52 protein-coding genes and 4 pseudogenes are annotated in these 56,331 nt (G+C 65.2%); 18 read left to right on the top strand and 38 right to left on the bottom strand.

What is annotated here, in order from left to right; all coding sequences use genetic code 11:
- The first annotated feature begins 415 nt into the window (after nt 1-415).
- A complete protein-coding gene (locus HWX36_RS31750; protein WP_021161497.1) occupies nt 416-664 on the top strand; it encodes a hypothetical protein in 249 nt (82 codons plus the stop codon).
- Nucleotides 665-732: 68 nt separating this feature from the next.
- Here the strand turns inward: HWX36_RS31750 and HWX36_RS31745 are convergent, their stop codons facing one another.
- Nucleotides 733-1,077 (bottom strand): hypothetical protein, encoded by a 345-nt coding sequence (locus HWX36_RS31745; RefSeq protein WP_175957777.1) that lies wholly within the window; start codon nt 1,075-1,077, stop codon nt 733-735.
- A gap of 139 nt (nt 1,078-1,216) precedes the next feature.
- On the opposite strand from HWX36_RS31745, the gene HWX36_RS31740 reads away from it, so the two are divergent.
- Entirely contained in the window at nt 1,217-1,690 is a 474-nt protein-coding gene (locus HWX36_RS31740; protein WP_175957776.1) for a nuclear transport factor 2 family protein, read from the top strand.
- An 836-nt stretch (nt 1,691-2,526) separates the two neighbouring features.
- Complete coding sequence (acnB, locus tag HWX36_RS31735; RefSeq protein ID WP_175957775.1) at nt 2,527-5,112, top strand: bifunctional aconitate hydratase 2/2-methylisocitrate dehydratase; 2,586 nt, start codon at nt 2,527-2,529, stop codon at nt 5,110-5,112.
- A gap of 168 nt (nt 5,113-5,280) precedes the next feature.
- Here the strand turns inward: acnB and HWX36_RS31730 are convergent, their stop codons facing one another.
- From HWX36_RS31730 to HWX36_RS31655, 16 genes are all read right to left on the bottom strand, one after another.
- The gene (locus HWX36_RS31730; protein WP_175957774.1) at nt 5,281-5,694 is read right to left on the bottom strand and encodes a PPC domain-containing DNA-binding protein; all 414 of its coding nucleotides are present in this window, start codon (nt 5,692-5,694) and stop codon (nt 5,281-5,283) included.
- A 320-nt stretch (nt 5,695-6,014) separates the two neighbouring features.
- Entirely contained in the window at nt 6,015-6,566 is a 552-nt protein-coding gene (locus tag HWX36_RS31725; protein WP_175957773.1) for a GNAT family N-acetyltransferase, read from the bottom strand.
- A 172-nt stretch (nt 6,567-6,738) separates the two neighbouring features.
- Nucleotides 6,739-8,139, bottom strand: coding sequence for an MFS transporter (locus HWX36_RS31720; RefSeq protein WP_175957772.1), 1,401 nt, complete (start codon nt 8,137-8,139; stop codon nt 6,739-6,741).
- A 30-nt stretch (nt 8,140-8,169) separates the two neighbouring features.
- The gene (locus HWX36_RS31715; RefSeq protein WP_175957771.1) at nt 8,170-9,414 is read right to left on the bottom strand and encodes an FAD-dependent oxidoreductase; all 1,245 of its coding nucleotides are present in this window, start codon (nt 9,412-9,414) and stop codon (nt 8,170-8,172) included.
- Nucleotides 9,411-10,373: a VOC family protein gene (locus tag HWX36_RS31710; protein ID WP_175957770.1), complete on the bottom strand. Its 963-nt coding sequence runs from the start codon at nt 10,371-10,373 to the stop codon at nt 9,411-9,413. The genes HWX36_RS31715 and HWX36_RS31710 overlap by 4 nt, the downstream gene beginning before the upstream one ends.
- An 18-nt stretch (nt 10,374-10,391) precedes the next feature.
- Nucleotides 10,392-11,882, bottom strand: a complete 1,491-nt coding sequence (locus tag HWX36_RS31705; protein WP_175957769.1) for an aldehyde dehydrogenase — start codon at nt 11,880-11,882, stop codon at nt 10,392-10,394.
- A gap of 72 nt (nt 11,883-11,954) precedes the next feature.
- The gene (locus HWX36_RS31700; RefSeq protein ID WP_175957768.1) at nt 11,955-12,782 is read right to left on the bottom strand and encodes an aspartate dehydrogenase; all 828 of its coding nucleotides are present in this window, start codon (nt 12,780-12,782) and stop codon (nt 11,955-11,957) included.
- On the bottom strand, nt 12,775-14,445 hold the full coding sequence (locus HWX36_RS31695) for a thiamine pyrophosphate-binding protein (protein ID WP_175957767.1): 1,671 nt from the start codon (nt 14,443-14,445) through the stop codon (nt 12,775-12,777). The genes HWX36_RS31700 and HWX36_RS31695 overlap by 8 nt, the downstream gene beginning before the upstream one ends.
- Nucleotides 14,438-15,235, bottom strand: a complete 798-nt coding sequence (locus HWX36_RS31690) for an SDR family oxidoreductase (protein ID WP_175957766.1) — start codon at nt 15,233-15,235, stop codon at nt 14,438-14,440. Before HWX36_RS31690 ends, HWX36_RS31695 begins: the two co-directional genes overlap by 8 nt.
- Nucleotides 15,232-16,089: an IclR family transcriptional regulator gene (locus tag HWX36_RS31685; protein WP_175957765.1), complete on the bottom strand. Its 858-nt coding sequence runs from the start codon at nt 16,087-16,089 to the stop codon at nt 15,232-15,234. Before HWX36_RS31685 ends, HWX36_RS31690 begins: the two co-directional genes overlap by 4 nt.
- Entirely contained in the window at nt 16,086-16,982 is an 897-nt protein-coding gene (locus HWX36_RS31680; RefSeq protein ID WP_175957764.1) for an alpha/beta fold hydrolase, read from the bottom strand. The genes HWX36_RS31685 and HWX36_RS31680 overlap by 4 nt, the downstream gene beginning before the upstream one ends.
- Before the next feature lie 18 nt (nt 16,983-17,000).
- On the bottom strand, nt 17,001-17,528 hold the full coding sequence (locus HWX36_RS31675) for a cupin domain-containing protein (protein ID WP_043177345.1): 528 nt from the start codon (nt 17,526-17,528) through the stop codon (nt 17,001-17,003).
- Nucleotides 17,529-17,557: 29 nt separating this feature from the next.
- Nucleotides 17,558-18,328, bottom strand: a complete 771-nt coding sequence (locus HWX36_RS31670; protein WP_175957763.1) for an SDR family oxidoreductase — start codon at nt 18,326-18,328, stop codon at nt 17,558-17,560.
- Nucleotides 18,321-19,391: an aromatic ring-hydroxylating dioxygenase subunit alpha gene (locus tag HWX36_RS31665; RefSeq protein ID WP_175957762.1), complete on the bottom strand. Its 1,071-nt coding sequence runs from the start codon at nt 19,389-19,391 to the stop codon at nt 18,321-18,323. Before HWX36_RS31665 ends, HWX36_RS31670 begins: the two co-directional genes overlap by 8 nt.
- A 52-nt stretch (nt 19,392-19,443) precedes the next feature.
- A complete protein-coding gene (locus HWX36_RS31660; RefSeq protein ID WP_175957761.1) occupies nt 19,444-19,755 on the bottom strand; it encodes a recombinase-like helix-turn-helix domain-containing protein in 312 nt (103 codons plus the stop codon).
- Nucleotide 19,756: 1 nt separating this feature from the next.
- Nucleotides 19,757-20,074, bottom strand: coding sequence for a non-heme iron oxygenase ferredoxin subunit (locus HWX36_RS31655; RefSeq protein WP_021161517.1), 318 nt, complete (start codon nt 20,072-20,074; stop codon nt 19,757-19,759).
- Nucleotides 20,075-20,518: 444 nt separating this feature from the next.
- On the opposite strand from HWX36_RS31655, the gene HWX36_RS31650 reads away from it, so the two are divergent.
- On the top strand, nt 20,519-21,598 hold the full coding sequence (locus HWX36_RS31650; protein ID WP_175957760.1) for a porin: 1,080 nt from the start codon (nt 20,519-20,521) through the stop codon (nt 21,596-21,598).
- A gap of 98 nt (nt 21,599-21,696) precedes the next feature.
- Here HWX36_RS31650 and HWX36_RS31645 read toward each other — a convergent pair whose 3' ends face one another.
- The 7 genes and pseudogenes from HWX36_RS31645 to HWX36_RS31615 all read right to left on the bottom strand — a co-directional run bounded on the left by HWX36_RS31645 (nt 21,697) and on the right by HWX36_RS31615 (nt 27,305).
- Complete coding sequence (locus HWX36_RS31645; RefSeq protein ID WP_244136582.1) at nt 21,697-22,575, bottom strand: IclR family transcriptional regulator; 879 nt, start codon at nt 22,573-22,575, stop codon at nt 21,697-21,699.
- 306 nt (nt 22,576-22,881) lie between these two features.
- Nucleotides 22,882-23,361, bottom strand: a complete 480-nt coding sequence (tecA, locus tag HWX36_RS31640) for a type 6 secretion system effector deamidase TecA (protein ID WP_175957758.1) — start codon at nt 23,359-23,361, stop codon at nt 22,882-22,884.
- Between the two features lie 103 nt (nt 23,362-23,464).
- Nucleotides 23,465-23,779: pseudogene (locus tag HWX36_RS31635) on the bottom strand (YbaB/EbfC family DNA-binding protein); the annotation flags it as partial.
- Between the two features lie 6 nt (nt 23,780-23,785).
- Nucleotides 23,786-24,478: a prepilin-type N-terminal cleavage/methylation domain-containing protein gene (locus HWX36_RS31630; RefSeq protein WP_175957757.1), complete on the bottom strand. Its 693-nt coding sequence runs from the start codon at nt 24,476-24,478 to the stop codon at nt 23,786-23,788.
- A gap of 314 nt (nt 24,479-24,792) precedes the next feature.
- Nucleotides 24,793-24,999: a hypothetical protein gene (locus HWX36_RS31625; protein ID WP_059585120.1), complete on the bottom strand. Its 207-nt coding sequence runs from the start codon at nt 24,997-24,999 to the stop codon at nt 24,793-24,795.
- Nucleotides 25,000-25,335: 336 nt separating this feature from the next.
- Nucleotides 25,336-25,980, bottom strand: coding sequence for an alpha-ketoglutarate-dependent dioxygenase AlkB (locus HWX36_RS31620; RefSeq protein ID WP_175957756.1), 645 nt, complete (start codon nt 25,978-25,980; stop codon nt 25,336-25,338).
- A 176-nt stretch (nt 25,981-26,156) separates the two neighbouring features.
- Nucleotides 26,157-27,305 (bottom strand): metallophosphoesterase, encoded by a 1,149-nt coding sequence (locus HWX36_RS31615; protein ID WP_175957755.1) that lies wholly within the window; start codon nt 27,303-27,305, stop codon nt 26,157-26,159.
- Nucleotides 27,306-27,421: 116 nt separating this feature from the next.
- Here HWX36_RS31615 and HWX36_RS31610 point away from each other — a divergent pair, with 116 nt between their 5' ends.
- From HWX36_RS31610 to HWX36_RS31585, 6 genes are all read left to right on the top strand, one after another.
- Nucleotides 27,422-28,066 (top strand): hypothetical protein, encoded by a 645-nt coding sequence (locus HWX36_RS31610; protein ID WP_175957754.1) that lies wholly within the window; start codon nt 27,422-27,424, stop codon nt 28,064-28,066.
- A gap of 96 nt (nt 28,067-28,162) precedes the next feature.
- Nucleotides 28,163-28,456, top strand: a complete 294-nt coding sequence (locus HWX36_RS31605; RefSeq protein ID WP_175957753.1) for a hypothetical protein — start codon at nt 28,163-28,165, stop codon at nt 28,454-28,456.
- The gene (gene mdtN / locus HWX36_RS31600; protein ID WP_175957752.1) at nt 28,453-29,502 is read left to right on the top strand and encodes a multidrug transporter subunit MdtN; all 1,050 of its coding nucleotides are present in this window, start codon (nt 28,453-28,455) and stop codon (nt 29,500-29,502) included. The genes HWX36_RS31605 and mdtN overlap by 4 nt, the downstream gene beginning before the upstream one ends.
- Nucleotides 29,483-31,684, top strand: a complete 2,202-nt coding sequence (locus tag HWX36_RS31595; protein WP_175957751.1) for an FUSC family protein — start codon at nt 29,483-29,485, stop codon at nt 31,682-31,684. Before mdtN ends, HWX36_RS31595 begins: the two co-directional genes overlap by 20 nt.
- Complete coding sequence (locus HWX36_RS31590) at nt 31,671-33,209, top strand: TolC family protein (protein ID WP_175957750.1); 1,539 nt, start codon at nt 31,671-31,673, stop codon at nt 33,207-33,209. Before HWX36_RS31595 ends, HWX36_RS31590 begins: the two co-directional genes overlap by 14 nt.
- Before the next feature lie 305 nt (nt 33,210-33,514).
- Complete coding sequence (locus tag HWX36_RS31585; protein WP_175957749.1) at nt 33,515-34,222, top strand: MgtC/SapB family protein; 708 nt, start codon at nt 33,515-33,517, stop codon at nt 34,220-34,222.
- Between the two features lie 46 nt (nt 34,223-34,268).
- Here the strand turns inward: HWX36_RS31585 and HWX36_RS31580 are convergent.
- Nucleotides 34,269-34,988 (bottom strand): annotated as a pseudogene (locus HWX36_RS31580) (autoinducer binding domain-containing protein).
- A gap of 73 nt (nt 34,989-35,061) precedes the next feature.
- On the opposite strand from HWX36_RS31580, the gene HWX36_RS31575 reads away from it, so the two are divergent.
- The 3 genes from HWX36_RS31575 (at nt 35,062) to HWX36_RS31565 (ending at nt 37,144) form a co-directional block, all read left to right on the top strand.
- Nucleotides 35,062-35,505 carry a DUF4902 domain-containing protein gene (locus HWX36_RS31575; protein ID WP_175957748.1) on the top strand — a complete coding sequence of 148 codons (444 nt, stop codon included), beginning with the start codon at nt 35,062-35,064 and terminating at the stop codon, nt 35,503-35,505.
- A gap of 214 nt (nt 35,506-35,719) precedes the next feature.
- Nucleotides 35,720-36,328 carry an acyl-homoserine-lactone synthase gene (locus HWX36_RS31570; RefSeq protein WP_042976961.1) on the top strand — a complete coding sequence of 203 codons (609 nt, stop codon included), beginning with the start codon at nt 35,720-35,722 and terminating at the stop codon, nt 36,326-36,328.
- A 51-nt stretch (nt 36,329-36,379) separates the two neighbouring features.
- Complete coding sequence (locus HWX36_RS31565) at nt 36,380-37,144, top strand: hypothetical protein (protein ID WP_175957747.1); 765 nt, start codon at nt 36,380-36,382, stop codon at nt 37,142-37,144.
- 173 nt (nt 37,145-37,317) lie between these two features.
- On the opposite strand, the gene HWX36_RS31560 is transcribed toward HWX36_RS31565, so the two are convergent.
- The gene (locus HWX36_RS31560; RefSeq protein WP_175957746.1) at nt 37,318-37,608 is read right to left on the bottom strand and encodes a hypothetical protein; all 291 of its coding nucleotides are present in this window, start codon (nt 37,606-37,608) and stop codon (nt 37,318-37,320) included.
- A gap of 313 nt (nt 37,609-37,921) precedes the next feature.
- Here HWX36_RS31560 and HWX36_RS31555 point away from each other — a divergent pair, with 313 nt between their 5' ends.
- Complete coding sequence (locus HWX36_RS31555) at nt 37,922-38,308, top strand: VOC family protein (protein ID WP_175957745.1); 387 nt, start codon at nt 37,922-37,924, stop codon at nt 38,306-38,308.
- A gap of 21 nt (nt 38,309-38,329) precedes the next feature.
- Here the strand turns inward: HWX36_RS31555 and HWX36_RS31550 are convergent, their stop codons facing one another.
- The 8 genes from HWX36_RS31550 to ribA form a co-directional block, all read right to left on the bottom strand.
- Nucleotides 38,330-38,896, bottom strand: a complete 567-nt coding sequence (locus HWX36_RS31550; RefSeq protein WP_175957744.1) for a GNAT family N-acetyltransferase — start codon at nt 38,894-38,896, stop codon at nt 38,330-38,332.
- Nucleotides 38,897-39,166: 270 nt separating this feature from the next.
- Entirely contained in the window at nt 39,167-39,898 is a 732-nt protein-coding gene (locus HWX36_RS31545; RefSeq protein ID WP_175957743.1) for a Fic family protein, read from the bottom strand.
- On the bottom strand, nt 39,852-40,556 hold the full coding sequence (locus HWX36_RS31540) for a hypothetical protein (RefSeq protein WP_175957742.1): 705 nt from the start codon (nt 40,554-40,556) through the stop codon (nt 39,852-39,854). The genes HWX36_RS31545 and HWX36_RS31540 overlap by 47 nt, the downstream gene beginning before the upstream one ends.
- 397 nt (nt 40,557-40,953) lie before the next feature.
- Nucleotides 40,954-42,099 carry a Wadjet anti-phage system protein JetD domain-containing protein gene (locus HWX36_RS31535; RefSeq protein ID WP_175957741.1) on the bottom strand — a complete coding sequence of 382 codons (1,146 nt, stop codon included), beginning with the start codon at nt 42,097-42,099 and terminating at the stop codon, nt 40,954-40,956.
- Nucleotides 42,083-45,412: an SbcC/MukB-like Walker B domain-containing protein gene (locus tag HWX36_RS31530; protein WP_175957740.1), complete on the bottom strand. Its 3,330-nt coding sequence runs from the start codon at nt 45,410-45,412 to the stop codon at nt 42,083-42,085. The genes HWX36_RS31535 and HWX36_RS31530 overlap by 17 nt, the downstream gene beginning before the upstream one ends.
- A complete protein-coding gene (locus tag HWX36_RS31525) occupies nt 45,409-46,170 on the bottom strand; it encodes a DUF4194 domain-containing protein (protein WP_175957739.1) in 762 nt (253 codons plus the stop codon). The genes HWX36_RS31530 and HWX36_RS31525 overlap by 4 nt, the downstream gene beginning before the upstream one ends.
- Nucleotide 46,171: 1 nt before the next feature.
- Nucleotides 46,172-47,671, bottom strand: a complete 1,500-nt coding sequence (locus HWX36_RS31520) for a DUF3375 domain-containing protein (protein WP_175957738.1) — start codon at nt 47,669-47,671, stop codon at nt 46,172-46,174.
- 1,745 nt (nt 47,672-49,416) lie between these two features.
- A complete protein-coding gene (ribA, locus tag HWX36_RS31515; RefSeq protein WP_175957737.1) occupies nt 49,417-50,067 on the bottom strand; it encodes a GTP cyclohydrolase II in 651 nt (216 codons plus the stop codon).
- A gap of 177 nt (nt 50,068-50,244) precedes the next feature.
- Between ribA and HWX36_RS31510 the strand changes: the two genes are divergently transcribed.
- Nucleotides 50,245-50,706, top strand: coding sequence for a CBS domain-containing protein (locus HWX36_RS31510; protein ID WP_175957736.1), 462 nt, complete (start codon nt 50,245-50,247; stop codon nt 50,704-50,706).
- 154 nt (nt 50,707-50,860) lie between these two features.
- Here the strand turns inward: HWX36_RS31510 and HWX36_RS31505 are convergent, their stop codons facing one another.
- Complete coding sequence (locus tag HWX36_RS31505) at nt 50,861-51,190, bottom strand: DUF4148 domain-containing protein (protein ID WP_175957735.1); 330 nt, start codon at nt 51,188-51,190, stop codon at nt 50,861-50,863.
- Nucleotides 51,191-51,702: 512 nt separating this feature from the next.
- On the opposite strand from HWX36_RS31505, the gene HWX36_RS31500 reads away from it, so the two are divergent.
- Nucleotides 51,703-52,101, top strand: coding sequence for a GreA/GreB family elongation factor (locus tag HWX36_RS31500; protein ID WP_006486027.1), 399 nt, complete (start codon nt 51,703-51,705; stop codon nt 52,099-52,101).
- 174 nt (nt 52,102-52,275) lie between these two features.
- On the opposite strand, the gene HWX36_RS31495 is transcribed toward HWX36_RS31500, so the two are convergent.
- Nucleotides 52,276-53,397 (bottom strand): porin, encoded by a 1,122-nt coding sequence (locus tag HWX36_RS31495; protein WP_174932560.1) that lies wholly within the window; start codon nt 53,395-53,397, stop codon nt 52,276-52,278.
- Between the two features lie 607 nt (nt 53,398-54,004).
- Between HWX36_RS31495 and HWX36_RS31490 the strand changes: the two are divergent.
- Nucleotides 54,005-54,384: pseudogene (locus HWX36_RS31490) on the top strand (YXWGXW repeat-containing protein).
- A 487-nt stretch (nt 54,385-54,871) separates the two neighbouring features.
- On the opposite strand, the gene HWX36_RS31485 reads toward HWX36_RS31490, so the two are convergent.
- The gene (locus HWX36_RS31485) at nt 54,872-55,258 is read right to left on the bottom strand and encodes a helix-turn-helix domain-containing protein (RefSeq protein WP_175957734.1); all 387 of its coding nucleotides are present in this window, start codon (nt 55,256-55,258) and stop codon (nt 54,872-54,874) included.
- A gap of 291 nt (nt 55,259-55,549) precedes the next feature.
- On the opposite strand from HWX36_RS31485, the gene HWX36_RS31480 reads away from it, so the two are divergent.
- Nucleotides 55,550-56,026, top strand: coding sequence for a nuclear transport factor 2 family protein (locus tag HWX36_RS31480; protein ID WP_175957733.1), 477 nt, complete (start codon nt 55,550-55,552; stop codon nt 56,024-56,026).
- Nucleotides 56,027-56,212: 186 nt separating this feature from the next.
- Here the strand turns inward: HWX36_RS31480 and HWX36_RS37445 are convergent.
- Nucleotides 56,213-56,331, bottom strand: a pseudogene (locus HWX36_RS37445) (IS630 family transposase); the annotation flags it as partial.

Here is a 56,331-nt window from a genome sequence, read left to right as displayed (position 1 = left end):
GATCAGGACGGAAGAGACGTTAAGCATTTGGATTCCTCACTAATTCGACAGCGATATTCAGCACACACCGTGCTTGCCGGAACCGATGCCTTTCTCCGCGATCGCGCCCCGTCAAATCATGCGTTCATGCTATCGCCTCGAACGGCTGCGCGACCGCCGCCTCCCGTCCGTACCCTGACATTCGTCAAACTCCCGTGAATCGCGCGCCTGTCGCGCAGAAAACCGTCGCGCGAAGGCTTCGCCGCCCGTCCGGTTTCGCCTGCCCGGCGCACTGACGCCGCGCCTGCCTCCCGCAATCCACGAGAAACGGGACAGGATCACCCGGCGCCCCATTTCAACAGACGTTTACCGGGGGAACCCCCAAGTGCTTCGTCATACGGGTCCGCGTTACGCTTGGGCAACGAGGAGACGAACCATGAGACGAGCCGTACATATCGCTGTTTTCGCACTGCTGGCCTATCTCATCGGCGATCGCGCGATCCTGCATGCGCAGGGCCGCGATACCAGCCCGCTCGCGTGCGAACAGGGCGCCGCGCAAGTGAAGGTCGACGCGCTCGGCCGCGGTTTCGGCGAAGCCGCTGCCAGCAGCCAGGGCGAGGCCTTCATGTCGGGCTGCCTGGTGACGGGACGCGGCAACCAGGATGTCGCGCTGGCGAACCGCTGACGGGTGTCCGTTGACGCGCCGGCCGCGACCGGGTCGCGACGGCTGAACCGGAGCCGCGCGCACCCGCATCAATTCCCGCTGTTCACGGTCATTTTCTCGATCGATGTCGCGACGGATGTCACGGTCCGGATGCCGTTCACGCTGAACGTCTGCTCGCGGTCCGACTCGTCGCGGGGAAGACGCATCGACAGCTGCGCGACCAGGCCGTCCTTCCGGTAATCGCCAAACCAGTCGATCAACCGGCCGATGTAGCACGTGTCGCCGACGTGAACCGCCATGTCGCCGACGATCTCGTATGTGTAGTGGCCGGGCCCGTAACTCGAGTACTCGCTGCGATCGTCGCCCTGCACCGACGGCGGAATCGGACACAGCGGCGCGTCGGAGCCCGCATCGCGCGCGGTGCTGTCGCTCACGTCGTGCAGCGCCTTTTCGAGCGCCGCATGCAGCCGCCGCAATCGGCGACATCCCGTTCGATTTCCGCTACAGTGGCTTGCCCGGCATCCGGCCGGCACACCGAAACCCCGCTTCATCCGCAACGCCCCCCATCCAGAGATGAGCCATCCGCACACCGAGTTGATCCAGCGCTTCTACACGGCGTTCCAGCAGCGCGACATCGACCGGATGCTCGCCTGCTATGCCGATGACGTCGTGTTCGTCGACCCCGCGTTCGGCGAGCTGCGCGGCGACCTCGCACGCGACATGTGGCGCATGCTGGCCGCGCGTGCACAGGACTTTTCATTGACGTTCGGCGACGTCGACGCGGATCGGCAGGCCGGGCGCGCCAAGTGGATCGCGCAATACCGGTTCACCGCGACCAACCGCATGGTGGTCAACCGGATCGATGCGCGGTTCCGGTTTCGCGACGGACTCATCGTCGAACATCGCGACAGCTTCGACCTGTGGCGCTGGTCGCGCCAGGCGCTGGGACTGAAAGGCGCCCTGCTGGGCTGGACACCTTTCGTGCAACGGGCGATCCGCGCGCAGGCGCGGAAGAATCTCGACGCGTATCGCGCGAAACGGAAATAGCACTCACCGTTATGGCTTCATCGTCGCGTTGATCAGGTCGCAAGCCATGTCGGGCAGAACACCGTCCGGATGATTGAGACCGTACAGCCGATACCCGCTTTCGTCGGCTTCGGGATGCGGGCCGACGCGCCCCTTGCCCTAGCGATCGGTCGCGGCCGCATGAACCAGCGACGATGCGACGAGCGACAACACCACGAAAATTGATCCCATGGATCGCATGTTCGCGATCGACGGGATTTAAGGGCTCGCAGTCCTTCGGGACGGGGCGACTGGCGCGCGCCGGTGGTCGCCCCGCTTTTTGAAATCTGATTGAAAGCCGCGTGAAATGGAGCACAGGCGCGCGAAAGCGGCCCGCGTGTAACGTTTCTTGCTCGCTTGCGCAGATAGTTGCGCCGCCGGCAACCTGGCTCCCGGAGCCTCGTTACCGGCAGCGCGCCTCGCCGGTCGCGACCTCGATCGATACGCGTCAGTTCACATGACGGCAGCCAGAGCCGACAACGGCGGCGCCTGATGCGGACGAACGATCCCCGGGGCGCAGCCGGACGCCCTACCGCACCATCGCCCCGCCGCCCTCTGCGCCTCCCGGCGGCAGCCGGGTACCCCCGCCATACCTCGCCCGCACGCACGCCCACCCGTGCCTGCGCTACGCGTCCGCAACGACCGACTCCCCCGCGCCACCACGTCTCCTCGCCCCCCAACCCAACTCTTATATAAGACATAAGACATTTGACGTTAAAGCGCATTGAGATTAGAATCCGGCTGCAAAGCAGTGTCTGGAACAGCCCTGGAGTGCCGGCAAGGCCTTCCCCTCAAACGCAATATCAGCAGGTCTCCCCATGCTTGAAAACTTTCGTGCTCACGTGGCCGCCCGCGCCGCGCTCGGTATTCCTCCCCTGCCGCTGACGGCCCAGCAGACCGCCGAACTGGTCGAATTGCTGACCAACCCGCCCGCCGGCGAAGAGCAGACGCTGGTCGACCTGATCACCCATCGCGTGCCTGCCGGCGTCGACGAAGCCGCCCGCGTGAAGGCCGGCTTCCTGGCCGCCGTGGCCAAGGGCGAGACCGCCTGCCCGCTGATCTCGCGCGAACGCGCGACCGAGCTGCTCGGCACGATGCTGGGCGGCTACAACATCCAGCCGCTGATCGAGCTGCTGTCCGATGAAGCCGTCGCTGCCGTGGCCGCCGACGCACTGAAGAAAACCCTGCTGATGTTCGACCAGTTCCATGACGTCAAGGAACTCGCCGACAAGGGCAACGTGCACGCGAAGGCCGTGCTGCAAAGCTGGGCCGACGCCGAATGGTTCACGAGCCGTCCGGAAGTGCCGCAAAGCCTGACCATCACCGTCTTCAAGGTGACGGGCGAAACCAACACCGACGACCTGTCGCCGGCCCCGGACGCCACCACCCGCCCGGACATCCCGATGCACGCGCTGGCGATGCTGAAGAACGCGCGCCCGGGCATCACGCCGGAAGAAGACGGCAAGCGCGGCCCGGTCAAGTTCATCGAATCGCTGAAGGAAAAGGGTCATCTGGTCGCCTACGTGGGCGACGTGGTCGGCACCGGCTCCTCGCGCAAGTCGGCCACCAACTCGGTGCTGTGGTTCACGGGCGAAGACATCCCGTTCGTCCCGAACAAGCGCTTCGGCGGCGTGTGCCTCGGCGGCAAGATCGCCCCGATCTTCTACAACACGATGGAAGACGCCGGCGCGCTGCCGATCGAACTCGACGTGTCGCAGATGGAAATGGGCGACGTGGTCGAACTGCGCCCGTACGAAGGCAAGGCGCTGAAGGACGGCAAGGTGATCGCCGAATTCCAGGTCAAGTCCGACGTGCTGTTCGACGAAGTGCGCGCCGGCGGCCGCATTCCGCTGATCATCGGCCGCGGCCTGACCGCGAAGGCGCGTGAAGCGCTGGGCCTCGCGCCGTCGACGCTGTTCCGCCTGCCGCACCAGCCGGCCGACAGCGGCAAGGGCTTCTCGCTCGCGCAGAAGATGGTCGGCCGTGCATGCGGTTTGCCGGAAGGCCAGGGCGTCCGCCCGGGCACGTACTGCGAACCGAAGATGACCTCGGTCGGCTCGCAGGACACCACGGGCCCGATGACCCGCGACGAACTGAAGGATCTCGCGTGCCTCGGCTTCTCGGCCGACCTCGTGATGCAGTCGTTCTGCCACACCGCCGCGTATCCGAAGCCGGTCGACGTGAAGACGCACCAGACGCTGCCGAACTTCATCAGCACGCGTGGCGGCATCGCGCTGCGCCCGGGCGACGGCGTGATCCACTCGTGGCTGAACCGCATGCTGCTGCCCGACACCGTCGGCACCGGCGGCGATTCGCACACGCGCTTCCCGATCGGCATCAGCTTCCCGGCAGGCTCGGGCCTGGTCGCGTTCGCGGCCGCCACCGGCACGATGCCGCTGGACATGCCGGAATCGGTGCTGGTCCGCTTCAAGGGCAAGATGCAGCCAGGCGTCACGCTGCGTGACCTCGTCAACGCGATCCCGCTGTACGCGATCAAGCAAGGCATGCTGACGGTCGCCAAGCAAGGCAAGAAGAACATCTTCTCGGGCCGCATCCTCGAAATCGAAGGCCTGCCCGACCTGAAGGTCGAGCAAGCGTTCGAGCTGTCGGATGCGTCGGCCGAGCGTTCGGCCGCCGGTTGCACGGTACACCTGAACAAGGAACCGATCATCGAATACCTGAACAGCAACGTCACGCTGCTGAAGTGGATGATCGCGCAGGGCTACCAGGATCCGCGCAGCCTGCAGCGCCGTATCGCGGCGATGGAGCAGTGGCTGGCCGACCCGCAACTGCTGTCGCCGGATGCCGACGCCGAGTACGCGGCCGTCATCGAGATCGACCTCGCCGACATCCACGAGCCGATCGTCGCCTGCCCGAACGACCCGGACGACGTGAAGACGCTGTCCGACGTGGCCGGCGCGAAGATCGACGAAGTGTTCATCGGCTCGTGCATGACCAACATCGGCCACTTCCGTGCCGCGTCGAAGCTGCTCGAAGGCAAGCGCGACATCCCGGTCAAGCTGTGGGTCGCGCCGCCGACCAAGATGGACCAGAAGCAGCTGACCGAAGAAGGCCACTACGGCGTGTTCGGCACGGCCGGTGCGCGTACCGAAATGCCGGGCTGCTCGCTGTGCATGGGTAACCAGGCTCAGGTACGCGAAGGCGCAACGGTCATGTCGACGTCGACCCGCAACTTCCCGAACCGTCTCGGCAAGAACACCAACGTGTATCTCGGCTCGGCGGAACTGGCGGCAATCTGCTCGCGTCTGGGCAAGATCCCGACCAAGGAAGAGTACATGGCCGACATGGGCGTGCTCAACGCGAACGGCGACAAGATCTACAAGTACATGAACTTCGACCAGATCGAAGACTTCAAGGAAGTGGCCGACACCGTGCAGTTGTAAGCACGCGCAGCGGGCTGCGGCGGGTGGTTGACGTCGCAGCACACCACGCGATGGCGCCGCGGGCTGAATGCCTGCGGCGCCATTTTTTATGCGGCGCCGAAACAAGCTCCGCCGGGAGAGGGCGGCAAAGCCGCGATGGCCGGCGTTTCTACCGCTGCGTCACGACGCTCACGCGCCCTCGCCGCCCGGCTCGCGACGGATCACCAACTCGTTGAAACCGGTGCCCGCATCGGGTTCGCGCGAGAAGCGATGAGCAGGAAGCAGCGCGAGCAGGATCTCGGCGGTCGTGCGCACCACGCAACCGCTCGCCACATGGCCGCCCGTCACGCGGCCGCCCGCATCGGAAACGGACATGTGCAGGTGCGCCCCGTCCGGCGAGACCGAGCCGGCCAGCGTCAGGATTTCGAGATCGCCGCGCAGTTCGGTCGGCAGGTCGGCGCCTGCAAAGCGCAACTGCGCGACGCTCAGGCTGCCGATGCCCTGGATCACGAATGCGGCGTGCGCGTCGTGCTGACACAACGCGTGCTCGATCGACGTGCGCAGGTCGTCGCCGGGGGAAAGACGCAGAGGATGGGCTTGCATGGTCGAGCACCTGCCGATCGAGGAGGCTGTCGACCAAGGGTACGTTCGCGCCGTGAATCCGGCAAGTCACCCGCGCTCGGGAACATGGCGCGCCTGCGCCGCCGCGGGCCCCGGCATCAGACGCTAAAGCGCTCCCTCGCGAACTGCGCGGCCGCCACGCCCGCCGTCATCGCCACGGCTCGCACGGCTCGCACGCGCGGCGGCGGCCCGCTTACGCAGATATCCGGCAGCGTCTCGTTCCGCGCAAGCGCCATACGCAACGCATCGACCGGCGTGCCACGCCACCCGCCCCACTCCCCGCCCGCCTCACGCGTGACACGTCACACGCGCCGGTCGCTCGCCAGCAATCCGTACAGCGCGCTGTCCGACACTTCGTCGCCGACGATCCAGCGTTCGCGCAACACCCCTTCCCGAGCGAAGCCGAGCCGTTCGAGCAGCCGCGCCGACGCGACGTTGCGCGGATCGATATCCGCTTCGAGCCGGTTCAGCCGCAGCGTGCCGAACGCATGATCGATCACGGCCGATGCCGCTTCGCGCATGTAACCGCCGCTCCAGTACTTGCGCTTCAGGCTGAAACCGATCTCGGCGCGCCGGCATGGCTCGTTCGCATGGAACAGCACGCATTCGCCGAGCGCTTCGCCGGTTTCCCGCAGTTCGAGCACGCAGATCAGGTCCTGCCCGCTCGCTGACGCCTTCACGTTGCGCGCGACGCGCTCGATGGCCTGTTCGACGTGCGTCATCGGCGAGAACGAGAAATAGCGCATCGCTTCCGCATCCGACCAGATCTCGAATAAGGCGTGCGCATCGGCTTCGCGTAGCGGCCGCAGGACGAGGCGGGCGGTATGCAGCGTGACGGGTTCGAACAGGGGCATGGCGGCGGTCGGTCGAAAAACGGGATCGCAAATTAGAACACGCCGGCCGCATGTCAGCCATTTCGTTCATTCGCACGACCTGCCCCCGCTGCGGCACCCCGGATCGCCGTCAAACAAAAAAGCCCGGACATCGCCCGGGCCTCTTCACGTCATCCATTCCCGCCGGCCGCGCTTACGCCTCAAGCGCCTCGAGCACCTTCCCCTTCGTCTCGATCCCGACGAAGTGCACGGTCACGGCTGCGATCAGCGGCACGATGCCGATCAGGTAGAACGCCGGCGCGAGGTTGCCGCCGATGATTGCGTGCGGCACCACCATCGGCGCAACGAACGACGCGATCTTCAGCCATGCGCTGCCGAGGCCGCAGCCCGACGCGCGGATGCTCGTCGGATACTGCTCCGGCGTATAGACATACGCGGTAATGAATCCCGACGCCATCAACCCGAGCGACAGCGAGCAGAAGATCGACACGACATACACCGACGACGCGTGATAGAAGCCCGCGAACGCCAGCGACAGTGCGCACAGCACGAACGACCACACGATCACCGGCTTGCGGCCGAGCTTGTCGACCAGCAGCGCCGACGCCAGCGACCCGAGCACGCCCATCACCGAGCCGATCACCGCGAGGTTCAGCGCGAGCTGCAGCGGTGCGTGATAGAAGTTCTTGTAGATCGTCGGCAGCCATGTCGACAGCCCGTACTGGATGAACCCGCAGGTCGCCCACAACGTCGCCACCGCGAGCGTGCGCTTGCGATACGCGGCGCTGAACAGGTCGCTCATCTTGCGCTTCGGATGCTGGCGCACCATCTCGTCGAACGCGGCCGCCTGCGTGACCGGCGGCAGCTCGCCACGCACCGACGCTTCGAACGCGCCAACCGCTCGCCCGGCTTCCGGGAGCCGCCCGCGCGACGCGAGCCAGCGCGGCGATTCCGGCACGAGGCGCGTGAGCACGAGCGACAGGATCAGCGGCAAGCCGCCGACGAAGTACATGATTTCCCAGCCGAAGCGCGGCACGAGCCACGCACCGAGCGCCATCGACACCAGCAGGCCGATCGGGAACACGATCTCGTACAGCAGCACGAAGCGGCCGCGGCCATGTGCGCGCGTGATCTCGTTGATGTACGTCGCCGCGACCGGCAACTCGCCGCCCAGGCCCAGGCCCTGCAAAATCCGCAGCAGCACGAAGATCTCGAACGTCGGCGCGAAGCCGCACGCGATGCTCGTGATGCCGATCACGGCGGAGCTCCACGCGATCGCCTTCACGCGGCCGTGCTTCTCCGCCAGCGCGGGAAACAGGAAGGCGCCGATCAGCTGGCCGATCGCGCCGGATGCGATCAGCATGCCGATCTGCGTCGGCGACAGCCCCCATTTGTGAATCAGCAGCGGCAGCGTCGCCGCGATCGTGATCACGTCGAAGCCGTCGAAGAACGTCGCGGCGCCGATCAGCACGCGCGCGCGGATCTGCATCGCGTTGGCGGGAAGCCGCTCGAGCCGCGCGATGATCGCGCCGGGCGTGGAGGCGGCAGCTTCCATCGTGGCGCGACCGGCCACGACGTTGTCGAAAGTGCTCATGCGGGGAGTCTCCTGTGTCTCGTCGCCCGGTCAGGCCAGAGTCTTGCTCGTGTCTGCCAGCGCTTCCGTATCCACTGCCCGGCCCTGGTTCATCCACTTGCGCGCGAGCTTCAGCTCACGTGCGTTGTTGATGGCGACGACACCTCTCACATGTCCCTCGCCCACGAAAAACAGCGTTGCGCGGCGCGCGGCAAGCTCGCCGCGCACGACGAGCTGCGCATCGGCCGGCAGATCGCCAAGGATCTGCAGGTTCACGTCGTACTGATCGGACCAGAACCACGGAATCTCCGCGTACGGCGCACGCACGCCGAGCACGGCCTTCGCAGCCGCGATCGCCTGGTTCTGCGCGTTGGCCCACGATTCGAGCCGCACGCGCCGCTTCAGCCAGCCGTTGTGATGGTTCGCGACGTCGCCGCACGCGAAGATCGCCGGGTCGCTCGTCGCGCCGAATTCGTCGACGACGATACCGTCGTCGACGGCCAGCCCCGCATCGCTCGCGAGCGACGCGTTCAGTGCGAGGCCGATGCCGGCCACCGCGAAATCGGCGTCGATCGTCGTACCGTCGGCGAGCGTCGCGCGGACCTTCGACGCGTCGCCCGGCTGCGCGTCGAGCGATGCGAGCGCCGCGCCGAGGCGGACGTCGACGCCGTTCGCACGATGCAGGTCGAGCAGGAAATCCGACACGATCTGCGGCACCGAGCGGCCGCACAGCCGCGGCGCACCTTCGACCACCACCGCTTCGACGCCGAGCTTGCGCGCGGTCGCCGCGACTTCGAGGCCGATCCAGCCGCCGCCGATCACGAGCACACGCCGGCTCGCGCGCAGCTTCTCGCCGAGCGCGGCCGCTTCGTCGAGCGTGCGCAGGTAATGCAGGCTCGGCGTCCTGACGATCGAATCCGGCAGACGGCGTGACGTGCCGCCCGTCGCGATCACGAGGCGGTCGTATTCGATCTCGCGGCCGCTTGCGGTTGTCACGACGCGGCGTGCGCGGTCGATCGATGCGGCGCGTTCCGGTTGCCACGCTTCGACGTTCAGCGCGTCGAATTCGTCGGGACGCACGACCCGCACGGTTTCGATGTCGGCGTCGCCGGCCAGCACGGCTTTCGACAGCGGCGGGCGCTCGTACGGCAGATGCGGCTCGTCGGCAATCATCACGAGACGGCCCGCAAAACCTTCCGCGCGCAACGTCTTCAGCACCCAGCCGGCGGCCTGGCCGCCGCCGATCACGACGACCGTGCCGGGCGCGGGCTGCGCCTGCGTGTTTCCTTCGCTCATGATTTTCGCTCCGTCATGAACTTGCCTTCCGGCGCCTTCGCGCTCTTCTGCCGGCGCGTATTGCCGTCGAGGCCGCCGTCGACGGCCCATTCGGCGAACACGGTCGGGCCCGGCTCGAATTCGCGCGGCTGCCACTCGGGTGTCAGCACGTCTTCGTCCGCGTAATACTCGATCAGGCCGCCGGCCGGGTTCTGGAAGTACCAGAAGTACGCGGACGACACCGGGTGACGGCCCGGGCCGAGCTGCGTTTCCCAGCCGCAGCGGTCGATGTGCATGCCGCCGCCGAACACTTCGTGGATGTCGCGCACGGTGAATGCCACATGGTTCAGGCCGCGCTTGCCGTTCGGCAGCGCGAGCAGGAACAGGTCGTGGTGGCCGCCGTGCGGCGCGCAGCGCATGAACGCGCCGCGGCCCGGGTAACGGTCGGACATCTCGAAGCCCAGCAGCTCGTGATAGAACTTCACCTGCGCGTCGAGGCAGTTCGTGAAGAACACCACGTGCCCGACCTCGACCGGCTCCGCGCGCGGGTAGATCGGGCTCGGCTGGTCGACGCGCAGCGTCCGGCCCCACACGTTCGACGGCGAGCCCGTGATGTCGAGTTCGCGCTTGCGCGTGACTTCGACGCGGATCGCCATCCCGTTCGGGTCGATGCAGCCGATCGCGTCATCCTGCGCGTAATACCCGGGCTGGCCGGCGAGCTTCGTGCGCAGCGCGTCGAGATCCTGCCGCGTCGCGACGCCCCACGTGACTTCACGCAGCGTCGGGCCCGCTTCGAACGCGGGCGGCAGCGCCGGATCGTCGGCCTTCACGGCCAGCACGGTGCAGCCGTTCAGCGTCTCGAAGCGCGCGCGCGTGTCGTCGTGCGCGACTTCCCTCATCCCCCAGTCGGCGAAAAAGCGCCGGCAGGTCGCGAGGTCGTCGACGCCGTACGTGATCTGCTCGATTCCCAAAATGCTCATTGCGTCATTCCCCTTCGCTCAGTGCGCCCACGGCAGCGGCGCGTCGTTCAAGCCCCAGTAGAGGCTCTTCTGCTGCATGTATTCGCGGATGCCGAGACGCCCCTTCTCGCGCCCCATCCCGCTCTCCTTCCAGCCCGAGAACGGCGTGGAGATCGAAAACAGCTTGTATGTGTTGATCCAGACGGTGCCCGTCTCCAGCGCACGCGCGATGCGCCACGCGCGCTTGTAGTCGCGCGTCCAGATGCCGGCCGCCAGGCCGAACACGCTGTCGTTCGCCTGCGCGATCAGCGACGCTTCGTCGTCGAACGGCATCGCGACGAGCACCGGGCCGAAGATTTCCTCCTGACAGATGCGCGCGCTGTTCGGCAGGCCTTCGAGTATCGTCGGCTGATAGAAGAAGCCATGCTCGCGCCCGTCGCCCGACGGCCGCTCACCGCCGCACAGCAGGCGGCCGCCTTCCTCGAGACCGAGCGCCACGTAGCACTCCACCGACTCGCGATGCTTCGCGGTGATCAGCGGCCCCATCTGCGTGTCGGGGCGCGTCGGGTCGCCCACGCGCAGCTTGCGTGCGCCGGCGACCAGGCGCTGCATGAATGCGTCGTACACCGCGCGCTGCACGAACAGCCGCGAGCCCGCGATGCACGCTTCGCCCGACGAGCTGAAGATCCCGTACAGCACGCCGTTGACCGCGTGATCGAGATCGGCGTCTTCGCAGACAATCGTCGGCGACTTGCCGCCGAGTTCGAGCGACACCGGCATCAACTTCTCGGCCGCGATGCGCGCGATGCCGCGGCCCACTTCGGTGCCGCCGGTGAACGACACTTTCTTCACCAGCGGATGACGCACCAGCACGTCGCCGATTACCGAGCCCTTGCCCGGCAGCACGCTCAGCACGCCCTTCGGCACGCCCGCTTCCTCGCAGATGCGAGCCAGCGCAAGCGACACGAGCGGCGTGACTTCGGCCGGCTTGAGCACCACCGCGTTGCCGCCGGCCAGCGCCGGTGCGAGCTTCTGCGCATCGGACGCGATCGGCGAATTCCACGGCGTGATCGCCGCGATCACGCCGATCGGTTCGTACACGCTCATCGTCAGGTAGTCGCCGCGCGACGGCGTCAGTTCCTCGTCGAGCGTTTCGAGGCACGCCGCGAAATAGCGGAACGTGTTCGCGGCGCTCGCCACCAGCACGCGCGTCTCGCCGATCGGCTTGCCGTTGTCGCGACGCTGCAGGTTCGCGAGCGCCTCGTGGCGCTGCATGATCAGATCGGCGATGCGGTACAGCACCTGCGCGCGCAGGTGCGGCTTCAGCCCGGCCCAGTCGGCGCGGCGCCATGCGGCGTCGGCGGCCTCGACGGCTTCGGCCGCGTCCTGCGCATTCGCGGTCGACACTTCCATGTTCAGCGACTGGTCGGCCGGATAGATGCTCGCGTAAGGCGCGCCACGGCCGCGCCGCCATTCGCCGCCGATCAGGATGTTGCCGTCGGGCACGAGGCTCGTATCGAAAGGAGTCATGTCACAAGTCCCACAAATCTGTCTCTGCACGTCCGCCTTCGCCGTGGCGCGGGCGGACCTTCAACGGCCCGGTCAGATCACGCAGCGGGCCGCGCGGTTGCGCAGCGCGCGGATCGCGCTGTACGCCGTCAGCGCGGATGTCTTCGGGTTGTCAGGCAGCGGCTTGCCGCTCATTTCCAGCGACATCTCGCCGAATGCGCCGCGTGCGGTGATGCGATGCACGTTGCGTGCGACGGCCGGATCGGCGATCAGGCGCACGTGCGTCGCGTCGAGGCCGAGGCCCGCGAGCGCGACGGTTGCCGCGACGTTCGCGTTCTTCGGATACAGGCGCGCGGCATCGCGCGCGCTGCCTTCGAAGATCACCTTTTCCTCGCTCATCGCGCGCAGGTCGCACAGCGCCTCGGCGGGCGTACCGAGCCAGCCGAGCGGCGGCTTGCGGCCCACGTACAGCACTTCGTCGAGGCCGCCCTGCTTCGCGGACGCCAGCGCATCGATCCCGCCGATCGCGCCGGACAGCAGCGTCACCGTCGCGTCGCCTTCGTCGGCCGCCTGCGCGAGCACCTCCAGCAGCGCGAGATCGGACAGCGCGCCGATCGATGCGACCGCGCAGTCGGTGCCGGCCTTCAGCAGCGGCACGACGTGATCGACGAGCGCGCTGTGGCCCGCGCATTCGAGCGCGAACTCGGGGCGGCGAGCCAGTGCGCCGACCGACGACACGACCTCCACCGCGCCGCCCAGCACGCCCTGCACCGCCGCGCGCTGGTGTTCCGGCACGATCACGTGCGCGACGCGCAACGACGCATCGTGCTCGACCGCGTGGTACACGGCCGCGCCGATCGCACCGAAGCCGATCATCGCGACGTCGACCGGTGCGTGGGCCCGCTTCTGCCCGTTATGCATACTGGCGCTCCGACGGCGTTTCTTCCTTCTTCACCGGCGGCCCCGCGAAGTTCGATGCGAACGAGCCGACCGACAGCATGTCGACCTCGACCATCACCGGGCCTTCCTTCGCCAGCCCTTCGCGCACGATCGCTTCGGCCTGGTCGAGCGACGTGATCCGGTAATGGGTGAGGCCGAAGCTCGCGCAGAACTGCGCGAAATCGGGCTGGTGCAACTGCACGAAGCAGCGGCGGCCGTCGTAGTGCGCGTCCTGGATGTTGCGGATCACGCCGTAGCACTGGTCGTTCATCAGCACGATCATCACGTTCGCGTTTTCCTGCACGGCCGTCACGAGCTCGCCGACGTTGACCATCAGGCCGCCGTCGCCGACGAGGCAGACCGTCTTCGCCGCCGCGCCCGCGAGCGCCGCGCCGATGCCCATCTGGATGCCCTGGCCGATGCCGCCGCCGAGCGCATGCACGCCCGAGCGCGGCTCGAAGATCTTCAGCAGGCGGTTGCCCCACGTGCTGTTCGAGATCGTCACGTCGCGCACCCAGTTGTAGTCGCGGCCGACGGCGCCCTGCAGCGTATCGACGAGCTGCTTGTACGGCCCGAGGCCCTTCGACACGTCGGCCACCGCCTGCTCGCGGGCTGCCGCGAGATCGGCCGCGAACCGCGGATCGACCGACAGGCGGCCTTCGAGCCGGTCAGCCAGCTCGGCGAGCACGCGCTTCGAATCGCCGTGCACGAACAGCGCGTTGGGATAGCCGCGGTTGTCGGCAAGCGCGTCGGCATCGATGCGGAACAGCGGCTGCGGCAGCGCGAGCCGGTACTTCAGCGTCTCGTTGCCGCGCAGGCGCGAACCGACGACGACCAGTGCATCGCAGGTCTTGTAGAACGCCTCGACGGACGCGTGCACGTTGAACGCGCCGAGCGTCGCCGGATGATCCTCGGGCAGCACGCCTCGGCCCTGCACGCTCGTCACGACGCCGAAGCCGAGCTTCACGAGGCGTTCGACTTCCTCGCGTGCGTGGCGCGCGCCGCCGCCGAGCCACAGCAGCGGGCGGCGCTTGGCCGCCAGTGCGTCGGCGAGCTTCGCGACGCGGGCCGCGTCGTGCTCGCGAACCGCGACGTGCGCGGGCTCCAGGTCTTCCGGCCATTCGATTTCAGCGGCCTGGATGTCGATCGGAATCTCGACCGACACCGGGCCAGTCGGCGCGGTCTGCGCGATGCGCACGGCTTCGCGGATCGTCGGCAGCACGGTTTCGACCGAGCGCACGCGGAACGCGGCCTTCGAGATCGCGTCCAGCATCGACAACTGGTCGGGGGCTTCGTGGATGTACGCCAGATCCCGGTCGAGGTACGGCGTCTCGATCTGCCCCGTGATGTGCAGCAGCGCGGTGCCGGCCGTCAGCGCCTCGACCATCGCGCCGGCCGCGTTGCCCGCCGCCGTGCCCGTGCTGGTGAACGCGACGCCGAGGCCGCCCGACACGCGGGCCAGGCCGTCGGCCATGTTCAACGCGCCGGCTTCGCCGCGTGCGCCGACATACCGGATGTTGCCGCGCGTGTTGATCGCGTCGAGGATCGGCATGTTGTGGATCGAGATGACACCGAATGCGGTCTTCACGCCGCACTGCTCGAGGAAGGTGGCAATCAGCTCGCCGACCGTGGTTTTTTCAGACATGGCGTGCAAAGCCTCCAGAAACGTCGATATGGCTGCCCGTCGTGTACGACGACAGATGCGTTGCGAGATAAAAAAGTGCCCAGGCGGCCTCGTCAGGCTTGCCGAAGCGGTTCAGCGGAATGTTCTTCGTGCGGGCGATCGCGCCCGTCCAGTCCTCCCAGCTTTCGCCGGACCGCGCCTGCGTTTCGTAACGGCGGCGCCACTGGCCCGACTCGACGATGCCGATCAGGATCGAGTTCACGCGGATGCGCTGCGGCGCGAGTTCGGTCGCGAGCGACTTCACGAGGCTCAGCACGCCCGCGCGCGCGGACGACGTCGCGACCATGTGCGGCTCCGGCTGCAGCGCGAGCAGCGAGTTCACGCAGGTGATCGTCGGCGCCTGCGCATCGCGCAGCAGCGGCAGGAACGCGCGCGTCGGGCGGATGATGCTGAAATACTTCAGTTCGAGCTCTTCGCGCCACGCGTCGTCGGTCGTGTCGGCGAAGGTCGACACACGGCCCTGGCCGGCGTTGTTGACCAGCATGTCGGCACGGCCGAAACGCGTCGAAACCGCTTGCGCGAACGCGGCCACATCGGTTTCGTCGAGCACGTTGCAGCGCCCGGCGAGCAGTTGCGCGCCCGGGTATTTTTCAGCGAGCATCGCTTCGGCGCGTGCCAGACGGTCGCTGTCGCGGCCGCAAATCGCGACCGATGCGCCTGCCTGCAGGAACCGTTCGGCGGTCGCGAGGCCGATGCCGGACGAACCGCCCGTCACCACCGCGACCTGCCCGGTCAGATCGATCTCAATCATCGGAGTCCTAATGCCTTCAGAAACGTGTGCTCGTCATCCGAGCGGTAATTGAGCCGCCGCGACAGTTCCGCCGCCGCGCGCTGCACCTTGTCGATCAGGCCGTCCGCGATCAGCGCCGCATCGATTTCCGGCCTCGGCACCGTCACCGTGATGCACGCGACGATCTTCTGCGTCTCGTTGCGCACCGGCGCCGTGACCACCGAGATGCCGCGCTCGAACGACGAATTGCTGACGCCGTAGCCGCGCAGCGCATCCTCGCGGATCACGTCGTACAGCGCGTCGACCGTCTCGGGCGTCGCGTTCGTCATCCGGTTCAGCGCGCCTTCCGGATACAGCGCATGCAGCTCCTTCAACGACAGGTCGCCCATCAGTACGTGGCCGTGCGTCGTTGCATGCGCGGGCAGGCGCGTGCCGACGTTCACGCGGATCGAGCTGAACACCGGCGCCTGGCTCTGCGCCTTCGCGACGAACACCACGTCGCGGCCGTCGCGGATCACGATGTGCGTCGTGAAGCCGGTCGCGTCGCGCAGGCTTTCGATCACGGGCAGGCCGAGATCGGTCAGCTCCAGCGAGCTCAGGTATTCGAAGCCGAGCCGCAGCACGGCGATGCCGAGCTTGTAGTTGCGATCCTTGTCCGCGCGCTCGAGGAAGCCGAGCGATTCGAGCGTTTGCAGCAGACGGAACACCGTCGTGCGCGGAATGCCGAGCCGCTTCGACAATTCGGGCGCGCCGAGCACGGGCTCGCGCGGCGAGAATTCGGCGAGGATCCGCAGCCCGCGTTCGAGACCCGGCACCACGTAACTGGCTTCGCCCTTGCCGCTTTCGGATTCGGCCTGTTGCAGCGGTTCGTTCATGCGAGCCCCCGCTGTGGGTCGCACTGACGGCAGAATGCGTCGATCAGTGCGGAATAGACGGCCGGTGCTTCCACGTAGCCGGCATGGCCTGCTTGCGGAATCACCTGCAGCCCGACATGGGCGGCCGCGGCGATCCGCTCGCACGCGGCGGGCGGCGTGATCGCGTCGTTCGCGCCGACGGCCACGGCCGTGCGGCCGCGAAAGCCGGCGAGATCGGTGGCGAGATCGGCGTTCGCGAGCAGGTGCGTGGCCTGCGCATAGCCGGCCGGCACGATGCGCGCCATGTTCCAGCGCACCCACGCGCGCGCATCCTCGCTCGCGAAACCGGACAGCATGTTGCCGCTGCGCTGTTCGGCGAGCCCGGCCGGACCGAGTGCGGCCAGCATCGCGAGCCGCGCGTCGCGGCGCGATTCGCGCGTTTCAGCCGGTGCGCTGCCGTAGCCGCCCGCGGGCGACACCAGCAGCAGGCCGGCGATCCGCGCGGGCATCACGCGGGCGAGACCGCCCGCGATGATCGCGCCGAGCGAATGCCCGACCAGCACGCAGCGTTCGATGCCGAGTGCCTCGAGCCACGCGTTCAGCGATGCCGCGTAATCGGCGGCGGCCGGCGACGCGCCGTGCACCGGCGTCGACACGCCGTAACCGGGCGCATCCCACGCGAGCACGCGCCGCGATGCGCCGAGCGTGTCGAGCTGGCGGACCCACGATGCGGCGCCCGAGCCGATCCCGTGCAGCAGCACGACGGGCAGCGCACGGCCTGCATGCTGCGCGCCGGCCTCACGGTAGCCGATCGTGCCCGCCGCGCCGGCCGCGCAACGCTGTTCGGGAAACTGCCCGAGCAGCGCGGCGAATGCCGCGGTGCGGTCGCGTTCACGTTTGTCGATGACACTCATTGCTTCACCGGCTCCGTCTCAGCGCTTGATCTTCGCGAGCGGCGAATCGGGCGGATACGTCGGCGTGATCGGCTTCGGCGAACCGAGCATCACGCACATCAGCGCATCTTCCTCGCCGATGTTGATTTCCGTGCGATACACGCCCGGCGGCACCGAGATCAGGTCGCGTTCGCCGAGGATCGCTTCCCACGTCTCGCCGTCACGCTCGCAGATCACCTTCATCTTGCCGCGCAGCACGAAGAAGATTTCCTCGACGTCCATGTGGATGTGGCTCGGGCCGATGTTGCCGGCCGGGATGACCATCGTCGAGAACGTGAAGCCGCCGGCCGGCACCGTGTTGACGTCCTTCGCGACGCCCGTGCCGCCCGTGCCGACGTAGCGCATCTGCGCGCGGCGGTACTTCGGGTCGTAGTCGGCCTGGAACTTCAGTGCGTCCCAGTCGTAGCGCCGCGTCGCGTAGCGCGCCACGCGCCCTTCCATCCAGTCGTTGAAGCTTGCGCCTTCCGGCTGGTCCCACGATTTGCGTTCGAGATCGGCGTCCGCCATCGTCAACTCCTTCATCAAGGGTGAAAACATCAATTCATCACGAAGCCGCCGTTCACCGGCAGCAGTTGACCCGTCACGAAGCGCGCGCCGTCCGACAGCAGGAACAGCACCGGGCCCGTCACGTCGTCGGGCACCTGCGCACGCGTCAGCGCGCGGCCCTGCATGTAGAACGCGTGGCGCTCGGCCGGCACGTAGGCCGTCGCCTCGACTTCGGTCAGCCCAGGCGCAATCGCGTTGACCGTCACGCCGTGCGCGCCGAACTCGCGCGCCTGCGCATGCGTCATCGCGATCACCGCGCCCTTGCTCGCGACGTACGCGAGCAGCTTCGGCGCACCCCACAGCGCGGTGTCCGATGCGAGGTTCACGATCGCGCCGCGGCCCGATTGCGCGAGGTACGGCAGCGCCGCATTGCTGACGAGCCACACGCCGCGCACGTTCACGTTCATCACGGCGTCCCACGTCGCGACGTCGAGCTCGGTCGACAGCTTGCCGCCCGAGTTCGTGATCGCCGCGTTGTTGATCAGCGCGTCGATGCCGCCGAGCGCCGCCGCGCCCTGCGCGACGAACGCGGTGACGCTCGCCGGATCGGCGAGATCGAGCGCGATGAAATGCGCGACATGGCCGGCTTCGGCGAGTTGCGCGGCAAGCGCGCGGCCTTCGTCGGCCAGCACGTCGCCGAACGCGACCTGCGCGCCCGCTTCGACGAGCGCCGTCACGAACGCCGCGCCGAGCCCGCGCGCGCCGCCCGTGACGAGCACGCGGCGCCCCGCGAGCGACACGACCGGAGCGCGCTCAGCCATTCGAGGGCTCCGCTGCAGCCTGCGCCGCGCGATGCGCGTCGAGCGCGGAGAGATGCTCCTGCGCACGCGTGCGCAGCATCCGGCGCACGCGCGTCATGCCGACGTCGTGCTGGTACAGGTATTCGTGATCGCGCGCATTCGGCGCGAGGCTTTCGAGGACGTAGCGGTCCTGCTCGAGCACGTCCCAGTGCAGGCCCTCGAGGCGGTTGCGGTACATGAAGCGCCACACGTCGCGCTGCCAGCCGCTGACCTTGCGCGTGCGCCAGAAGTAGACCTGGCAGTTGTCGCCGTCGACCGGCGTCGCGAAGCCGATGATCCCGAAGTTGCCGCCCGGGCCGAACTTCTGCTTGTACGGGATCGCGAGGCGCATCCACAGGCAGCCCGTTTCGCCGAGCTCGACCCAGTCGAAGTTCACGTCGCGCTGGCCGATCTTCTCGAACATCAGGCCCGTTTCCGTCTTGCGCACGCGCATCTCGGCCTGCTTGTCGCCTTCGGCCATCGAGTGCGAGGTGGCGTGCAGGTACGCGCCGTGCATCGGATCCATCACGTTGTCGATCGCGTACTGGTAATTGCACTTCCAGTTCGACACGCACAGGAAGTGGCCGTACTCGTCGTCGACCAGTTCCTCGGGCAGGTTCAGCGGCGCCGACTCGCCGTGCGCTTCGTCGCCGAACCACAGGAAGATCGCGCCGGCCTTCTCCTCGACCGGATACGACTTCACGCACTTCATGCCTTCGAGCGGACAGTTCGATACGGCCGGCACGCGGTTGACCGTGCCGCCGCCGTCGACTTCGATGCCGTGATACCAGCAGGCAATGTTGCCGCCGAGGTTCCAGCCGAGCGACAGGCGCGCGCCGCGGTGCGGGCAGCGATCCTCGAGCGCGTGAACCTTGCCGTCGTGATCGCGCCACAGCACGATCTGCTCGGACAGGCGCGTGAGGCCGACCGGTGCATTCGACACCTGCCAGCTCGGCGCGACGGGATACCAGTAGTTCTTGATGCCGCGGTCGAGGTAGTCACGGACCGGGTCGTGTTGGGCTGCGTGTTGTACGGGGGACGTCATCAGTGTGCTCCGGATGCGGTTGTCGTCGGGTCGGCTGCCAGCGCTTAAGCGGTCATTCCGCGAGCGCGGCCATTTCGGCGCGGAAGCGCTCGGCGGTCCACACCGTGCCGTCCGGCGCGCGGAAACCGATGCGGTTCAGGCCCGCGACGACATCGTCCAGCTCGATCGCGCCGGCTTCGAACACGCGCTCGAGCGCATCGCCGAGGTCGTTTTCGTACTGGGTCGGCGCGGCCTTGCGGTTCTGCCAGACCTGGTTCTCGACCTGGCCGGGGATCTCGATCTGCCCCTTGCCCGCGACGTTGTTCGGCTGCGGCGCCACCCACGGCTTCAGGAAGGGATTGAAGTTGACGGTCGCTTCTTTCATGTCATTCCACCTTGATCTGGATTTCCTCGCCGGCGAGACGCACCGCGTACTGCTTCAGTGCGCGTCCGCCCGGCCCCTTCAGGCATTCGCCCGTCCTGATGTCGAACACGGCCTCGTGCAGCGGGCATTCGACCGTGCCTTCGTCGACGAACCCCTGCGTCAGCAGCGCGTACGCATGCGGGCATACGTTCTCGAGCGCATACACGTCGTCGCCGACGCGGTAGATCCCGATTTCGACGCCGTCGGTCCGCTTGAACTCGATCGGCGTGTCTTCCGACAGCGCGCCGGCGTGCCCGGCGCAAACCCATTGTTCAGACATCTCACACCCTTCCTTCTGATCGACTCTCGGTTTGTTCCGATTTGTTCCATATCCGGAACGTCAGTTTATGGATGGTGATTATAGGAGTGAGTTTCCACGAGTAAAACAAAAAGCTGCATGTCCTAGGGAAAACACCGACCGCTGGCTCGACGATCGCTTCCGCCTGCCTTATCAAATGTAATTTTTTGTTGTATTACGGGCATTTACCGGCTTTTTCGAAGCATCGGGCAGCGCTGCCGGGCATCGGTCCGCAACCCATCCGTCCCGAAAAAATTATTTTTGACTCGGTGCTCGACGCCTCTATACTCCATTCCATCAGAGGCACATCGTTCCTTATATGGAACATTCGAATGCCCGCTCGATGGCGAAAACGCGCGGCGGCCGGCCGTTCCCGCGCATGCCGCCACGGCACGTTTTCATCAGGTTGGAGATTCAGGAGATCAAATGGTCAAGCATGCGGTAGCAGCAGCAGTGATCGGATTGGGCGCCGCGTCGGGCGCGTGGGCGCAGAGCAGCGTAGTGCTGTACGGCAGCATGGATGCGGGCGTCGCGTACGTGAACAACGTCGGCGGCCAGGCGAAATGGGCGATGATCCAGGGCAACACGCAGCCCGATCGGTGGGGCCTGAAAGGCAAGGAAGACCTCGGCAATGGCCTGTCGGCGATCTTCCAGCTCGAAAACGGCTTCTATACGAACAATGGTCAGTTCGCGACCGCGAACACGATCTGGAACCGCGCGGCATTCGTCGGCCTCGGCTCGGAACGCTACGGCGCGCTGACGCTCGGCCGCCAGACGCCGCTGTCGTTCGACTATCTCGATCCGCTCAGCACGGCCTACCTCGCGATGAGCTGGTACGCGTTCCACCCCGGCAACATCGACGGGCTCGCCGCGACCGGCAACGTGCCGTACAACAACGCGGTCAAGTACCGTTCGCCGACCTTCGCGGGCTTCTCGGCCGCGGCGACGATGGCGCTCGGCAACACGACGAACTTCTCGACCGGCAAGTCGCTCGGCGTCGCGCTGAACTACGCGAACGGGCCGTTCAAGGCGTCGGCCGTGTACTCGAACGAGCACGACCGCTCGATCCTGATCAGCACGACCGGCATCACGTCGTTCCAGGGGCAGAACACTGCGAACGGCTACACCGCAAGCAAGGTCGAGAACATTGGCGCGGGCGCGTCCTACCAGTTCGGCGACTTCCTCGTGCACGGCCTGTACACGCGCACGAAGATGCAGTCGAACGGTTTCTCGGACACGTTCCAGAGCTACGACGCGGGCGTGAACTACCGCAGCAGCGCGTTCAACACGATCGCGGGCGGCGCGGCGACCACGACGCTGGCCGGCCGCCGCTGGACGCAGGTCGAGCTCGGCGACATCTATTCGCTGTCCAAGCGCACGCAGTTGTATGCAAACGTGCTGTACGAACACGGTTCCGGCGGCGCGCAGGCCGCGTTCTTCACGGCAGGCGTGTCGAGCACCGCGAACCAGGTGATCGTGCTCACCGGGATCCACCACTCGTTCTGAACGAAGCCAGGCGTTCGCCGCCTGAAACGACAAGAGCGGCCCGCGGGCCGCTCTTTTTCATTTGTGCGCGGCCTTTGCACGGCCGCGCATCGCAACACTCAGAACATCGCGACCTTGTGGCGCGCGTGCGCGAATGTCGGATCGCTTTCGAGCGGACGATAGTTCAACCGCTGTGACAGGTCGACCGCCGCGCCGCACACGGCCTCGACGAGCCGTTCCTTCTCGCGGGCCTCGCCGATCTCCGAGCGCGGCACCGTCGCGGTGATCGCCGCGACGATCGAGCCCGAATGATCGCGAACGGGCGCAGTGACCGCCGAAATGCCGCTCTCGAATGCCGCCTCGCTCACCGCGTAGCCGAGCCGCGCATAGTGGCGCACGCGTTCGTACAGCTCGTCGACGGTGCCCGGCGTGCGCTCGGTGAACTCCTCGAGGCGTTTTTCCGGGTAGAGCTGGCGCAGTGCGTCGCGCGTCAGGTCGCCCATCAACACGTGGCCGTGCACGGTCGCATGCGCGGGCAGGCGCGTGCCGACATGCACCTTCACCGAACCGAACATCGACGCGTTGCTCTGCGCCTTCGCGACGAACACGACGTCGCGCTGGTCGCGGATCAGCAGATGCGTCGACAGGCCGGTCGCATCGCGCAGCCGTTCGAGCACGGGCCCGCCGAGATCGGTCAGTTCGAGCGAATTCAGGTATTCGAAGCCGAGCCGCAGCACGCCGACACCGAGCCGGAAATAGCGGTCGCCATTCACGCGCTCGAGGAAACCGAGCGCTTCGAGGGTCTGCAGCAGGCGGAACGTGGTCGTGCGCGGAATGCCGATGCGCTTCGACAGCTCGGGCGCGCCGAGCACCGGCTCGCGCGCGGAGAATTCGGCGAGGATCCGCAGCCCGCGTTCGAGCCCCGGCACCAGGTAGGACGACGCGCCGCCATGCGATTCGTCGTCGCCGGGCGCCGCGGTTTCAGGTGCGTCGCTCATCGTTGTCTTGACCATGTGGACATGGACGGTAGGAAATCAGTCACGAAACAGGCCACGGATCGTCGTGGACAGCCGGTCATGCGGCCCCGGCGCGCACGCAGTGGCACCCGCGCGCTTCGCCGCGACGCAGCATGCGCCGCCACGACTCCATGAAGAGTCATTCACGGTCGAGAGGATAGCAGTGATGGACAGCGCGACGCCATGCGGAAATCGCCGGACGGCGGGTAACCGCCGCCCGGCCGCGTGCGCGGCGAGCGGCCCCCGGATCGCGGCCGGCGCGGCCTGCTGCGCCGGGAGGCGCGAGTGCTACAGGCGCGACAAATGAACCCGGATGTTCGCGCGGTCGTACGTAAAGCCGCCGGCCGCGGCCGGTTCGAGCACGCGTGCGAGGTCGACCGCATACCGCCATCCGCTGCCGAGGAGCCCGCCGTTCACGGCCCGGATCGAGGTGCCGCCGACGGCGATCGCCGCATGAAAGACCGAGCCACCACGCGAGAAGCCAACCGCGGTCCCGGCCGAAATGTTCGCGCGCCCGTCCCATTCGCCGCCGTTCTCGAAGTTGAACCGCGGCCGCCAGTGCTGACCGATCGTGTCGAGCAGCGTGTTGGGCGTGATCATCGCGTCAGCGCGCATCAGATACCGCACATAGGCCGCCGCGTCGTAGCAGACGCCGCCGGAAACATACGTGTTGATGTCGGCCGTGCCGGCTATCAGCGCCTGCGCGTGTCTCTGCCGCTCGGGGAAACCGAACTGGGCGACATGCGCGCCCAACGGGGTCAATTGCATGAGGGGCTCCTGTTGAAGCGGCGGGACGTCATCGTCCCGCCAACGCAATAACCTCATATCTTATTACGATATCCGGCCTGATCCGCGCGCATGGCTCCGGACGTCACGGCATGCGCGCCGCCGATGCCGGCGCGGCGGCGGCCGCATCGAGATTCGGCGCGAGCCGCAGGCGCACGCGCAGCGGCTGCAGCATGTCGGGCGGCGGCGGCTCCGTCAGCGGGCCGGCAGTGAGCAGCTGCCGCAGCGTCGCGTCCGCGTCGGGATCGCCGAGCGACGCGAATTCGACGCGCGTGACGGCGCCGTTCGTGCCGATCCACGCGCGCACGACGATCGCGGGCGGCGGCGCCTCGGCGCTCGCATTCAATACGCGCGCTTCGAGATAGCGGTGCAGACGATCGGCCGCGTCGCCGTCGGCATCCTGCGCTTACTGGCCGATCGGGATCGTCCGCACGTATTCGACCGCCGGCGCGCCCATCGTCACCGAGAAGCGCACCCCGCGCGGCACCGGCACGCCGATCGACGTCGAGTTGCTGATGCCGTGCTGCACGAGAAACTGCGCATAGGACTGTTCGATGGCGGCCTGGCTCGTCGTCCATCCGCCGGGCGGGATCCACACGGAAAGCTGCATCGCGCGCGCATCGTTGCTGACCACCACGCGCGCGAACGCATCCATGTGATGCAGCGCGTCGTCGACGTCGGCGAGCGACGCGAGCGGCTGCGACGCACTGCGCACGAGATCGCGCCCGTTGAGCTGGTAGCGCACCACCTGCATCTGCGTCGGCCCGCCGCCGACGCCAAGATGGCGCACCATCACGAGTTCGCCCGGGCGGATGCGCAGCGGCGGCCCGAACACTTCGTCGGGCGTGACGAAGTTCGTCAGGTCGAACTGCAGTTGGGAGAAGTAGCGGCCGAGCAGACGCGTTTGCGCCAGATTCGACGCGATATCGTCGCGGCCACGGATCGTCGCATCGAGGCCGCGCCACGACAGCAGCGCGATCACGGCGAGCAGCGCCAGCGCGACCAGCACCTCGATCAGCGTGAATCCCCGTTCCGGCGCCCGCGCCGTGCGCGATCCACCACGCGCATGGCGGTTGTAGTCGGTTCTGTCGTCGCACATGACCTGCATTCTTGTCGATGGGTCGTCGTCCGGCGTCCGGCGTTCAAATCGCGGCGCGAAGCCGCATCGCCGGCGCGACGGACCCCGTGCAGGGACGTTAAGCGCAGCGTATGGCACACACGTGTCGAATGGTACGGACCATTTGGCGCGACGAGCGCGGACGAACCGGCGCGCAGGAACGCCGCATGCGCCGTCGCGCGTCGCGCAGCACGACGCGTGGGCAAGCGAAAAACTGAAAAAAGATTGGGAATAACCGCCCGGCGGCGGGCGGTGAACAGTGAAGACGATCCTCGGGCGGAATCGACGCGACGGCGTCAGGCCGTCACGGCGGCGTCATACTCGGCGCGGGCAAGCTGGCCGGCGGCGTAGGCCTCGGCTTCGCCGCGAAAGCCTTCCCGGCTGAACGCGACGACTTTCACGCCGACGCCGGTCGCCCGCTTCACCGTCAGCGCCCATTGCCATCCGCCGTCTTGTTCAAAGACGTGCAGCGAGGGTTCGAAGGAAGGGTCGAATACAGTCACGCGTTTTGCTCCTGCCCCCTTGCGCACCGCGTCGGCAACGCTTGGGGCATGTCGAAAGGATCGCGCCGGGATGCGACGCGCTTCTGCCATTCGGCAGTGTAGTCAAGGATTGTTGCGACGCACCATCAGAGGTTTCACTCATCTATCGGAACCGACCGGTCGATGAATTTACCTGCAGCCCATATGGCACGGCCCTCAGCGCCAATTCAGCACGCACGGCGCAGTGGTCATGCGGCAACGTGCCGCACATGCGACCGCTTGCCTGCCTCGGTTGCCTGTGAACCGTAAAACGGGGCGCGAAGCGCCCGATGCTCCCGGTACCTCGATGACGAGGGGTTACCGGCCCGTGCCGGCCGGCATCACGTAGCGGAACGTCAGGTTCACGCGCTCGCCCTGCACGCCCGGCGCCTTCGGCACGCGATGCTGCCATTCGGCCTGGGTGCGGCCACGCATCACGAGCAGGCTGCCATGCCCGAGGCGATACGCATGCGTGACACCCGTCTGGCGATGGCGAAGGTCGAACACGCGCATCGCACCGAGGCTCACCGATGCGATCACCGGCTCATCGCCAAGCTCGGGCTCGTTGTCCGCATGCCAGCCGAGGCTGTCCAGCCCGTTGCGGTAGCGATTGAGCAGCACGCTGTTGAAACGCGCGCGGCACGTCGCCTCGACCGAGCGCTTCAGGTCGAGCACGGCCGGCGTCCACGGCGCCGGCACGTTGCGGATCCCCGAATACACGTAGACGGCATCCGGCTCGCCCTGCCATGCGGTCAGCCGCGGCAACGGAATGCGTCCGCGCGGCGTGCGGATCGTGTCCTGTTGCCACGCGACCTCGCCGATCAACGCGGCCAGCGCGCGATCGGCATCGGACGGCGCCAGCCAGTCCGGGTACCAGTCCACGTCGGGTGCGGGCGTGTCAGCGAAGAGATCGGGCGTCGACATGTCGAGGGAAACGGGCGAAAAACGGAGCGAACGGTGCATGCCTGCATACTAGCCAACGGCGTCGCCCGCTGCCATGCGCTGTCGTTCGCTGTCATTTGCTGGTGCGAGGAATCCGCCGCGGCCCGCTAAGCGGGTTCGCGCATCACGCCATCATCGCGGCGTGTCGCGGCCCGCCTTGCCGAGGGGGCCGCTTTCTTCCGTCCTGCCGGCCGGCCCTACCCGCCGCGCGTCAGCCGGATCAGCGTGATCTCGGACGGCACGCCGAAGCGGTTCGGCGGCCCCCAGTATCCGGTGCCGCGGCTCGTGTAGAGCCACAGGTCGCCGAAGCGGCTCAGCCCGCCGATCACCGGCTGCTGCAGCCGCACGAACGGCGGCCATGGCAGGAACTGGCCGCCGTGCGTATGCCCCGACAACTGCACGGTAAAGCCGGCGCGATTCGCCGCTTCCGCGCTGCGCGGCTGGTGCGCGAGCAGGATCTTCGTGCCGACGTCGCGCGGCGCACCCGCCAGCGCCTGAACGGGGTCGCTGCGATGGGCGGGATCGAACCCGCCCGCCGTGAAATCGGTGACGCCCGCGAGCACCGCGTGCGCACCGTCATGCTCGATCAGCACGTGCTCGTTGAGGAGCACCGTCAGCCCGATGCGCCGGAATTCGTCGATCCACGCATGCGCGCCCGCGTAATACTCGTGGTTGCCCGTCACCAGGAAGCTGCCATGCCGCGATTGCATGCGGCCGAGCGGCGCCGTGTGCTCGCGCAGGCGCTGGACCGAGCCGTCGACCACGTCGCCCGTCACGACGACGAGGTCGGCATCGAGCGCGTTGACCGCGCGCACGATCCGTTCGACGTAGTGCCGCTTGATCGTCGGCCCGACGTGGATGTCGGACAGTTGCACGATCGTCAGCCCGTCGAGCCCGGCCGGCAGCCCCGCGACCGGAATCGACACGCGCTTGACCGCGGCCGTGCGGCGCGCACCGACGAACCCGATCGCGGTGACGAGCACCGCACCGGCCAGCACGCCGAGCGCCGTGTCGGTCGCGGCGCCGGGCCACGCGCCGTCATGCCCGAGATGCCGCCACCCGAACACACCGAGCAGCACGAATTCGCGAAGGAACGTCAGCAGGAGCAGTGACGAGAAGAAGCCCATCACGAGCGAGCCGGCCCAGCCGGCCAGCGTCGCGGCCCAGCCTTCGTCGAAGCGCCGCGAGAACATGCCGACCGGGATCAGCACGACGAAGCTCGCCAGCACGAGCGCCGCGATCGTGCGCGCGACCGGCGACGTGAACGCATCGGGAATGATCCGAATCCCGACATACAGATGGAACAACACGCCGATTGCTATGAACCGGACAAAGAAACTTCGCATGGAACGCTCACCTTCGTTGCGATACCGATACCGCTTCCGCGTCGCGTGCCGCACGAGGCCGAGAGGCTCCGTGCCGCGCGTCGCGCCATACGTGCGATGGTACACAGATCGCGACTTTGACGACCGGCCGCCGGCCTGGCTTCGACGCCGCGCGCCGCTCGTCGCTCGCCATAGCACTTGACCGCGGCTGCACCGGCCTGCCCGACGCGAGCGACGTTGACGCTTTCCCGAAGCCCCTCGTTACCGAAATGCAGCGCACGCTGCGCTTGCCCATCCGGATCAGCCATGTCGAGAACGGCGGCCGGACGATCGACGCGAATGTCCGCGTCTTGCCCGAAGGCGCCGCGCGCCGCCATGCAGAGTCGATGGCACTGCACGTTGTCACTCTCGCGGGTGAGCATACGGTTCAGGCCGTACGTCCGCCGCAGATCTGCGTCATCGATCGCGACACGCTGCCGCGCCACACACGCAATCCGGCCGCCCTGCTCGTCAACATCCCCCCGATCTGCCGGATCGACCACATTCCTGCGTGTTCGAACGACAATCGGCCGTTTCCGCACCGATTCCGCGCTGTCGACACGACAAATCAGTCACCTTCCGTTCGTCTGACGATCCTTGACAGCCCGTTAGCAACCCTACGCGAGCTTGCACGGGCAGAATCGCAACGGGCCGACCGCAGTGCCGGACGTGCGGACGCGCCCCGCGACCGGCAATCCCCCACGGTGCACCGGGCGGGTGGCTGGCGGTCCGCATCGCGCTGATTTATTATCGGCTCCGTATCTTGGAATCGTCGTCGCGGCGACGATCCGCATTGCGCCGCGCCCGGCATCCACCCCCAACGTCGAGCTCGTCACACCATGAGAAAAACAACGCCGCGCGCGCCCTTGCGCGTCGCCGCCGTCCTGGCGCCAGCCCTGCCGCTCGCGGGCTGCGCATCGCGCGGCGCTCCGTCGTACGTCCTGTTCGGCGCGTATTTCCCGCTTTGGCTCGTCAGCGCGATCGTCGGTGTCGTCGGCGCGATCGTCGCGCACCGCGTATTCGTCGCGACCGGCTGGGCCGCCACGGTGCCCTACCAGCTTGCCGTCTGCACCGCGATCGGGCTCATGGTCGCCGTAATCGTGTGGCTCACCGGCACGGGGCCGTTCGCATGAAGGCCGCCGGCATCGCCCGCCCCTCCATCAAGGGCCGCGTGATCGCACTGGCGATCGTCGCGCTCGGCATCGCGGCGCTCGCGTACGCGTACCACCGCACGACGGCCTACCCGTCCACCGACGACGCATCGATCGACGCGGACGTCGTGCACGTCGCGTCGCCGGTCGGCGGCCGCATCGTGCAGCTCGCCGTGCATGAAAACCAGCGTGTCGCGAAGGGCGACCTGCTGTATGTCATCGATCCGGTGCCGTACCGGTTGACGGTTGCGCAGGCGCAGGCCGACCTCGAGCTCGCGCGCGCATCGCTCGACACGCGCCGCCGTTCGCTGATCGGCGAGCGCTCGAACGCGGCCGTGGCCGCCGAGCAGGTCAAGCGCGCGACGCAGAACCACGACCTTGCGACGCGCGACGTGAACCGGCTCGCACCGCTCGCCGCGCAGGGCTACGTCAGCGCGCAGCAGTTCGACCAGGCGAAGGTCCGCCAGCGCGACGCGGCCGTGTCGCTCGCGCAGGCACAGGAACAGCAGCGCGCGTCCGCGCAGACGATCGGCGACGACGCCGACGCGATCGCGACGCTGCATGCGCGCGAGGCCGCGCTGGCCCGCGCACAGCACGCGCTCGAAGACACCGTCGTGCGCGCGCCGCACGATGGCCTCGTGACGGGCCTGAGCGTGCTCGCCGGCGAAACCCTTGCGCCGAACCAGTCGATCTTCACGCTGATCGACGCGAGCGAATGGTTCGCCGTCGGCAACTTCCGCGAGACGTCGCTGAGCCGCATCGCGGTCGGCGACTGCGCGACCGTCTATTCGATGATCGACCGCAGCCGCCCGCTGACGGGCAAGGTCGTCGGCATCGGTGCAGGCATCGCCGACAGCGCCCGCATCAACCTGCCGCGCACGCTGCCGATCGTGCAGAACTCGGTGAACTGGGTGCACGTCGCGCAGCGCTTCCCCGTACGCGTGAAGCTCGACGAACCCGACGGCACGCTCGTGCGCGTCGGCGCCAGTGCGATCGTCGAGGTCCGGCATGGCACTGCCTGCCGCTGAGGTTCGCTCGCCGGGCCCGCGCGAAGTCCTGCGACTGCTCGCGCCGTTTCCGGGGCGCATGTCGATTGCCGTGCGGGTTGCGCTGATCTGCGCGCTGACCGCGCTCGTGACGGCCGCCTACGGCACGCCCGAAGCCGCGCTGTCCGCGTATGTCGTGTTCTTCATGATCCGTGCCGACCGCGTGACGAGCGTCGTGCTCGCTGCCGCGCTGCTGGTGATCGTCACGATCGTGATCGGGCTCGTGCTCGGCATCGCGATCTTCAGCATCGACTATTCGATCCTGCGCGTCGCGTGCATGGCCGTGCTGTCGGTCGGGCTCCTGTACCTGACGTCGGCCAGCAAGCTGCGCCCGGTCGGCGCGATCCTCGCGATGATCGTCGGCTTCGGGCTCGACCAGCTCGGCCTCGCACCGTTCGGCGAAGCTGCGACGCGCGCGCTGCTGTACATCTGGCTGACGATCGCGATCCCGGTCGGTGTCGCGATCGTCGTCAACCTGCTGATCGCACCGTCGCCGCGCAAGCTCGCGCACGCGCAACTCGCGAAGCGCTTGCGGCTTGCCGCGCAGCGGCTGCGCGGCGACGATGCGGCGCGCGACGCATTCGACGCCAGCCTGCATGAAGGCGACAAGCAACTGCTCACCTGGCTCAAGCTGTCGAAACTCGAAGGCTCGTCGTCCGCCGCCGACTTCGCGGCGTTGCGGCAGGCCGTGGCATCGAGCACCGCGCTGCTCGTTGGCGTCGCGCTGGCCGATCGCGAACCGGACGCGCGTCTGCCCGACGCATATGCCACACCGATCGCCGCGACGCTCGACGAGATGGCCGACATCCTGGGCCAGGGCGGCTATCCGGTCGACGTGACGCTCGCGCTCCCGCCGACCAACACGTTGCCGCCGCTCGCGCGTGTTGCTGCGACGAATCTCCACGCAGCGATCACGCATTTTGCGGAACCGGCCGCAACGCCCCATGTCGCTTCGTCGGCTTCGTCGGCTTCGTCGGCTTCGTCGGCTTCGTCGGCTTCGTCGGCTTCGTCGGCTTCGTCGGCTTCGTCGGCTTCGTCGGCTTCGTCGGCTTCGTCGGCTTCGTCGGCTTCGTCGGCTTCGTCGGCTTCGTCGGCTTCGTCGGCTTCATCGGCTCCGACGACAGCACCCGACGCACCCGGATCCGCAGCCTCCCCGCCCCCCGCGCCACGCGGCGGCTTCTTCCTCCCCGACGCGCGCACCAATCCCGACCACATCCGCTACGCGCTGAAGACGACCGCCGCGGCGATCTTCTGCTACCTGCTGTATTCGCAGCTCGACTGGTCAGGCATCCATACATGCGTCGTCACCTGCTACATCGTGTCGCTCGGCTCGACGGCCGAGACGGTCGAGAAGCTCACGCTGCGGATCTTCGGCTGTATCGTCGGCGCGCTGCTCGGCACGGCGGCGCTCGTCTTCGTCGTGCCGTCGCTATCGTCGGTCGGCCACCTGATGGCGCTGGTGTTCGCCGGCGGGTGGCTCGCCGCGTGGGTCGCATTCGGCTCGCCACGCATCGCGTATGCCGGCTTCCAGATCGCGTTCGCGTTTTTCCTGTGCGTGATCCAGGGCGCCGGCCCCGGCTTCGACCTGACGATCGCGCGCGATCGCACGATCGGCATCCTGCTCGGCAACGTCGTCGTGTATCTCGTGTTCACGCGCATCTGGCCCGTCAGCATCGGCAAGCAGATCGACGTCGGGCTCGCCGCGCTGATCGACCAGTGGCGGCGCCTCGTGCAGGTCGCGCAGCCGGCCGAGCGGCGCGCGCTCGCGGCCGAGGCGTTCGCCCGCCACGGCGCGATCGCGCAGGAGCTCGGGCTGGTCCACTACGAACCGTCGTGGGTGCGGCCGGCCGCCACGTGGCTCGCCACGCGGCGGCGCGCGCTCGCGGAACTCGGTGCGCTCGAAGGCCCGCTGTTCCTGCTCGCCGAGCGCAAGCCCGGCGACGCGGCGCTCGGCGCGCAGCTCGCCCGCGTGACCGAACCGCGCGACGACGAAGCCGCGCCCCAAGACGAACCCTTCGCGCCATTGGCCACCCCGCCGCGCACCGACCCAACCGACCCCGCACGCGACGCGCTGCTGAACCTGATCGACACGCGGCTCGCGCGCATCGCCGATGCCGCCCGTCAAGCCACACCGAAGGAGCCTGCCCCCCATGCGCCTACCTGAACCGCCGGCCGCCTCGATCGCCGCCCTCGCGACCGCCGTCGCGCTGGCCGGCTGCGCGACGTCGTCGATCGATCTGGCGCCGGAGGCGTCCGATCGCCCGTGGCAGCCACCAACGTCAGCGGCGGGCGACATCGTGCCGGGCCCGCCGCGCGCGTCCGCACAAGGTTCGCACGACTACACGCTGCCCGCGTCGCCCGCGCTCGCGTCAGTCTCGCCGCCGGCCGCGCTCGATGCCGCGCACGCGTACACGCTGCCCGAGCTGATCGATCTCGCCGAATCGGCGAACCCGCTGACCCGCATCGCGTGGAACGACGCACGCAACGCCGCGCTGGCGGTCGGCCTCGCCAAAGCCGCCTACCTGCCGAGGCTGTCCGCGACGGCCATGGGCGGGTACCAGGCAAATCACGGCACGACGTCGTCGATCCTCGGCGATTCGTCGAGCAACTCCACCGTGCACGGCACCATCTCCGCGCTGTCGCTGCAATGGCTGCTGTTCGATTTCGGCGGCCGCGCGGCGCGCGTCGAAGCGGCCGAGCAGGCGTCGATCGCGTCGAACGTCGCGTTCACGGCCGTACACCAGCAGGTGATCCACGACGTGACCGTCGCGTACTACCGCTACGAAGCCGCACGCTCGCGCGCGCTCAGCGCCCGGCAGGGCCTCGCGAACGCGGATGCGATCCTCGCGGCCTCCCGCGCGCGTCTCAAGCACGGTGTCGGCACGGTCGTCGAGCTCGCGCAGGCGACGCAGAATCGCGCGCAGGCCAACCTCGCGCTCGTGCAGGCGAACGGCACGGAGAGCGACGGCTACCTCGCCCTCGTCTCCGCGCTCGGCATCTCGCCGCTGTCGAAGCCGACCATCGCCGCGCTGCCGAAGCGGCCGCTGCCGCCCGCACTCGGCGCGTCGGTCGACGCGATCGTGTCGGATGCGATCGCGCGCCGCCCCGACCTGCAGGGCGCGTTCGCGCTCGAAAAGGCCAATCGCGCGAAAATCAAGGCCGCGGAAGCCGCGTTCATGCCGAAGATCTTCCTATCCGCGTCGACGTCGTACGCGAGCGGCGGCACGTCCATCTCCGCGCTGCCCGCGATCGGAGACCAGGCGCCAACCGTCAACCTGAACGGCAGCCGCTACGGCGGCGGCGTGTTTCTCGGCGTGACGATTCCGCTGTACGACGGCGGCCTGCGCTCGGCGGTGCTGATGCAGGCGCGCAACGATGCGGAAAGCGCATCCGCGCGCCTCACGCGAACCAAGGAGGAAGCCGTTCGCCAGGTCGTCGCCGCGCAGAACGCGGTACAGACGAGCCTTGCGTCGCACGACGCCGCGAAGGCGCTCGTCGATGCCGCACAGACGAGTTACGACGCGGCGCTGACCGCGTACCGCAACGGCGTCGGTTCGGTCACCGATGCGACGATCGCGCAAAGCCAGTTGCTCGCCGCCCGCAACGCGGAGGTCGACAGCTATGCCGGGGCGCTGTCCGCTGCTGCCGCGCTCGCGCTTGCGACGGGGACGATCGGCTCGGCGCAGTAGCTCGACCGCCGCGAGGCGGTTGACGCATGCGCCCGCCGCCCACTAGAATGCCGCCCATTCTCCCTTCAGGAACCATCGTGGACAGTTGCAGCACTCCGTTGCGTGCGCCGCTTGCCGCCTGAACGCCTGTCCGCCGCAGTTCTCCTGCCGGGCTCGCGTTCCGCGAGCCGCACACCTCCCGTTTCACACTGAATGACGCATTCGCGCGGTACAGTACCGCGCGATGACGGCCATCTTCGCGTCGCCTTCGGCCTTGCGCCGCTGCGACGCGAAACGGCACGCGCACCTTGCACGGCAGGACAACCATGACTTTCGATTTCGCACTCCGTCTTTTCACTGCGTTCGCCTGCGGCGTCGCCATCGGCCTCGAGCGCCAGATGCGCCAGCGCACGGCCGGCCTGCGCACCATCACGCTCGTCGCGAGCGGCGCATGCCTGTTCGTCACGCTCGGCGTGCTGACCGGCAACGGCGTCGCCGGCGTCACGCAGATCGCCGCCTACGTCGTGTCGGGCGTCGGCTTTCTCGGCGGCGGCGTGATCATGCGCGACAAGGGCTCGATCCAGGGCATCAACACCGCCGCGACACTGTGGTGCTCGGCCGCCGTCGGCGTGCTGTCCGGCTCCGGCCATTTCGTGCCCGCACTTGCCGGCACGGGTGTCGTGCTACTCACCAATACGGTGCTGCGCGGCGTCAGCCAGGCGATCAACGCGACGCCGGTATCGAACGCCGATCTCGTGCGCGAATACCAGATCACCGTGATCTGCCTGACCTCCGACGAAGTGCACATCCGCACGCTGCTGTCGAACTCGATGTATGCGAAGCCGCTGTCGTTCCAGAGCCTCACGAGCGAGGACGTGCCCGACCAGCCGGACCGGCTGAAGGTGACCGCGACGCTGAAGCTGCATCCGAAGGATCAGCAGAAGCTCGAGCAGATCGCGAGCCGGATGAGCATGGAGAAGAGCATTTCCAGCGTGAGCTGGACCGCGAAGGAAGCAGAGCCGATGATGGAGTGAGCCGTCTGGCGGCAGCAAACTCTCGCGCTGCCGCCCTCGCTCCCCGTCAGGGCGTCTCGATCAGCCCGGCCGAGATTGCCTTGACGACCGCCTGGACCTTGTTCGTCGCGCCCAGCTTCTCGAGGATGTTGTTGACGTGGAAGTTGACCGTTCGCTCCGAGATGCTGAGGATCTGGCCGATTTCGCACGCGGTCTTGCCCTCGGCCGTCCAGCACAGCACCTCGCGCTCGCGCGCGGTCAGCGTGACGCCCGCCGCCGGCGCCAGCTTCGGCACCATGAAGCGGCTCATCAGCGAGTGCGACAGGTTCGCGAGCCAGTTCGTCTGCAGCGTCAGCATGTTGATTTCGGCCGGCGTCAGCCGGTCGGCATGGCGGGCGATGCTCAGCAGGCCGAACGCGCCGCGCGCCGCCCAGCTCGACTGCGCCACGCCCACCGACAGCCCGAAGTCACGCGCGTCCTGCCACAGCGGGCACGGGGCGATCCGGTCGACGTCCGGCCAGACGATCATGTTGGTGCTGAGCGCGCCGTCGCGAACCGTCGAGTCGATCTCGATGTAGTTCTGCGCCTGGTAATGCGCCATCCAGCCGTCCGGATAGGTATTGAAGATCGCAATCGCCGGCTTCGAAACAGGCAGTGGAACGCGAATGCCGTAGCAACACTATTCGAATCCCAGCCGTTTGGAATAGGCGGCAATCCGCTGGAAGAGCTGCTGCTCGTCTTCCGCGGCGCTGAATTGTTGATAGGCATCCTGCCAGCGCAGTTCCATTCATTCTCCGACAACGTCACGCTGTCATACTTGTCAGGTTCCAGCCCCCGTTCGAGGCTGATACATTCCGCGCATGACTTCACCTTTGCTGCACCCGGTCTCCGGCCCGTCCCCGGACGGCTACGTACGCCTGTCAGAAGGCGCACTGGCCGTGCTTGCGCTCGACCATGTCGCAAGCGGCCTCGACGCATCGCTGCTTGCGGAATTGCGCGACAGCGCAATCGACGCACGCCTTGCCGGCTATACCGAATGGCATCGCCCGGCCAGTGCCGGCGTCGCTTACGTGACGATCGGCTGGGACTGGTATCTCGAACGCGCGACGGGCACGTTCGTGATCGCGGGCGGCGACGTCCGCAGCAACGTGATGGCCATCGACGCCACGGGCGCCGACATCGGCATGTTCCGCACAGCCGCCGCGCTCGCCGCACGGCTCGCGTGCATCGACTGGCCCGCCGCGGTCGCGTCGGCCCTGCTCGGGCACAACGACGCCTATCATGCCGGTCCGACGCTCCAGTGACAACTGGCTGCGCATCTATTCCTCTGACAATTTCCGCGACGCTGGCGCTCTTTATAAGCAAAAGCGGCACGGTTTTCAATCCCGTTGATCAAGAAACCGTTACCACGTCCTAAACGACGTCTTTCCAACGGCACCCTGTAAGAGTTACCAGTTACAGCCCCCTCGTGCTGCGCGATGTAATGCGTGCATACAAAAGCACAGATCCGAGGACACCATGCGGACCTTCGTTCACGAGGAAGGGCGGTTGCCACACGAACTTGCAGCGGATCTTGGGCGCTATCGGCGCCGTGTGTTCGTCGAGCAGCTTGGTTGGGCGCTCCCGTCGGCGAACGAAAGCTTCGAGCGCGACCAGTTCGATCGCGACGATACCGTGTACGTGTTCGCGCGAAACGCCAGCGGCGACATGTGCGGATGTGCGCGCCTGCTGCCGACGACGCGCCCGTATCTGCTGAAGTCGCTGTTCGCCGACCTGATCGCCGAAGACATGCCGCTGCCGCAATCGGCCGCCGTCTGGGAGCTGTCCCGGTTCGCGGCAACCGACGACGAAGGCGGGCCGGGCAATGCCGAATGGGCCGTGCGCCCGATGCTCGCGGCCGTCGTCGAATGCGCGGCGCAGCTTGGCGCACGGCAGTTGATCGGCGTGACGTTCGCGAGCATGGAGCGGCTGTTCCGCCGGATCGGCATACACGCGCACCGCGCAGGCCCGCCGAAACAGGTAGACGGGCGTCTGGTGGTCGCGTGTTGGATCGATATCGATCCGCAAACGTTTGCTGCACTAGGAATCGAGCCGGGGCAGGCCGCCCGGCAAGCCATCGCGGCCTGAACCGAAACGCGCGTTTCTGTCCGGGCGGCATCGTAACGAAGGAGAATCAACGTGGACCAGTCTCAGGTCTTTCGCGCGATGATGCCCGGGTTGACGAGCGCCAACGGCGCCCGCATCGCAGTCGCCTACCCGTCGTTTCCGCGGCCGCTGCCGCTCGTACGGCTCGACCGTCGCGGCCTTGTGTTCCGTGCCGCCGGCGCCGCGCCGCTCGTGTGCGGGCTGCCGCGCGCGGCGACGCTGCTGGTCGCCGACGAACCACTCTGCTCGCTGCGCCTCGTGATCCGCGACATCACGCCGGCCGGCGAAGGCCGGCATGACCTGACGATGCAGCCGTCCGGCGCCGCCGGCGACGAATTGCTGTGGCATGCGTTGCGCGATCGCGAGCCCTACCGCCGGATTCGGCAACCGCTCGCGCCCGTCGACACGTCCATCGCCGCCGGCGGCGAGCCGCACGCATCGGCCGGCGAAGCCGGGCCGCGCCCGTCACGCAGCGCGGCCTTCCGGCTGCCGTGCCACAGCGACGCGCTGTTCTTTGCCGACTGGCTCGAATATCACTTCGACGAATTGCGTGCGCTGTCGCAACAGCATGGGCCGCAACTGCAGCTCAACCAGCTCGAGCGGCAGGTGGCCGACGACGAGGTCGGTGTGCGCTTCGTCTACGACATCGATGGCCATGCAACGCGGCACGCGCTGACCGACTGCGCGCGCGAGGCCTGCGCGTGGATCGAGACGGAGATGCGCGACAAGTACGCGTTACCGGTCGCGCAGGAGCGCTTCAGCGCCTTTGCGGCCCACGCCCGGGCTGGCGGCATGTGATGCGGCGCAACAGGAAGTTGTATCGATACAACTAGGGCTTGCCATGACTCGGGTTTTCCCTTAAATTTGCGTTTGTCTCCTCCATGTCTCCAAACATGGATTCAGCCCGCTCAATGTAGCGGGCTTTTTTCTTGCCTGCGCGAATTTCGGGGACACATCTCGTTCCGCCCCGCCTAACCTGCCGGGCGCACACCGGGCGGCCGCGGCCAGTAGTGGTGCACTGCAAATATCAGCGCCACCGCCGCGATCATTGCCAGCAGCAGGTACAACCAGCACTTCTTGGTCGTTGGCAGGTCTGCCAGCGCGCTCACGTCGCCCGTCAGGGCCATCAACGCGACCATACAGAGTCCGGCCAGCATCATCGTCCCCTTGGCCACCCATCCAAAGGCAACCTCCAGCACGCCCGCCCATCGCGACTGGCGATAAGGGCCGGCAACCGGCCGACGGAGATCGGGGTTACCCATTTGAGGCCTCTCGTCGGGGATACGCACCTCGGCCCATCGATCGGCAGGCCGAGGCGAAAGCAGGACGTCGAAGGTCGTCCGGACAAGCACCCGCTGCAACGGGGTGCGCGCATTTGATCGGAAGCGTCATGTTTTTTCTTTCGCGAGACGAGGTACGACGGTTCGATTCGTTTGGCCGAGAGTTTGGCCAAAACGAGCCCATATCGTTCAATACGATGAACATGCGCCGAGGCGCGATCCATTCGCCTCGCGCAAGCCGGATCGATCGGCCGGCTTATCATTGACCGGCCCGCCAGTCGCCCCCGAGGCCATCTTGCACGCCCATCTGCGCATTGCCCGCCCGGTCAGCAACCTCGCCCGCACCGAGCGCATGTATCGCGACGCTCTCGACCTGTCCGTTCTTGCGCGCTTTGAAGATCACGACGGCTTTTCCGGCGTGATGCTCGGACGCGAGGGCCTCGACTATCACTTCGAATTCACGCACTGCCCCGACCATCCGATCGCGCCGTCCCCAACGCCCGAAGACCTGATCGTGTTCTACCTGCCCGATCGGCCGGAATGGAAAGCCGCCTGCGCGCGCGCCACGGAACATGGCTTCATGCCGGCGACGTCGTTCAATCCGTACTGGGAAATATCCGGCCAGACTTTCGAGGATGCCGACGGCTACCGGATCGTGCTGCAGAACGGCACGTGGCGCTGACAGGCAAACACGCGTGAGCCGTTACGCGCCGGCCAGACCGGCGGCGCGGGCGGCATACACGACGTGCCGGCGCAGCGCATGCCCTTCCGGCAACGCTGGATGGTCGAAATCACGCGCAGGCTGACGCTGCATGCCGAGCCGCTGCATCACGTGCCGTGATCGCAGGTTGGTGTCGGCCGTCCACGTGAACATCTCGCCGAGCCCGATCCGATCGAACCCGTCGGCCAATGCGGCGGCGGCCGCTTCGGCAACATAGCCGTGCCCCCAGGCGTGACGCGCCTGCCGCCACACGATCTCGACGCACGGCGCCATCGGATGCGTTGCACGCACTTCGTGCGACAGGCCGCACACCGCGATCAGCATCGCATCGGCGCGGCGCTCGATCGCCCACGGGCCGAAACCGTGTGCATCGAAATGCGCGTCGAAGCGCGCGATGGTGTCGCTCGCCTCGTCAACGGACATCGGGCCGCGCACGAGCCATGCGGCTACAGCCGGATCCGCGCGCATCGCCGACAGCGCACCCGCATCCGTCGGCTGCCAGCGACGCAGCGTCAGTCGCTCGGTTTCGATCTTCGACGGTGTGGACATGCGGGAGACGGATCGTTCAGGCGACGTAACGCGAGCGCCATCGCAAACCCGAAAGTGGAACGGACGAAGGGGAAATCGGGATCGCCGCTTCTGCCGGCGACGATCCAGGGAACAGGAGACGAGAAACGGGCGCCGGCGCGCTCGTGGCGGTTATTCGTTTTCTTCGAAGTAGTGAAATAGCCTTACCCAGCAAACCTGCTTGACGAAACTTACGCCAAAACCTACTCCACACATGCCGTGGAATTCGCCGCTCAGGGGGCGGCACCTCGCTCAATCCGCTCCACGCGCACGCTTCAACTCGAGGTAGTTCTGGTTTGCCACCGGGTCGTCCGCTCGGTATGCAACATTCGGAGCACTGCTTCCAGCCTCTCCGTTCAGGCCGCGCAATAACATGAGATGATCGCGGAGTTCGCCCCCGACAATGGGAGCGACCGACAAAGGCAGGAGATACGAGTCCAGATGCTTGCCTTGGGGATTTTCCAGTTCCCGGGTAAGCGCTTCGAGGTAATCGTCTTTCCGGGACGCATTCCAATTGATGGCGAAGCCTGCGCGGTGGCAAAGCTCTGCATGGATGAGAAGCATGGTACGACCGTTCCCATCGAGAAAAGGATGCCCCCAGGCGAAAGCGCCCATGACCATACCCGGTTCTGCGCGTATCGCCTTTGGATTGTTGCCCGCGGACAGTCCCCATTCGACTGCACGCTGGCACAATTCCGAAGCTTCGAACTGTATTCGCTGCCCCTTTCCGACCAATCGCCCGACACCAAGAGTATGGCGATCCTGGCCCGCCCACGGGTAAAACTCACTGAACAGGATTCGATGAACTTCAAGGAAGTGCTCGTAGGCGATCGGACCTTTGACTGCGTGAAGGTACGCCAATGCCGCTTCAAGGTTCGACTCGAAGAACCCATGTTCGATGTACTTGAGTTCGTCCAGATCCTTGATACCTTCAACGTTACGCAGGTAGCCCCTGGTGTCGTAGTCCCCGAACGGATCGAACACGCTTGATCTCCCTTATGTGATTCGCCATCAATCGGGCAAACTGCCGGCCGTCAATCCGATCCTGCTTCTTGAGTGCAACCAGCAGTTTGCCCGTGAGATCGAGCTCGACATCGTCACCCGCGGCTCGCGTTACTGCTTCGGCGAAATCATCGATGCCCGAGCGCCGGAATTGGATACCGTAGGCTTGAGCAAGCCGCTCAACAAACTTGCCGACATTTCGGGTTGGCAGCTTGTCGATATCTGCTGGTAGCGTCGGGGCTGCGCCCTTCTGTGGCCTTTCATGTTGACCGACGTACCGCACAGTGATGTTGTCCCAGCCAAGCTTGCGAGAAATCCGGCTCGTGCCGGTATTAACCAGGCAAACGGAACGACCGTTTTCGTGCTGAATTGTCACATCAAGCACCTCGACGCCCAGCTTCCCTAGTGCCTCACGCAACAGTACCTCACCTCCGACCACGGATCGCGCGTTGCCGTCGAGATTCAGACCAGTCTTAGCATAAACGCCCGCACCAAGTCGAATGAGGCGCCCGTCGGCAACCAAATGCTGAAGCGCAGCACTCAGGTGTGACGCACTCCCTAGGCCGGCCAATTCACGTCGAAGCACGACGTTACCCGACCGCTTCTTCAACGACATCAAAAGCTTACTGTCCAGATTCATCCGTCACCTCCTGATCCAGCGCACGAGGTTTCATTATAAACCACCTAAAATTCCTTACCTACCAATGGGTTACCGATTCAATATTTGCCGAGCCGACGACATAATTTGTCGGGCGGATGCCTCTTGAGGTGCTTCAGACATCGATGCAAAAATCGCTGATTGGCCTAGGTCGCAGACAGAGAACCGAGGTCCCTTACAGCGCACCGCAAGACTCGACTGAGCCCGCTGTTCGTACTGCCGTTCGGTCCGGGCGGCTCGCTCAGCAATCGCTGGAGCAAGACGCGGATCTCGAAGATGTAGGCGGACGCCCATGGCTGTGCGGACGCGATCGCCCCTGGCGCAATCCGCGTGCACGGCAAGGACCTATGCTGCGGGTACTTGCTCAGCAATGGTTACCTTACGCTCGATACCACGCGTGCAGGGCTGCTCCCACAATATCTTTCGGCAAGAATTCTTGTTCCAGACGGCCCCGCTCCTGCCCCAATAGATACTCGAAGAAGGCGCCTTCGTCCTCGGTTAGCCCATCAGGCCGCGGCCCATCGACTGGAATGAGCTCACGCACGGCCAAATCAGCCGCGTACTGTTCAAAGCAGTCCCGATTCATCAGCAGCGCGCTCACGGACGGAATAGCCTGGCGCACTTTCCCCAGCATTTTCAGGCCCCAGGTGTCCATATCCCCCCAATATGCTACCCGCTTGCTCGCGAGCCACGGATCATGCGTCCAGCCCAAGCTGAGCCCCGCCCCGAGGATCGCCACGGCATCAGGTAGTTCCGCCAACTGGTGAAGCGACTGTTCGTTCTCGACAATGATGATGTGGCTGACCCGCTGCGGAAGCTGAACAAGTTCACCGGCTCGGATGCGCTGCTGGCGAAACGGCAATATTCCGGCCGCGAGCGGCACGACCAGCAACCAACGCTCGTCCTCCTCGGGCGCACCGAGGAAGGCCTCGAGCCCCAGTTCGGAGACTTGTCCGTCAAAGCGAACGTCGAGCATTTGACAGAGCAATGCCCGGTGCCGCTCGAAGAATTTGCTATCGATATTGCAGACACTGAGCGCCCGCAGCGGACGACCTTGCGCACAGCCGGGCAATAACGCCAAGGCCACTTCCCCAGCCTTGATGACCTCGTGCACCGGACGCTCCATCACCAACCTCCGCTGACGCACTACCAGTGTACGAAACTGTGCGTCCATGTGCCGAGCCAACTCACCGAGCCTTTTGTACTCGGCGGCAATCGTAACATTCTGGGTCGCACGCACCCACTCCGATGGATTCCTCAGTTCCCATCGGTGCGGCAGTTGCACGGGCCTGTCACCCGCACGGTAGGCAACGGTTTCCCAATGCACGATGCCAATCTCAACCGCTCGCCAAGCATCGCAATGCCGTTTAACAGTTTCCGTCTGCTCGGTAAAAGCCTTGGGACTGGGTTTGCCAATCGGCAATTGCAGCGGCCAGGCGTCGGGGCTAAACAGCCGCGCCTCACGTTCATCAGCCGATTGCCACGCCCGGGCTAGGCGGGCAGCCATATCATTCGGTGATTTCATCGCGTCCGATCATCTGCCGGGTCCGTGCAATAGCATCCAGTTCCTCCCAACTCAAAGACGTCATCGTGGCCTGCAGTCCTTTTCGATGGATCAGAATGGCTGAGCGCGTGTGCGCTCGAAGTAGACGCATTTCCTTGTTCGGCGTCACAAAGAGCGGATGGAGGCCAAACTCTCGCAGTGCTGAAATGATGCGCCCTGCCACCGCCTGCGAACTCTTCGAGAACGCCTCGTCCAGCACGATGGTGCCAAACAATGGGCGGTCCTTGCCATCCGGACAGAGCGCATAGCTCAATGAAGCGGTCAGAATGTAGCTGGCGATGATCTCCTTTTCTCCACCGCTACCGCCTTGAGATCCCTTGCGGGTTTCGAAAACCGCCCCCGAACTGCGGTCGATCACGGACACCGCAAACTGTAGCCGATAGCGTGGGTCCAGAAGCGCTCTCGCCCCCACGGTCGTGCGGCGCTCGCTCGCGTCCCTCATGAGCCTGACGACCTCGGCTAACGCCTTGAACTGGCTCTCACCCTGATCGTCTTGCAGCGTCGCGGTGCGCAGATTGCGTTGCGCCTGCTCAAGCGTTCGCAGACTCTCATGGATGACCCGACGTGGCTCGAGTTGCAGATACCGCCCCGGCTGAAAGTCGACGCGACGCATCGTGGCGTTCAAATCTTCGATCCGCTCGACGATGGTCTCGACCTCGTTATCAATACTGCGGAGCAACTGCGTCACCCCCTCGTCCGAGGATTGATTCAGGTACCCAAGGAAACGATCCAGCTTTTCGGGTAACGCCTCATCCCTGAGCACCCGCAGTCGCTCCAGGTACTGTGGCACGTCCTCGACTTCCGTGCCGACCTCGGCCAAGGCGCCAGAGTCAACACCGCGCGCCGCGCCCATGCTACGAACCAATTGCCGCTCCTGATCGTTGATCTTTGTAGCGAGTTCGTCGAGCCGTGCACGCAACCGAACGCCGATTTGCGTCTGCTGCTGCGTGAGTGCATCCACCGTCTGGACGCCCGCGAAATCAAAGTGTTGCCCGACCAGCGCCATCTCGACAGTATCCAGCCCCTCGCCAATTGTTGCGAATGCGCGTTCGCGCCCACTGGTGGCAGTGTCATACTGCCCCTGGAGTTTGGTCTGCTGTTTGATACTCTCGTCGCGGGCTCGACTGGTCTTCTCAAGTTCCACGCGAACGTTTTCCCACGCCTGCTTCGCCCTCGCCGTATCCGACGCCGGATCCGTCAGGACCGAAAGACGTCGGGTGGAGTCCGCCACCTCACGTTCGGCCTGCGGCACATCGATGTCCGCAAAATTGATCGATACAACACGGTCAAGCATTGCGCGGCGAACCTGCTCATCGCTGACGCGCGCCTTCGCTACCTCAAAACTTGCCGTATATTCAGTGAGTTCGCGCACCGTCTCCTCACACTGACGCTCAAGCGCCTCGAGAAGGTCCTTGTTGTCAAAGCCGGTAAGCCATCCTTGGCTCAACGGCGTCTTGTCCTGCTTTTCAAAAAAGCCGCTCTTACCCGACATGAGCCCCTGCGCGGTCATACCATGCGGCGTGTGTTTCAACACCTCGGGTGACGGCACGCAGTGTCGGTCGATTTGGGCAAGTAGTCCTTGGACGGCTTCCCGATATGGATGGTCCTTGAAGTTGAGCTTCCGTGTGAAGCCGTCGGCCAGGAATTCGACAGGGCGATCCAGCTCCATCACTTCCACGAGACGAACGTGCAGTCGGTTGTCACGGCCATTCACCCATGAAAGCGCAGGCTTCATGCGCGAGGCCGGAATCATGATGCGCAACCGATGCCCACCCATCGCGCGCTCAATCGCGCCACGCCATGCAGACTGCGACTTTTGCACCTCGACCAGTTCCGCAACGAAGGGCAGATCCTCATCGTCCAGGTTCAATTGATCGGCAAGATCCCGTCGGAACTGCTGATACGGCGGCGGTATGTTAGAACCCGGATGTGACTTTGCGTTTGCTAGGCTCGCCTGCCTCTCTGCAAGCACCTGTTCAGTGGCCGACTTCGCGGCCCCTCGGGCGTATGCTTCGCGCTCCACCGCCTGGATCGTGGCAGTTGTCGAAGCGAGCAGCGCCTGCGCACTGGCCTCGTTCTCCTGGAACGCCTCCGGGGTAAGCGTTTGGCTGAACTGAAGCTTCTTTGCGATCAACAGATAATCGTTCGCGTGGCGTTGAACCGTCTCCAAGTGCTTGCGTTCGGTCACAAGCTTGGCTTCGATTTCTTCGATGCCACTACCGCCATCCCGAAGATAGATGTCGCGCAGCCGTTGCGCCTCTAATTCGAGCTCTTTCGAATGATGGGAGTGGGCTTCGATCTGTCGCTCACAGCGCGCCTTCTCCTGTCCAAGCTCGCTTTCCCGATCGACCCATAATTGATGCTCGCGCAATGCAACCGCGATCGGCAAAAGCGAGAGGAGGTAATCCTGAAGGTCGTGCTGCTCGAGTCTCTCCGCGCGCTGCATCCAGCCCTTTTCGATCGGAACCAGCGAATCGCGTTGCTTTCGTGCCGTCTCCAGCTCCTCGCGAATCTCCGCGAGATTGTCGAACTCGGACGCCACCTCCAGCGCCCGCTGAAAGGCCGATCGATCGTCCAGCACCAGATCCCGGAAGAGGTCGTCAATGCTGTTGAGTTGCTTCAGGCCTGCGGCCCGATTAAGCAGGGTAAAGGCGTTCTCGCCGACCTCGAAGATGCGACGCAACTCTAGGACGTACGCCTTCTTGCTGTCGCATACCGTCAGAATGCCTGAACCCGTCCGCTCGTGTTGCTTGAGTGCCCGCTTGCCCCCGGCGTTGTGCAACTCCAGCAGCTCATCAAGGCCAAGCTCCGCGCCCCGCACGATCATCCAAATCCTGTCGAGTTCGGTGGCCGAGGAGCCGGTTCCCTCCAGTGAAAATAACCCGGCAATAGTCAACGTGTCGCTGCCATTGCCAAACGTCGCCGCAATCGCTGAAACGGTCTTTCCCGGCCTGGCGATGTGGTCGGTGTCGCCCTCACGCCCCGCACCGGAAACCCCACGCACATACGACACAAGGTCACGATCGCTTTCGTGCCCTCCGGTCGACGCGAGGTTGTAGCGCGGCTGCGCAGCAATCAACGTCATCAAGGCGTCGACGAGCGTGGTTTTACCGCTACCCGTTTGGCCGATGATCGCAGTGCCTTCGATATCGATCTCGGCCTGATGGCGCCCGCCAAAAGGGCCCCAATTGAAGATATCGAGGTGGGTGAGAATGAATGCCGCTGGCGGCAACAGCGCGTCAATAGTGCGAGGATCCGAGTTGGCCATCATCATGCCCTCTCCCCGTCATCTTGCACCGGCGCCCGCTCATCCGCGCGCTCTGTGTCTGACGACGCCTGCTTGAGTGCCTGCAGCAATCCCAGCAGGTTCTCGGGATTCGCAAGATGAACAATAATCGGGCGAATCAAGAACTGGTCCTGCGGGTCAACTTCCGAGACGATCCCATGCGGCTTGAGTTTGTCGAGCAGATTGCGCGCGCGCTGGAGTTCCCGCGTGTCGCTCCCCATGTTCCCAAGGTAAAGCTGCAGTTGAGCAGCAACATCCTCGACCAGCGCCGGCGCATCTGGTACACCGATGCCGCACTCCTGCTCATGAACCAGATAGTGCTGCCGCAACAGGGCAACCAGGAGCGATTGCTCCAGCGTCAGGCGCTGACGGCGGACCAGGGGATGAGACCATTCATCGTCTTCGGAATCGCAGCAGTACGACTGAGGGACAACGAGGAAAGCCAGCCCGCGAATGTCGTCGATCTTGAGCACCAAATCCAGCGGCTCCAGAATGCGATTGATGTCAGCACAACTCGTCACCGCAATCCGGTAGAGATTGGGTTTGCGAGCAACCTCTAGGAAACCGAACTTGAGCAGTTCCTGACATACATCCTTCACGTCACGGGGTGTGAAACTAGTCGTCTCGGCAGATGAGCCGGCGTCGGATTCGCTGACCTCGTCATTGGCCGCCGACAGCTGCGCGACCTCATCCACCTCACCTCCCTCTTTCTTCGGCGCCGTCAGCGTATCGAAAATGCTTACCATCTTATAACTCCATATCCAGGCCGCGCAGGTCCTCGAAACCGAGCGCCAGGAGAGGCACGTTAAAGCGCAGCGACACACCATCACGCCCCACCACATCAACGCTTTCCCGCTCCCGGTCCATCGAAACTCCGGCTTCCCGCGCCATGCTCAACCAAAGCGCAATTGTTTCCAAATCGTGCGTCGGCGGTAGATGCAGCGCCAGCTCTGCGATCCCCATGCGCGTGCCGCTTTGTTCGAGCAGCGCCACCGTACTCTCATACAGCGCCTGCCGGTCCAAACCGTCGAAAGCCTCCCAAAATTCGTCGTCGATGGATCGCGGATCCATTCTTTGCGCTTGCAATTCGAGCACGAGTTTCGCTTCGTCCTCGATGACTTTGAACCGGATTCTTTCGACGAGTGGCAGTCCCGCCACGGAAATCGCAACGGGCGGCAATGGGCCCTCCGTGCCGCGCACCGAGGCGCTAGCCCAGTCGAGCGTCAGCGCTTGCTGCAGCACGTCGCCTATCAATTCGCCGACCCGGTGATGCTCGACCGCCAGTCCCGTGCGGAGGAAACCCTTGACATCACGCTCGCTTCTGGCTCTTGCGCGGATGACCGCAGCCGATTCGTCGATCAAACGGATGATGAGCCAGCGCAACTCATGTTGTTGACTGGGATTGAGCGCCGAGCGGGTGACGGGATGCAGGATAATCTGACGCAAGCGATGCTTCATCGCGTCTAGTTCGGCTGAGCGTCCCAACTGCTGCTGAAAACCGCGAAAAACCTTTCCTTCAGCAGTTTCCAGTAGTTCGTCATGGCTGTTCAGTAGTTTGTCCACGATCGCACCCCGGTGACCGCGCTCGCTAACGATCGACTGTCGCAGCGCCTGATCGGCCTCCCGGTACGAGTCTTCGACCCGGCGAAAGTCGGCGCGCAAACTCGTGGCTAAATTGTAGATTTCGCGGATACCCTCGATGGCCTCCGACTCTGTCATCGCACGCACGTTACCCGTCTTGACGTCTTCTAGTTCCCGCTCCAACTCCTGGATTTTGCGCTGCAAATACCGCGATCTGCTCCGACGATCCGGATTCAGGTTGGATTCGAGATTTTCGATCTCGCGTTGCACGATCGACAGTCGTGACGCCGTCGAGGTCATTAGGCGCCCGTCCAGGGCAGCGACAAATCGCAGCGCCTCCTCCAACGCATCGGTTGCATAAAGGCGCCCGGCCCGCTCAATCAGCAACGAACGACGGATCCACCCTCGCAGCTCCTTGCGCGCCAGCACCGCGTAATCGCTCTCCGGGTCAACACCAAATTCGTCGGAATTCGCGTGCTGCTCCAATACAGCGGCAAGCATCTGTTCGGCCGCCTCGACCTCAATGCCATCGTGACTCTTTTCAAACAACGTCTGCAAGCAACTCAGCACGAGCGGCGCGCTACGCGCCGCCAATAATTGCCAAGCGGGGTGTTGACGTCGCGACTGGACGTACTGATGCGTGCGCTGCTTCCAATCCAGATCCATGCTTTTCCGTGCCAATCGTAAGGTGCAGAAGCCGACGACGCAAAACCACGAGTGATCAATCTTGTGCGAACGACCGCATCGGAACGCCGCCGGAGTGCTAAAGCCACCGCCTTCAAGTCCGCAGGGCGTATTGTCAGAATATTGCCACGGGAATGCTGTGCAGAATACGTCACGTCAGATCCCGGGATAGAACGCGTCCAAACAAACTGGCGTGACGGGAGGGGCGCCATCGGTGGCAACCTTTATTCTTGGTAGTGGGTATGGCCTTAAGCAAGGCTTCGAACTCCGGATGCCAACCGACAGCCCCTAACCCGGACAGATATAAGTAGCATCCTCGGATGAGCCCTGGTTCTCATACTTCTGTCAATACGCCGAACTTCTAACGGAGCCTTGAAGGACGGCCAGTCTTGAAGGGCGCGCCGGTAATGCGCCTTGATCTCGGTTTGCGCCTCGCTAATATTGAAAGCATTGTGACAAACCGTTACGCGATCTATCAAGCCGACGTGTTCAGTTGGCGTCGCATCGTGAAAGCTCTCGCAGTCTTCCGCTCACGCTGCGTGAGGCCATTCCGTCTCCGGTTTGCCAGCGTTCTTCACTTTTTTGAGGCTCATTCCGGACGCGTTCAGACTCCTTCGTCAACGCCGCAACGAGCTCAGTTTGATCTGAGCCTTTGTTGAGCACACAAATTTCGAGCTTTGAATCTTTCCGAAGTACCGCAACGGTCGCGAGAACAAATTTCGATTGAGAAAACAGCCGAGCTTGCAGCATTCAAGCCAGACCGTCAACGTACGGCAAACGCCACGACTCATGATTCCGATGGTTTTGTTCGTATCGAGACTCTGTTTTAGCTGATGGAACTCGCGTTTGCTGCTTTTTCAAGATACACATCGCCCCCGACTCAATACTGACGCTAACGTCCTCGTGATTGATTGATAGCAGTCGCAAGGCATATACAGCTTGATAGTAGCGGCCCAAAGCCAAGTCAGCTGCTGAATGCGCATCAGACGAATACATGGCTCCTGCCGAATATTTGACTTATGTATTGAGCATAGACCTGCTCACGACCGCCGATCACCTCGAGGCGGCGCAACTTGAATTATCAAACATCGGCGGCAACTGTAAAGCTTGCTTCTGGCTGCCGTTTGTCAGGTAAGTGTAGCCTCTCGCTACCATCGAATCAGCAAGGATCTGATAAGCAGGCCAGCCTCAGTATCGTCGGCGAGCCACGCTTGCTAGCAGGGTCATCCAAGCGAGTCTCTCCCCTCCGACTATAGCGGCATTCCTCAGCCAGCAGGCCGACCATCACCTGGCGGCACGCTTCTCGAACGTTCCCCTGTTTTACGGGCAAGTGCACTTGCTGCGATGATTGCCCTGGCATCGCGGCGATGCGAGAAACGTCGTCGATTCCCGGCGTAGGTTCTTGCGGAAAGCGATATGTGGCGTAGGTTCTCCCCCAACAGGAAAAAACCTACACCGGTGTAGCCGGCCCAAACAGGGGAAGGCGAATGGAGATTAATCGATTCAACGCTGGCCCCACACACAAATTCTTTTAAATTTATGACCTTATATTAAACACCAGAACACCACACCGTTACTCGTCAATCCGGATATTATCCTCTTTTCATTCGCTCATTATTTTCCGGCATTCGACAAAGCAGGCGTCATCGCACCACGAAAACATCAAGATATCCTTATTTTTCAACGATCTAGAAAATACACAGGCGTTCACTCAAATGTCCGGCGAACTATTCGTTTTCCTCGAAGTAATGCCCGAACTTCGTCTGCTTCGTGCGGATATAACGCTCGTTTTCCTCGCGCACGGGCACCGCAAGCGCCACGCGTTCGCAGACGGGAATGCCGTGCTTCGCGAGCGTGTCGAACTTCGCCGGGTTGTTGCTCATCAGTCGCACCGACGTCACGCCGAGGATCCGGAGGATCGCGGCGGCCGAGTCGTATTCGCGGGCGTCGTCGGGCAGGCCGAGGTCGAGGTTCGCCTCGACGGTGTCACGCCCCTGCTCCTGAAGCGCGTACGCGCGGATCTTGTTACTCAGGCCGATCCCGCGCCCTTCATGCCCGCGCAGATACAGCAGCACGCCGCGGCCTTCGGCCGCGATGTAGCGCAATGCGAGATCGAGCTGCTCGCCGCAGTCACAACGGTACGAGCCGAACACGTCACCGGTCAGGCATTCGGAATGAAGGCGCGTCAGCACGGACTGCTCGCCGGCGACGTCGCCCATCACGAGCGCGAGATGTTCGGCATCGCTGCCGGATACGCGGAAAGCGTACGACGTGAACGTACCGTAGCGCGTGGGCAGCGACGCGGTGGCGACGAGCGTCACGCACTCGTCGGCCTGGCCATTGCCCGGCGCGGGCGATTGGGGACGCGAAGACATCATGAATTCAATCGAAACGTTCAGGAATGTAGGAGTTGTGTGGATAGTGCGTGACCGGAGTTTACCGCTAATCTGGAATCGTCACGCGACTGCCGCCACCTGCGCGGCTATACTGGGCCCATCGGGTGACAAGCATCACGTCCTGCCTGCCCAGCATCGACCTGCACACGGAGAAAGCGAATGAGCACGACTGTCGCGCAGCTTCTCAAGGCCAAGCCGGATTCGGGCCGCACCGTCTACACCGTCACGAAAACCGATCTCGTCTACGACGCCATCAAGCTGATGGCGGAAAAAGGCATCGGCGCGTTGCTGGTCGTGGACGGCGACGACATCGCGGGCATCGTCACCGAGCGCGACTACGCGCGCAAGGTCGTCCTGCAGGACCGCTCGTCGAAAGCCACCCGCGTCGAGGAAATCATGACGGCGAAGGTACGCTACGTCGAACCGTCGCAATCCACCGACGAGTGCATGGCGCTGATGACCGAGCACCGGATGCGCCACCTGCCCGTCCTCGACGGCGGCAAGCTGGTCGGCCTCATCTCGATCGGTGACCTCGTCAAGAGCGTGATTGCCGATCAGCAATTCACGATCAGCCAGCTCGAACACTATATCCACGGCACGCCCGCAGTCACGTCCGCCTGACCCGCTCCAGCAAAAAAGGCCCAAACGCGCGAGCGTCTGGGCGGAAAGCCGCCGGAATGCGGCGACGGAGGTTCTGCTCCTGCGGGCGAATGACGCGCACAACTGGTGCGCGTCTCGTCGATTAAGCGGTACGCGCGGGCAGACCCGGGGACGTTCAGTTGCCGAAGTAGACCGAGTTCACGGGATTCGCTGCTTCCCGCGTCATGCGACGGCCCGCTTGGCCGGCACCCGTTGCCACGGCGCCGTAGCCGCTCGTATCGGCTTGCGCGAGCATCGGCTGGTTCGGTTGAATGCGTTGTTCGGCGGCCTGGATGTTGTCCGGATACTGCGAATCGCTCGCCAGCGGCTTGTAGCCGTTCTGTTCGAGTTGCACGAGCTCGGCCTTGACCTGGTCGCGGGTCAGCCCCTGGTCGGACTGTGCAAACGATGCGATCGGGGTGGCAAGGACGGATGCGGCGATGGCTACGTAGATGATCGACTTCATGATTTACCTCCGGAGTATGTTCTCTTATGACGTCGCCTCGGCAGGACTGTCTGAAGCGAATGAATGCAGTGTAGTTCTCGCCCACCCAAGGGGAAACCCTTGGTTTGAACATACAGCGTTGCGGTTTTGACAAAAATCGCCGGCATACTCCGAGCGATATCGGTGCAACTTGCTTCATCTGCACAACAATCTCTGACGAAATGCCAACAGCCAGATCACATATCCCGAAGGTTGTGTTGTAGAATCGTAAGGTTTTATTCAACAGTCGATCTTCCATCCACCATGTACGCGCTCACGCCCCTTTCGGTTTCGCCGTCCGGCCCGGCCGGCGTGCGCGCGTGCGCCGGTTATCCGGCGCATCCCCTCGCTCGACGCACGGCCCAGGCGCCGCTCGCCCCTGCCCGGCGCCTGATCTGACGGCTCGGTCTCCTCCCGGAGCCAGGTCAGACAGGCTCCGGGCGATCCCCATAGGCATGCCACGCCTGCCCCTGCCGATCATTTGGAGAACTGCCATGAAACAACGCCTTTACCAGTTGACCGAACTCGACGTTGCTCGCCTTGAAAAGCACGCCGAACACAACCCGCGCTTCCAGACGATGCTCGATACGCTGCTTGAGCGCGCCGACATCGTCCAGCCCGATGCCATCAAGGCGAACGTCGTCACGATGAACTCGCAGATCACGTTGCTCGACGAAGCGACCCAGGAACAAGCCACCTGGACGATTGTTTATCCGGACGCCGCCAATCTCGAGCTCGGCCGCCTGAACGTCTTCTCGCCCGTCGGCATGGCGCTGCTGGGCACCCAGCGCGGCCAGATGGTCAAGGTGATGCAGCCGAGCGGCGCCGAAAAGCTGATGAAGGTCGCCGCGATCGTGTTCCAGCCGGAAGCCAACGGCGAATACACGCGCTGAGCCACCTGCCGGCGGCACCGCGCCGCAGCAGTGCACGACGAAAAAAGCGAGGCATCTGCCTCGCTTTTTTGCGCCCAAGCAATGCGTATCGCCGACATCACGTTCCGCATATGAAAAAAGGCGCCCGAAGGCGCCTTTTTCGATGCTGCGAAGCGGGTTACCCCGCCGTCACGCTTAGAAGCGGTGACGCAGACCAACCGTTGCTGCGGTTTGGTTGATCGACGAGCTCGGCAGGTTGTCGCTGAAGTTGCTGCCGTTGTAGATCGATGCGCCAACGCCGTTCTTCGCTGCACGCTGGTACACAGCTTGTGCGTAGACGTCCGTGCGCTTCGACAGTGCGTAGTCAGCTTGCAGACCGAACTGGTTCCAGTGCGTGCTGCCGTTGTTGATCTTCGCGTTCGTGTACGTGTAAGCAGCACCCAGGCCGAGAGCCGGCGTCAGGTTGTACTTTGCGTTGACTTCGTAGTTGTCGGTGCGGACCGTACCCAGAGCACCGGCTGCATTGTTGTCGAGACGCGCTTGCGTCCATGCTGCGCCGACTTGTGCCGGGCCGAATGCGTAGCCAGCAGCAGCGCCGTACGTGCGAACACGGCCTTGGCTAGCGATGCCACCGATTGCCGACGACGTCGCGCCGTTTGCGTTGCTACCGTCACCCAGGTTCGCTTGCGAGTATGCAGCTGCCAGCTTCAGGCCTTGGTACTGGTATGCAGCGCCCGCGCTGTACGCACGGTTGTTGCCGAAGTTCGTGTTGTTCGAGAACGAGTACGTGCCGCCGAATTGCAGGCCAGCGTAGTTCGCGCTCGTGAACTTGATCGTGTTGTTCGCTGCGACATCACCGGTCGTGCTCAGACGGTCGAGGTTCAGCGGGTGCGCGAAGTACGTGCCGCCCCACGAGCCCGTTGCCGTCAGCGGCGCCAGGTAGTCTTGTGCTGCGTCATACTGCTTACCCAGCGTGACCGTGCCGTACTGGCTCGACAGGCCGACGAATGCTTGACGGTTGAACATGCCGCCGTTGTTGCCCAGCTTGCCGTCACCGATGCCGAAGCCGCTTTCCAACGTGAAGATTGCCTTCAGGCCGCCACCCAGGTCTTCCGAGCCACGCAGGCCGAAACGGCTCTGGTCAATGCCCGAACCCATTGCGAAGCGCGACTTGCCAGCTTGGCCGAGTGCCGGCTGGACGTTGCTCGTGTAGGTGATGCCTGCGTCCAGGACGCCGTACAGCGTGACGCTGCTTTGTGCGTGAGCGACGGTAGCAAACGATGCTGCAGCTGCTGCAACGATCAGAGTCTTGTTCATTCGTGGAGCTCCCTTCTAAAAAGAGGCAGGTCTCGCGACCTTGTTCATAAACGGTCTGCAACCGCCCGGGAGCGCCATCGATCCTGCTGGCAGCGCCCGGATAGTTGCCCGTTTGGGAACCGTGAGTTTAGGGGTGTACCCTAGGGGCGCGATCCGCAAATAAAGAAATAAGCTTTTCCAGAACTAGAAATAATAGAAATGGGGCCGCGTTATAAGTATTTGTTTTGACAGTTGTTTTTGGCTTCTTGACAGGGGCTTTTTGGAGGCTTTCATCGCACCATTCTTTCATGTCATCGTCTTGACGGTTGCATAGAAACAACAAACGGATCCGATGCGACACCCCAAAATCGGCAAATTTTACCCATTCTGGTCTCGAATTTCAGGCGCCGGGCACCTAAAACGCATCCATCAGCCAGTAAACTGGCCCGTCATTCGTTCAGCGGATCACATCCATCCGTCAGCCACCCATACAGAAAGGCCGTTCTCCACCTGCGACGGCTCGCCTGCCTGCCGTGACAGGCGGTAACAGCCTTAACCGCTCGCGTAACCCGGCCGGCCGACTGGCAGGCTAATGTAAGGCAGCCTCGGATACAGAACAGGACACGCCATGAATCGACGCTCGTTGTTACGCGCCATCGGATTGACTGCCGCCCTCGTCGGCACCGGCGGCTGGCTCCGCGCCGCCTCGGCCCAGCCCGCGCCGCCCGTGTACCGCCCGTCCGGCCCAAATCGCGTGCCTGGCGGCCCGCCCTATCCGGACCGCCCGGGCTTCGCACCGCCGGCCGCACGGCACGGCACGACCGCCGCCCGCCCCCGCCACGGCCGCACGGCTATATATGGACGGACGGTTATTGGCGCTGGCAGCGCGGCCGCTATATATGGGTACCCGGCCGCTGGGTCGCAAGGCGCCCCGGACGCCGGTGGGTGCCCGGCTACTGGCGCCGCCAGGGACAGGCGTGGATCTACGTCGACGGTACGTGGCGATAGGCAGGCCCCCGGCCCGGCCGATGGCAGGCCCGGAGCCGGGCGGCGCGGGCGAATCCGCGCCGTTCGGCCCCGACATCATGGTGCGTGGCAAGCATCCCCGCGAATCCTGCCCCCCACCCCGATTCCGGCGCCCAAACCGGTGCCGAGGTATCCAGTCACGCACCTCGACCATCGGCATGCCCGCCGATCTGCGGCGCACCACCCCGTCTCGACTGGATCCTGCCGCACCCGTCGTGCACCATGCGGTGGAAGACTGCCGTTGCGGTCGCCCCCGCGCATGCCCTTGTAAACGGGGCACCGCCAGCACATCGCCGCATGCGGGACGAATGGAACGCACTGCAACATCGGCGCCCCCTCTCAACCCGACAAGATCATTCGGATAACGAAATCACTCAACGGCGATGCGCATGCTGCCATGCCGTGCCACGTCTCGTCGCGCCCGATCCGCAGCACGCCGCCCCTCGACGAGACGGCGCAAGCGCGCCGCTCAGCGCCCGCCGCCCTCCAGGTCCCGTGCACGACGTCGCGCGATGCAGATCGCGCGATGATGTTCGTCAGCCCACCGGATCATCGCCTGCATCGGCGTCAGGAACGAATGCCCGAGCTCGGTCAGCGCATATTCGACACGCGGCGGCACTTCTGCGAACAGCGTACGGCTAACGAAGCCGTCCTGCTCGAGGCGCTTGAGCGTGCGCGACAGCATCTGGTTCGACACATCGCCGATCGTACGGCCGAGTTCATTGAAACGCATCGTCCCGCCGGACAGCGCCTCGAGCACGAGCAGGCTCCACTGGTCGCCGATGCGGTCGAGCACATCGCGAATCGGGCATGGCTGATCGAGTTCGACGGGTTCGTCTGCGGGCAGGAACGACATGACTGGCTTCTCTTTCAAGGGCAACGCATGGTCAGCGCGGTGTGACCTGTTCACACCGCGCTGACTTCTTGTGACGAATTCGCGGCAACTGTACCATTCGATCGGCCCGACAGCCGCGTGGATTCGCCAGTTCAACGAAGCATGACGACGGCCCGCGGCCTCGCTTCGACAAGGCTCGTGTATCCGCGACCATGCGCCGTCGCCCGTGCCCCGCCGATCGCCTCGGCAGGCTCGACCCGCCGTCGCGCATCGCGCACCAACCCACGCTTCGTCAGACAAGGAACCCGCTACATGTCATCGCTCCGCTCCCCCGTTCGCGCTGTTGCCGCGCTCGTCCTGCTGGCCGCGTCGACGGCCGCGCTGGCCACCGGCCCGGCCACGCGCGACCTGGCCGCCGAGGAAGCCAACCGCCAGCTCGTGCTGACGTTCTACGACCGCTTCTTCAACAAGCACGAAGCCGTCGAGGCCGCCGTCGTCGTCGCGGACGACTACAAGCAGCACAACCCGCACGTACCGGACGGCAAGAAGCCGTTCGTTTCGTACTTCGTCGGCGCGTTCCAGAAGAACCCGGCATCGCGCGCACGCATCGTGCGCAGCGCAACCGACGGCGACCTCGTCTACCTGCACGTGCATGCGACCGAGCGTCCGGGCGATCGCGGCGAAGCGGTCGTCGACATCTTCCGCGTCAAGGACGGCAAGATCGTCGAACACTGGGACGTGATCCAGTCGGTACCGGAAAAGTCCGCGAACGCGAACACGATGTTCTGACGCGCGGGGCCGGCACGTGGTGCGCAACGATGCGCACCCTCCGTCAACGGACGCTCGGACGACGGCGCGCTGCTGCAGCGGTTCGAACAGCGCCTGTCGGCCAGCGGCGCGGCGCTGTCGCAGCGCGAACGGCTCGTATGCCGCACGGTGCTGCAAGGCCAACCCATCCCGCAGATCGCCGATTCCCTAGTCCATTGAACCGGATGAATTGCACCGGATGCGTCGAGTTGGATCGGAGTACTTCCACTTCAACGGGGCGGCCTGCTTGTTGTATTGGCGGATGTAGCGCATGAGCTTTTTGTCGA

Source organism: Burkholderia sp. BCC0405 (genome assembly GCF_902833075.1).
Lineage (GTDB): Bacteria > Pseudomonadota > Gammaproteobacteria > Burkholderiales > Burkholderiaceae > Burkholderia.
This window is presented reverse-complemented; position numbering and strand designations above follow the sequence as displayed.

What these genes read in the sequence shown, in the direction of transcription:
- ribA (WP_175957737.1), bottom strand. Translation starts at nt 50,067, where the DNA reads ATGATGTCTTCGCGTCCCCAATCGCCCGCGCCGGGCAATGGCCAGGCC.
- HWX36_RS31500 (WP_006486027.1), top strand. Translation starts at nt 51,703, where the DNA reads ATGAAACAACGCCTTTACCAGTTGACCGAACTCGACGTTGCTCGCCTT.
- HWX36_RS31680 (WP_175957764.1), bottom strand. Translation starts at nt 16,982, where the DNA reads ATGAGTGTCATCGACAAACGTGAACGCGACCGCACCGCGGCATTCGCC.
- HWX36_RS31620 (WP_175957756.1), bottom strand. Translation starts at nt 25,980, where the DNA reads ATGCACCGTTCGCTCCGTTTTTCGCCCGTTTCCCTCGACATGTCGACG.
- HWX36_RS31615 (WP_175957755.1), bottom strand. Translation starts at nt 27,305, where the DNA reads ATGCGAAGTTTCTTTGTCCGGTTCATAGCAATCGGCGTGTTGTTCCAT.
- HWX36_RS31595 (WP_175957751.1), top strand. Translation starts at nt 29,483, where the DNA reads ATGGCACTGCCTGCCGCTGAGGTTCGCTCGCCGGGCCCGCGCGAAGTC.
- HWX36_RS31540 (WP_175957742.1), bottom strand. Translation starts at nt 40,556, where the DNA reads ATGAATCTGGACAGTAAGCTTTTGATGTCGTTGAAGAAGCGGTCGGGT.
- HWX36_RS31730 (WP_175957774.1), bottom strand. Translation starts at nt 5,694, where the DNA reads ATGCAAGCCCATCCTCTGCGTCTTTCCCCCGGCGACGACCTGCGCACG.
- HWX36_RS31690 (WP_175957766.1), bottom strand. Translation starts at nt 15,235, where the DNA reads ATGATTGAGATCGATCTGACCGGGCAGGTCGCGGTGGTGACGGGCGGT.
- HWX36_RS31605 (WP_175957753.1), top strand. Translation starts at nt 28,163, where the DNA reads ATGAGAAAAACAACGCCGCGCGCGCCCTTGCGCGTCGCCGCCGTCCTG.
- HWX36_RS31685 (WP_175957765.1), bottom strand. Translation starts at nt 16,089, where the DNA reads ATGAACGAACCGCTGCAACAGGCCGAATCCGAAAGCGGCAAGGGCGAA.
- HWX36_RS31700 (WP_175957768.1), bottom strand. Translation starts at nt 12,782, where the DNA reads ATGCATAACGGGCAGAAGCGGGCCCACGCACCGGTCGACGTCGCGATG.
- HWX36_RS31630 (WP_175957757.1), bottom strand. Translation starts at nt 24,478, where the DNA reads ATGTGCGACGACAGAACCGACTACAACCGCCATGCGCGTGGTGGATCG.
- HWX36_RS31535 (WP_175957741.1), bottom strand. Translation starts at nt 42,099, where the DNA reads ATGAAATCACCGAATGATATGGCTGCCCGCCTAGCCCGGGCGTGGCAA.
- HWX36_RS31695 (WP_175957767.1), bottom strand. Translation starts at nt 14,445, where the DNA reads ATGTCTGAAAAAACCACGGTCGGCGAGCTGATTGCCACCTTCCTCGAG.
- HWX36_RS31740 (WP_175957776.1), top strand. Translation starts at nt 1,217, where the DNA reads ATGAGCCATCCGCACACCGAGTTGATCCAGCGCTTCTACACGGCGTTC.
- HWX36_RS31650 (WP_175957760.1), top strand. Translation starts at nt 20,519, where the DNA reads ATGGTCAAGCATGCGGTAGCAGCAGCAGTGATCGGATTGGGCGCCGCG.
- HWX36_RS31585 (WP_175957749.1), top strand. Translation starts at nt 33,515, where the DNA reads ATGACTTTCGATTTCGCACTCCGTCTTTTCACTGCGTTCGCCTGCGGC.
- HWX36_RS31725 (WP_175957773.1), bottom strand. Translation starts at nt 6,566, where the DNA reads ATGCCCCTGTTCGAACCCGTCACGCTGCATACCGCCCGCCTCGTCCTG.
- HWX36_RS31495 (WP_174932560.1), bottom strand. Translation starts at nt 53,397, where the DNA reads ATGAACAAGACTCTGATCGTTGCAGCAGCTGCAGCATCGTTTGCTACC.
- HWX36_RS31560 (WP_175957746.1), bottom strand. Translation starts at nt 37,608, where the DNA reads ATGGGTAACCCCGATCTCCGTCGGCCGGTTGCCGGCCCTTATCGCCAG.
- HWX36_RS31750 (WP_021161497.1), top strand. Translation starts at nt 416, where the DNA reads ATGAGACGAGCCGTACATATCGCTGTTTTCGCACTGCTGGCCTATCTC.
- HWX36_RS31705 (WP_175957769.1), bottom strand. Translation starts at nt 11,882, where the DNA reads ATGACTCCTTTCGATACGAGCCTCGTGCCCGACGGCAACATCCTGATC.
- HWX36_RS31720 (WP_175957772.1), bottom strand. Translation starts at nt 8,139, where the DNA reads ATGAGCACTTTCGACAACGTCGTGGCCGGTCGCGCCACGATGGAAGCT.
- HWX36_RS31530 (WP_175957740.1), bottom strand. Translation starts at nt 45,412, where the DNA reads ATGATGATGGCCAACTCGGATCCTCGCACTATTGACGCGCTGTTGCCG.
- acnB (WP_175957775.1), top strand. Translation starts at nt 2,527, where the DNA reads ATGCTTGAAAACTTTCGTGCTCACGTGGCCGCCCGCGCCGCGCTCGGT.
- HWX36_RS31665 (WP_175957762.1), bottom strand. Translation starts at nt 19,391, where the DNA reads ATGACGTCCCCCGTACAACACGCAGCCCAACACGACCCGGTCCGTGAC.
- HWX36_RS31655 (WP_021161517.1), bottom strand. Translation starts at nt 20,074, where the DNA reads ATGTCTGAACAATGGGTTTGCGCCGGGCACGCCGGCGCGCTGTCGGAA.
- HWX36_RS31550 (WP_175957744.1), bottom strand. Translation starts at nt 38,896, where the DNA reads ATGTCCACACCGTCGAAGATCGAAACCGAGCGACTGACGCTGCGTCGC.
- HWX36_RS31645 (WP_244136582.1), bottom strand. Translation starts at nt 22,575, where the DNA reads ATGAGCGACGCACCTGAAACCGCGGCGCCCGGCGACGACGAATCGCAT.
- HWX36_RS31510 (WP_175957736.1), top strand. Translation starts at nt 50,245, where the DNA reads ATGAGCACGACTGTCGCGCAGCTTCTCAAGGCCAAGCCGGATTCGGGC.
- HWX36_RS31525 (WP_175957739.1), bottom strand. Translation starts at nt 46,170, where the DNA reads ATGGTAAGCATTTTCGATACGCTGACGGCGCCGAAGAAAGAGGGAGGT.
- HWX36_RS31485 (WP_175957734.1), bottom strand. Translation starts at nt 55,258, where the DNA reads ATGTCGTTCCTGCCCGCAGACGAACCCGTCGAACTCGATCAGCCATGC.
- HWX36_RS31570 (WP_042976961.1), top strand. Translation starts at nt 35,720, where the DNA reads ATGCGGACCTTCGTTCACGAGGAAGGGCGGTTGCCACACGAACTTGCA.
- HWX36_RS31670 (WP_175957763.1), bottom strand. Translation starts at nt 18,328, where the DNA reads ATGGCTGAGCGCGCTCCGGTCGTGTCGCTCGCGGGGCGCCGCGTGCTC.
- HWX36_RS31575 (WP_175957748.1), top strand. Translation starts at nt 35,062, where the DNA reads ATGACTTCACCTTTGCTGCACCCGGTCTCCGGCCCGTCCCCGGACGGC.
- mdtN (WP_175957752.1), top strand. Translation starts at nt 28,453, where the DNA reads ATGAAGGCCGCCGGCATCGCCCGCCCCTCCATCAAGGGCCGCGTGATC.
- HWX36_RS31710 (WP_175957770.1), bottom strand. Translation starts at nt 10,373, where the DNA reads ATGAGCATTTTGGGAATCGAGCAGATCACGTACGGCGTCGACGACCTC.
- HWX36_RS31590 (WP_175957750.1), top strand. Translation starts at nt 31,671, where the DNA reads ATGCGCCTACCTGAACCGCCGGCCGCCTCGATCGCCGCCCTCGCGACC.
- HWX36_RS31675 (WP_043177345.1), bottom strand. Translation starts at nt 17,528, where the DNA reads ATGGCGGACGCCGATCTCGAACGCAAATCGTGGGACCAGCCGGAAGGC.
- tecA (WP_175957758.1), bottom strand. Translation starts at nt 23,361, where the DNA reads ATGCAATTGACCCCGTTGGGCGCGCATGTCGCCCAGTTCGGTTTCCCC.
- HWX36_RS31660 (WP_175957761.1), bottom strand. Translation starts at nt 19,755, where the DNA reads ATGAAAGAAGCGACCGTCAACTTCAATCCCTTCCTGAAGCCGTGGGTG.
- HWX36_RS31520 (WP_175957738.1), bottom strand. Translation starts at nt 47,671, where the DNA reads ATGGATCTGGATTGGAAGCAGCGCACGCATCAGTACGTCCAGTCGCGA.
- HWX36_RS31480 (WP_175957733.1), top strand. Translation starts at nt 55,550, where the DNA reads ATGTCATCGCTCCGCTCCCCCGTTCGCGCTGTTGCCGCGCTCGTCCTG.
- HWX36_RS31505 (WP_175957735.1), bottom strand. Translation starts at nt 51,190, where the DNA reads ATGAAGTCGATCATCTACGTAGCCATCGCCGCATCCGTCCTTGCCACC.
- HWX36_RS31715 (WP_175957771.1), bottom strand. Translation starts at nt 9,414, where the DNA reads ATGAGCGAAGGAAACACGCAGGCGCAGCCCGCGCCCGGCACGGTCGTC.